Origin of the sequence: Oceanobacter sp. 5_MG-2023 (assembly GCF_030548165.1) — a bacterium.
Taxonomy (GTDB): Bacteria; Pseudomonadota; Gammaproteobacteria; order Pseudomonadales; family Oceanobacteraceae; genus Oceanobacter.
The window spans coordinates 115,344-173,014 of record NZ_JAUORS010000005.1 but is presented as its reverse complement, the minus strand read 5'-3'; the positions used below and the strand labels follow the sequence as shown (position 1 = coordinate 173,014).

Annotated in this window: 53 protein-coding genes (2 of these 53 cut by a window edge); 36 read left to right on the top strand and 17 right to left on the bottom strand. The window is 53.6% G+C overall.

Translation table 11 applies throughout. The features are described from left to right. From nifB to Q4551_RS05405, 9 genes are all read left to right on the top strand, one after another. Positions 1 to 897, top strand: the 3' portion of a protein-coding gene (nifB, locus tag Q4551_RS05445; RefSeq protein WP_303432291.1) for a nitrogenase cofactor biosynthesis protein NifB. The gene continues 633 nt to the left of window position 1, outside the view; the window shows 897 of its 1,530 coding nt (coding positions 634-1,530); its start codon lies beyond the left edge, outside the window; it ends in the stop codon at positions 895 to 897. Between the two features lie 54 nt (positions 898 to 951). Next, positions 952 to 1,230: a 4Fe-4S dicluster domain-containing protein gene (locus tag Q4551_RS05440; RefSeq protein ID WP_303432289.1), complete on the top strand. Its 279-nt coding sequence runs from the start codon at positions 952 to 954 to the stop codon at positions 1,228 to 1,230. Positions 1,231 to 1,264: 34 nt separating this feature from the next. Beyond that, positions 1,265 to 1,741, top strand: coding sequence for an ArsC/Spx/MgsR family protein (locus Q4551_RS05435; protein ID WP_303432288.1), 477 nt, complete (start codon positions 1,265 to 1,267; stop codon positions 1,739 to 1,741). Beyond that, positions 1,738 to 2,379 (top strand): nitrogen fixation protein NifQ, encoded by a 642-nt coding sequence (locus Q4551_RS05430; RefSeq protein ID WP_303432287.1) that lies wholly within the window; start codon positions 1,738 to 1,740, stop codon positions 2,377 to 2,379. Before Q4551_RS05435 ends, Q4551_RS05430 begins: the two co-directional genes overlap by 4 nt. Positions 2,380 to 2,445: 66 nt before the next feature. After that, positions 2,446 to 3,237, top strand: a complete 792-nt coding sequence (locus tag Q4551_RS05425; RefSeq protein WP_303432286.1) for an ankyrin repeat domain-containing protein — start codon at positions 2,446 to 2,448, stop codon at positions 3,235 to 3,237. 10 nt (positions 3,238 to 3,247) lie between these two features. Then, positions 3,248 to 3,580, top strand: a complete 333-nt coding sequence (grxD, locus tag Q4551_RS05420; protein ID WP_303432284.1) for a Grx4 family monothiol glutaredoxin — start codon at positions 3,248 to 3,250, stop codon at positions 3,578 to 3,580. Between the two features lie 12 nt (positions 3,581 to 3,592). Beyond that, positions 3,593 to 3,862: a BolA family protein gene (locus Q4551_RS05415; RefSeq protein ID WP_303432282.1), complete on the top strand. Its 270-nt coding sequence runs from the start codon at positions 3,593 to 3,595 to the stop codon at positions 3,860 to 3,862. Positions 3,863 to 3,963: 101 nt separating this feature from the next. After that, positions 3,964 to 4,677 carry a dinitrogenase iron-molybdenum cofactor biosynthesis protein gene (locus Q4551_RS05410; RefSeq protein WP_303432281.1) on the top strand — a complete coding sequence of 238 codons (714 nt, stop codon included), beginning with the start codon at positions 3,964 to 3,966 and terminating at the stop codon, positions 4,675 to 4,677. A 291-nt stretch (positions 4,678 to 4,968) separates the two neighbouring features. Next, entirely contained in the window at positions 4,969 to 5,532 is a 564-nt protein-coding gene (locus tag Q4551_RS05405) for a hypothetical protein (protein WP_303432280.1), read from the top strand. A gap of 84 nt (positions 5,533 to 5,616) precedes the next feature. Here the strand turns inward: Q4551_RS05405 and Q4551_RS05400 are convergent, their stop codons facing one another. The 7 genes from Q4551_RS05400 to Q4551_RS05370 all read right to left on the bottom strand — a co-directional run bounded on the left by Q4551_RS05400 (position 5,617) and on the right by Q4551_RS05370 (position 17,814). Next, positions 5,617 to 8,208 (bottom strand): glycogen/starch/alpha-glucan phosphorylase, encoded by a 2,592-nt coding sequence (locus Q4551_RS05400; RefSeq protein WP_303432278.1) that lies wholly within the window; start codon positions 8,206 to 8,208, stop codon positions 5,617 to 5,619. Positions 8,209 to 8,228: 20 nt separating this feature from the next. Then, the gene (glgA, locus tag Q4551_RS05395) at positions 8,229 to 9,695 is read right to left on the bottom strand and encodes a glycogen synthase GlgA (RefSeq protein ID WP_303432277.1); all 1,467 of its coding nucleotides are present in this window, start codon (positions 9,693 to 9,695) and stop codon (positions 8,229 to 8,231) included. Continuing rightward, positions 9,692 to 11,890, bottom strand: a complete 2,199-nt coding sequence (gene glgB / locus Q4551_RS05390; RefSeq protein WP_303432276.1) for a 1,4-alpha-glucan branching protein GlgB — start codon at positions 11,888 to 11,890, stop codon at positions 9,692 to 9,694. The genes glgA and glgB overlap by 4 nt, the downstream gene beginning before the upstream one ends. Continuing rightward, a complete protein-coding gene (gene malQ, locus Q4551_RS05385; protein WP_303432274.1) occupies positions 11,883 to 13,301 on the bottom strand; it encodes a 4-alpha-glucanotransferase in 1,419 nt (472 codons plus the stop codon). The genes glgB and malQ overlap by 8 nt, the downstream gene beginning before the upstream one ends. Positions 13,302 to 13,313: 12 nt before the next feature. Further along, positions 13,314 to 15,041: a glycoside hydrolase family 57 protein gene (locus tag Q4551_RS05380; RefSeq protein ID WP_303432272.1), complete on the bottom strand. Its 1,728-nt coding sequence runs from the start codon at positions 15,039 to 15,041 to the stop codon at positions 13,314 to 13,316. Between the two features lie 86 nt (positions 15,042 to 15,127). Then, positions 15,128 to 16,399, bottom strand: coding sequence for a glucose-1-phosphate adenylyltransferase (gene glgC, locus Q4551_RS05375; protein ID WP_303432271.1), 1,272 nt, complete (start codon positions 16,397 to 16,399; stop codon positions 15,128 to 15,130). Between the two features lie 563 nt (positions 16,400 to 16,962). Beyond that, positions 16,963 to 17,814: an SIR2 family protein gene (locus Q4551_RS05370; protein WP_303432269.1), complete on the bottom strand. Its 852-nt coding sequence runs from the start codon at positions 17,812 to 17,814 to the stop codon at positions 16,963 to 16,965. Positions 17,815 to 18,402: 588 nt separating this feature from the next. Here Q4551_RS05370 and nifH point away from each other — a divergent pair. The 12 genes from nifH to Q4551_RS05310 all read left to right on the top strand — a co-directional run bounded on the left by nifH (position 18,403) and on the right by Q4551_RS05310 (position 26,931). Beyond that, positions 18,403 to 19,287, top strand: a complete 885-nt coding sequence (gene nifH, locus Q4551_RS05365) for a nitrogenase iron protein (protein WP_303432267.1) — start codon at positions 18,403 to 18,405, stop codon at positions 19,285 to 19,287. Between the two features lie 146 nt (positions 19,288 to 19,433). Beyond that, positions 19,434 to 20,912, top strand: a complete 1,479-nt coding sequence (gene nifD, locus Q4551_RS05360) for a nitrogenase molybdenum-iron protein alpha chain (RefSeq protein ID WP_303432265.1) — start codon at positions 19,434 to 19,436, stop codon at positions 20,910 to 20,912. Positions 20,913 to 21,013: 101 nt separating this feature from the next. Then, positions 21,014 to 22,585 (top strand): nitrogenase molybdenum-iron protein subunit beta, encoded by a 1,572-nt coding sequence (nifK, locus tag Q4551_RS05355; RefSeq protein ID WP_303432264.1) that lies wholly within the window; start codon positions 21,014 to 21,016, stop codon positions 22,583 to 22,585. Between the two features lie 287 nt (positions 22,586 to 22,872). Beyond that, a complete protein-coding gene (gene nifT / locus Q4551_RS05350) occupies positions 22,873 to 23,094 on the top strand; it encodes a putative nitrogen fixation protein NifT (RefSeq protein ID WP_303432262.1) in 222 nt (73 codons plus the stop codon). A gap of 1 nt (position 23,095) precedes the next feature. After that, positions 23,096 to 23,818, top strand: coding sequence for a dinitrogenase iron-molybdenum cofactor N-terminal domain-containing protein (locus tag Q4551_RS05345; protein WP_303432260.1), 723 nt, complete (start codon positions 23,096 to 23,098; stop codon positions 23,816 to 23,818). Further along, the gene (locus tag Q4551_RS05340) at positions 23,815 to 24,081 is read left to right on the top strand and encodes a hypothetical protein (protein WP_303432259.1); all 267 of its coding nucleotides are present in this window, start codon (positions 23,815 to 23,817) and stop codon (positions 24,079 to 24,081) included. Before Q4551_RS05345 ends, Q4551_RS05340 begins: the two co-directional genes overlap by 4 nt. Before the next feature lie 10 nt (positions 24,082 to 24,091). Then, positions 24,092 to 24,832, top strand: a complete 741-nt coding sequence (locus Q4551_RS05335) for a 4Fe4S-binding leucine-rich repeat protein (protein WP_303432258.1) — start codon at positions 24,092 to 24,094, stop codon at positions 24,830 to 24,832. Beyond that, on the top strand, positions 24,825 to 25,238 hold the full coding sequence (locus Q4551_RS05330) for a NifB/NifX family molybdenum-iron cluster-binding protein (RefSeq protein ID WP_303432256.1): 414 nt from the start codon (positions 24,825 to 24,827) through the stop codon (positions 25,236 to 25,238). Before Q4551_RS05335 ends, Q4551_RS05330 begins: the two co-directional genes overlap by 8 nt. Positions 25,239 to 25,240: 2 nt before the next feature. Beyond that, positions 25,241 to 25,717, top strand: a complete 477-nt coding sequence (locus tag Q4551_RS05325) for a hypothetical protein (protein ID WP_303432254.1) — start codon at positions 25,241 to 25,243, stop codon at positions 25,715 to 25,717. Positions 25,718 to 25,736: 19 nt separating this feature from the next. Continuing rightward, complete coding sequence (locus Q4551_RS05320) at positions 25,737 to 26,255, top strand: hypothetical protein (protein ID WP_303432253.1); 519 nt, start codon at positions 25,737 to 25,739, stop codon at positions 26,253 to 26,255. Further along, on the top strand, positions 26,255 to 26,647 hold the full coding sequence (locus Q4551_RS05315) for a bacteriohemerythrin (RefSeq protein WP_303432252.1): 393 nt from the start codon (positions 26,255 to 26,257) through the stop codon (positions 26,645 to 26,647). Before Q4551_RS05320 ends, Q4551_RS05315 begins: the two co-directional genes overlap by 1 nt. After that, positions 26,644 to 26,931, top strand: a complete 288-nt coding sequence (locus tag Q4551_RS05310) for a hypothetical protein (protein WP_303432250.1) — start codon at positions 26,644 to 26,646, stop codon at positions 26,929 to 26,931. Before Q4551_RS05315 ends, Q4551_RS05310 begins: the two co-directional genes overlap by 4 nt. Before the next feature lie 60 nt (positions 26,932 to 26,991). Here Q4551_RS05310 and modC read toward each other — a convergent pair whose 3' ends face one another. The 3 genes from modC to Q4551_RS05295 are packed head-to-tail and all read right to left on the bottom strand — an operon-like array spanning position 26,992 to position 29,422. Continuing rightward, on the bottom strand, positions 26,992 to 28,188 hold the full coding sequence (modC, locus tag Q4551_RS05305; RefSeq protein WP_303432249.1) for a molybdenum ABC transporter ATP-binding protein: 1,197 nt from the start codon (positions 28,186 to 28,188) through the stop codon (positions 26,992 to 26,994). After that, on the bottom strand, positions 28,185 to 28,871 hold the full coding sequence (gene modB / locus Q4551_RS05300; RefSeq protein ID WP_303432247.1) for a molybdate ABC transporter permease subunit: 687 nt from the start codon (positions 28,869 to 28,871) through the stop codon (positions 28,185 to 28,187). The genes modC and modB overlap by 4 nt, the downstream gene beginning before the upstream one ends. A 59-nt stretch (positions 28,872 to 28,930) precedes the next feature. After that, a complete protein-coding gene (locus Q4551_RS05295; RefSeq protein WP_303432245.1) occupies positions 28,931 to 29,422 on the bottom strand; it encodes an ankyrin repeat domain-containing protein in 492 nt (163 codons plus the stop codon). 225 nt (positions 29,423 to 29,647) lie between these two features. Between Q4551_RS05295 and Q4551_RS05290 the strand changes: the two genes are divergently transcribed. Both Q4551_RS05290 and Q4551_RS05285 read left to right on the top strand, forming a co-directional pair. After that, positions 29,648 to 29,905 (top strand): nitrogen fixation protein NifZ, encoded by a 258-nt coding sequence (locus tag Q4551_RS05290; RefSeq protein ID WP_303432244.1) that lies wholly within the window; start codon positions 29,648 to 29,650, stop codon positions 29,903 to 29,905. 28 nt (positions 29,906 to 29,933) lie between these two features. Further along, positions 29,934 to 31,631 carry a SagB/ThcOx family dehydrogenase gene (locus Q4551_RS05285; protein ID WP_303432242.1) on the top strand — a complete coding sequence of 566 codons (1,698 nt, stop codon included), beginning with the start codon at positions 29,934 to 29,936 and terminating at the stop codon, positions 31,629 to 31,631. A 26-nt stretch (positions 31,632 to 31,657) separates the two neighbouring features. Here the strand turns inward: Q4551_RS05285 and Q4551_RS05280 are convergent, their stop codons facing one another. Continuing rightward, positions 31,658 to 32,656, bottom strand: a complete 999-nt coding sequence (locus Q4551_RS05280; protein ID WP_303432241.1) for a hypothetical protein — start codon at positions 32,654 to 32,656, stop codon at positions 31,658 to 31,660. A 365-nt stretch (positions 32,657 to 33,021) separates the two neighbouring features. Then, the gene (locus Q4551_RS05275) at positions 33,022 to 34,140 is read right to left on the bottom strand and encodes a DcaP family trimeric outer membrane transporter (protein WP_303432239.1); all 1,119 of its coding nucleotides are present in this window, start codon (positions 34,138 to 34,140) and stop codon (positions 33,022 to 33,024) included. A 568-nt stretch (positions 34,141 to 34,708) separates the two neighbouring features. Between Q4551_RS05275 and acs the strand changes: the two genes are divergently transcribed. Both acs and Q4551_RS05265 read left to right on the top strand, forming a co-directional pair. Further along, entirely contained in the window at positions 34,709 to 36,658 is a 1,950-nt protein-coding gene (acs, locus tag Q4551_RS05270) for an acetate--CoA ligase (protein WP_303432238.1), read from the top strand. Between the two features lie 194 nt (positions 36,659 to 36,852). After that, positions 36,853 to 37,536 (top strand): response regulator transcription factor, encoded by a 684-nt coding sequence (locus Q4551_RS05265; protein WP_303432236.1) that lies wholly within the window; start codon positions 36,853 to 36,855, stop codon positions 37,534 to 37,536. Positions 37,537 to 37,599: 63 nt separating this feature from the next. Here Q4551_RS05265 and Q4551_RS05260 read toward each other — a convergent pair whose 3' ends face one another. Further along, positions 37,600 to 41,022 carry a NahK/ErcS family hybrid sensor histidine kinase/response regulator gene (locus Q4551_RS05260; protein ID WP_303432233.1) on the bottom strand — a complete coding sequence of 1,141 codons (3,423 nt, stop codon included), beginning with the start codon at positions 41,020 to 41,022 and terminating at the stop codon, positions 37,600 to 37,602. A gap of 323 nt (positions 41,023 to 41,345) precedes the next feature. On the opposite strand from Q4551_RS05260, the gene Q4551_RS05255 reads away from it, so the two are divergent. Beyond that, positions 41,346 to 43,145: a DUF294 nucleotidyltransferase-like domain-containing protein gene (locus Q4551_RS05255; RefSeq protein WP_303432232.1), complete on the top strand. Its 1,800-nt coding sequence runs from the start codon at positions 41,346 to 41,348 to the stop codon at positions 43,143 to 43,145. Continuing rightward, complete coding sequence (locus Q4551_RS05250) at positions 43,145 to 43,765, top strand: 3'-5' exonuclease (RefSeq protein ID WP_303432230.1); 621 nt, start codon at positions 43,145 to 43,147, stop codon at positions 43,763 to 43,765. Before Q4551_RS05255 ends, Q4551_RS05250 begins: the two co-directional genes overlap by 1 nt. Here Q4551_RS05250 and Q4551_RS05245 read toward each other — a convergent pair. Both Q4551_RS05245 and Q4551_RS05240 read right to left on the bottom strand, forming a co-directional pair. Then, complete coding sequence (locus Q4551_RS05245; RefSeq protein ID WP_303432227.1) at positions 43,734 to 44,672, bottom strand: D-2-hydroxyacid dehydrogenase; 939 nt, start codon at positions 44,670 to 44,672, stop codon at positions 43,734 to 43,736. The genes Q4551_RS05250 and Q4551_RS05245 overlap by 32 nt on opposite strands. 91 nt (positions 44,673 to 44,763) lie before the next feature. Further along, a complete protein-coding gene (locus Q4551_RS05240; protein WP_303432224.1) occupies positions 44,764 to 45,495 on the bottom strand; it encodes an RNA methyltransferase in 732 nt (243 codons plus the stop codon). Positions 45,496 to 45,700: 205 nt separating this feature from the next. Here Q4551_RS05240 and gtfA point away from each other — a divergent pair, with 205 nt between their 5' ends. Next, complete coding sequence (gtfA, locus tag Q4551_RS05235; RefSeq protein WP_303432223.1) at positions 45,701 to 47,143, top strand: sucrose phosphorylase; 1,443 nt, start codon at positions 45,701 to 45,703, stop codon at positions 47,141 to 47,143. A gap of 92 nt (positions 47,144 to 47,235) precedes the next feature. Here the strand turns inward: gtfA and Q4551_RS16225 are convergent, their stop codons facing one another. After that, a complete protein-coding gene (locus Q4551_RS16225) occupies positions 47,236 to 47,400 on the bottom strand; it encodes a DUF559 domain-containing protein (protein ID WP_368501371.1) in 165 nt (54 codons plus the stop codon). A gap of 364 nt (positions 47,401 to 47,764) precedes the next feature. On the opposite strand from Q4551_RS16225, the gene Q4551_RS05230 reads away from it, so the two are divergent. From Q4551_RS05230 to Q4551_RS05210, 5 genes are all read left to right on the top strand, one after another. Then, entirely contained in the window at positions 47,765 to 48,190 is a 426-nt protein-coding gene (locus tag Q4551_RS05230; protein WP_303432221.1) for a secondary thiamine-phosphate synthase enzyme YjbQ, read from the top strand. A gap of 51 nt (positions 48,191 to 48,241) precedes the next feature. After that, positions 48,242 to 49,174, top strand: a complete 933-nt coding sequence (locus Q4551_RS05225; RefSeq protein WP_303432219.1) for a bestrophin family protein — start codon at positions 48,242 to 48,244, stop codon at positions 49,172 to 49,174. 130 nt (positions 49,175 to 49,304) lie between these two features. Further along, positions 49,305 to 50,597, top strand: a complete 1,293-nt coding sequence (locus Q4551_RS05220; RefSeq protein ID WP_303432218.1) for a nitrate regulatory protein — start codon at positions 49,305 to 49,307, stop codon at positions 50,595 to 50,597. Between the two features lie 619 nt (positions 50,598 to 51,216). After that, on the top strand, positions 51,217 to 52,032 hold the full coding sequence (locus Q4551_RS05215; RefSeq protein ID WP_303432217.1) for a formate/nitrite transporter family protein: 816 nt from the start codon (positions 51,217 to 51,219) through the stop codon (positions 52,030 to 52,032). Between the two features lie 114 nt (positions 52,033 to 52,146). Beyond that, on the top strand, positions 52,147 to 53,880 hold the full coding sequence (locus tag Q4551_RS05210) for a bifunctional protein-serine/threonine kinase/phosphatase (RefSeq protein ID WP_303432215.1): 1,734 nt from the start codon (positions 52,147 to 52,149) through the stop codon (positions 53,878 to 53,880). Positions 53,881 to 53,892: 12 nt separating this feature from the next. On the opposite strand, the gene Q4551_RS05205 is transcribed toward Q4551_RS05210, so the two are convergent. Beyond that, complete coding sequence (locus Q4551_RS05205) at positions 53,893 to 54,510, bottom strand: LysE/ArgO family amino acid transporter (RefSeq protein ID WP_303432214.1); 618 nt, start codon at positions 54,508 to 54,510, stop codon at positions 53,893 to 53,895. Between the two features lie 157 nt (positions 54,511 to 54,667). On the opposite strand from Q4551_RS05205, the gene Q4551_RS05200 reads away from it, so the two are divergent. The 3 genes from Q4551_RS05200 to eno all read left to right on the top strand — a co-directional run. Then, positions 54,668 to 55,591: a LysR family transcriptional regulator ArgP gene (locus Q4551_RS05200; protein WP_303432212.1), complete on the top strand. Its 924-nt coding sequence runs from the start codon at positions 54,668 to 54,670 to the stop codon at positions 55,589 to 55,591. A gap of 222 nt (positions 55,592 to 55,813) precedes the next feature. Then, positions 55,814 to 57,442: a CTP synthase gene (locus tag Q4551_RS05195; protein ID WP_303432211.1), complete on the top strand. Its 1,629-nt coding sequence runs from the start codon at positions 55,814 to 55,816 to the stop codon at positions 57,440 to 57,442. Positions 57,443 to 57,517: 75 nt separating this feature from the next. Then, positions 57,518 to 57,671 carry the beginning of a phosphopyruvate hydratase gene (eno, locus tag Q4551_RS05190; protein ID WP_303432209.1) on the top strand. It continues 1,139 nt past the right edge of the window, so only the first 154 of its 1,293 coding nucleotides appear in the window; it begins with the start codon at positions 57,518 to 57,520; its stop codon lies off the right edge, out of view.

Below are 57,671 nucleotides of genomic sequence, written 5' to 3'. Positions count from 1 at the left end.
CAAAAAGGCCTCGAGATGCTGGTTGAACGCGGCATTCTGGTGAAAGTCAATTCGGTGATGATTCCTGGGGTGAATGATGAGCACCTGAAAGAAGTCTCGCGCATCGTCAAATCCAAAGGCGCTTTCCTGCACAACGTGATGCCGCTGATCTCTGAAGCAGAACACGGCACCTTCTTCGGCATTATGGGGCAGCGCGGGCCTGAGCCGGAAGAGCTGCAAGATCTGCAGGATGCCTGCTCCGGTGATATGAACATGATGCGTCACTGCCGTCAGTGCCGTGCCGATGCCGTTGGCCTGTTGGGTGAAGATCGGGGCGAAGAATTCACCCTCGATAAAATTGCTGCCATGGATATCGATTACAACGCCGCCATGAAAACCCGTGCCGTGGTACACGCCGGTATTCTCGAAGAACTGGACGAAAAAGAAGCCAAGCGCAGCCGTCTGGCCGCGGTTTCTGTGCCGACTGTGGAAAATACCATCGCCAGCGATCTGCGCCCGGCACTGATGGCAGTTGCCACCAGTGGCGGCGGTCTGATCAACCAGCACTTTGGTCATGCGACCGAATTCCTGATCTACGAAGCCTCTCCAAAAGGCGTGCGTTTTATCAGTCATCGCAAGGTCGACCAGTTCTGTGTGGGTGACGACAGCTGTGGCGAAAAGGAAAGTGCCCTGGCCGGATCGATTCGTGCCCTGAGTGGTTGCGAAGCCGTGCTGTGCTCAAAGATTGGCTACGAGCCATGGTCGTTATTGGAAGAGGCCGGCATTGTGCCTAACGGCGAACACGCGATGGAACCCATCGAGGAAGCCGTGATGGAGGTTTATCAGGAAATGGCTGCCAGCGGCGTGCTTGATGAAGCGGCCGCAGAGACATCTTCCGCACAACGGGCTTCTGTCTGAGTCATCACCAGGCCGGGCATAACCCGGCCATTCACTGCACCTTCGGAGGTTAGCATGGCGTTATCTATTGTTGATTCTTGCGTGAACTGCTGGGCCTGTTACGACGTATGCCCGAGCGAAGCTATTTATGACAGCAAACCGCATTTCAAAATCAATGCGCGCAAATGTACAGAGTGTGAAGGGGATTATGCCCAGCCTCAATGCGCCAGTATTTGTCCGATTGAAGAGGCAATTCTGGATGCGTCTGGTGTGGCAATCAATCCACCGGGTTCCCTGACCGGTATTCCACCAGAAAAAATGGCTGAAGCCTTACAAGAAATCCAGGCTCGCTAACGCTGGTTAGTCATCGTTGCAAGAACCGTTTTTTATGGTCGAAACAGGAGGTTTTATCGTGCTGCATTTTTATGAAAAACCCGGTTGTATCAACAACACCCGACAGAAAAAAATTCTACGTGAAGCGGGTGTTGATGTGATCGAACATAACCTGCTCGATACGCCATGGCAGGCACAGCAGTTACGACGGTTTTTTGGCTCCTTGCCGGTCAACAAATGGTTCAACCGTTCGGCTCCGGCAGTCAAGGCTGGCCATATTGATCCTGACAACTGCACTCCGGAACAAGCGATGGTTGCCATGATTGCTGAACCCTTGCTGATTCGCCGGCCGCTCATTCAGCTTGAGGGCTGGTATCACTGCGGCTTCGATTGGCCGCGTCTGCAGCAGCAACTGGGCCTGAGCACCCGTAGCCGGGAAGAACTGGATGTACCGGACGATATAGAAGGCTGTGCCAGCAAGCATACCCAGGGCAATGGTTGCCCAACACCGCTGGCAGGAGAAACGGTATGACTTTGGCTGTAACGGTAAAACCCACACTCTGGCGCCAGATTATGACCCAGCTATTACCCGCATCGACCAGCGAACGCGAATCCTTGCGTACCAACACCAGCCGTTGGTTGGGGCAGATACTGCGCAGCCAGCGGCAGGGACGGACGTGCCTGCCGTATTACCTGGGGCTGAAACCGGTTGATTATCGCTGGTTCTTGCACCGCTATCTGTATGGCCAGAATCGTTATCAGAGTTTGCCCTTTCCGCAGCAGCAAGACCGTGACAATCAACGTCATGGTGCCGACCTGCGTCAGCAACTGCTGGAAATGCGTGAAGATGAGTGGCTGGAAATCCGGCAGTTATTACTACAACACCGGGCTGGCAAGGATGATAGCGAGTTGTTGATGGCCGATATCGTTGCGGCCGGTTGCCTGGGCAAAGAGCATCTCTGGCGTGACCTCGGTTTGCTTAACCGCGGTGAACTCAGTGCCTTGCTGTCGCAGAATTTTCCTGCGCTGGTGGCCGCCAACGATCGCGACATGAAATGGAAACGCTTTTTTTACAAACAGCTGTGTGAAGCCGGTGGCGGTTATGTCTGTCGTGCTCCCAGCTGTGATGACTGTACGGCTTATGCTGAGTGCTTTGGCCCTGAAGACTGATTGCAAGTGCTGCAAGTACTGCAAATGACCCGTTAACAACCCACTTTTCTGGAAGAGGATCTCACCATGACCCAATGGCAAACCCTGTCTGTAACTGAAGCAGAAGCCATGCTGTATGACAGCCCTATGTTGCTGCTTGATATGCGTGATTTCCGTTCTTATCTGTCCGGGCATCATCCCGCGGCATTGCATCTGAACGACACCAATCTGCGCGCCTTGCTACGACATACCGCGCGTTCGGTCCCGGTGTTGATCTACTGCTATCACGGCCATGCCAGTCAGGATATGGCCCAGTTGTTCAGTGATTTTGGCTTTACCAGCTGTTATAGCCTGGATGGCGGTTACGAAGCCTGGTACCCGAGCATCAGCCGTCCGCTGGATGCCTTGAGTCATCCGCTGCGTGGCTGGCTGGTCGAGCACGGCTTTGATCCTTACAACCTGGATCAGCGGGGTGACAATCAGGACACCGCCCTGATGCAGGCCTGCCGTGATGGCAATCTGGATATTGCCCGTGAGTTGGTGATGGCAGGGGCCGGGATTGATCTGGTCAACAAGGATGGCAATAACGCCCTCTGGATGGCCTGTCTCAGTGAAAACAGCCGTATCGTGCAATTACTGCTCGATAACGATATCGATATGGATCAGCAAAATGATCATGGTGCGACGGCACTGATCTATGCCGCATCCATTGGTCATGACGCGCTGGTGGCACAACTGCTGGAAGCCGGTGCCGACGCCTCCCCAACCACGAAAGATGATTTCTCGGTGCTTGACGTCGCTGCCAGAGCCAGCACCTTACGCTTGTTGCAACATCACATTCTGCCGGATACCCATCCGGTTCATCGCTTTGTCGCCTGAGGAAAACACCATGAGCACGACCGATATTATCCAGACCATCAATAAGCAAATCAGCAGCAATCCGGTTCTGATTTATATGAAAGGCACCCCGGAAGCACCGGAGTGCGGTTTTTCTGCCGCAGCAATCAAGTCACTGCAGGTAACCGGTGTTGATTTTTCCTACGTCAATATTCTGCAAGCTCCATCAATCCGGGAACGTTTGCCAATGGTTTCCAATTGGCCAACCTTTCCGCAGTTGTTCGTGAACGGAGAACTGGTCGGTGGCAGTGATATTGTCTGCAGCATGGCGGCGGATGGCTCGCTGAAAACACTGCTGCAAGAAGCCACTGCCAGCGCTGAATAACAGGACGACGTTATGGAAACCAGCGAAGTGCATCAGCGTATCCAGCAAGCACTGGACGACTCGGCAGCCAAGATCGAGATCCATGGTGCCGACTGCAATTTTACCGCCCGGGTTATCAGTAATGTCTTTGAGGGATTGCGACCGGTGCAGCGGCAGCAACGTATCCTAGCCGCTTTCAGTGAGCCATTGGCCAGTGGTGAATTACACGCCCTGACCGTGGAAGCCTTTACGGCAGCGGAATGGCAAGCCAAAGCCCAGGGTGGCCTGACTCAATTGATGTAATCGGAACCGGGTCTGACAACCGCAGACCTGGCAAGACACCTGCTCAGACTGCCCTGGTGGCCAGCGAGGAAAGGTGCCCAATAATGAGATGGAGATTAGCGATGAGTGAACTACCGCCTATCAGCCGTGAAGCGGCGCTTCGAATAGCCATGGCTGCCCGTATTTTGCCGGATACCAGTGTGGGCCAATTACTGGATATTCTGACTCGCCGGATCGAGGGTGAGTTATCGGAAGAATCCCTGGCGACCATTACGGTTACGGATTTGAAAACCGGCTTCGGCAGTGCCGACGGTGAAGAAGATGGTGAAGACATCAGCCTTGGCTTACCCGCCATCAAGGAAGCTGTGCGGATTCTCTGGGGTGAAAGCGAAGCAGAAGATCTGCCACAAGCAGTCGCCGATGCGGAGGCTCTGCCCAATTCCATTCGTGTGGCGGTGGCTTCCAACAGTGGGGAGTTACTGAATGGCCATTTTGGTTCTTGTTTGCGATTTCTGGTGTATGAACTGAGTGCCGAGAAGTACCAACTGGTTGATGTTCGCTCGGCACTGGAAGCTGATCTGTCAGATGATCGTAATGCGTTCCGTGCCCGCCTGATTAATGATTGTCAGGTCGCCTATGTGCAATCCATTGGCGGTCCGGCGGCGGCCAAGGTGGTTCGTGCCGGTGTGTACCCGATCAAGCAAAAAGACGTCTGTGAAGCCAGCGAAGTCCTGTCGCGCTTGCAAGGCGTGATGGAAAACTCACCACCACCCTGGTTGGCCAAGATTCTGGGTGTGGCTGCCGAAGACCGGGTGCGGTTTGCCAAAGAAGCCTGAGTTGTACACCTGCTCTGGACATCAGCGACTTCCGGTCGCTGGTGTTTTTTTGTTTGCGGATACTGTTGCTTGTGTCCGATGGGGCAAGCCCAGCACAGATCTCGTGTCTGCTTTGTCGGATAGCGTCGGTAATGTTGTGTTGTAAATCCGACATTATCGCTCTGATGTGTTTTTAGTCCCTTGTAACATTTTGATATTAAAAGATTTTTTGTTAATGGCTGGAGAATTTTGACGGCAAGATTCTTGAAAGCAAAGAGCAGGCATTCATCACTATTAACAGGAAATTACCATATGCTGCTTACTACCTATAAAGAAACCGGGCGTCTGTTCTATTCCAACTTTCTGGAATCCACCCAAGAATCCGGTATGCAGGCCTATCGTGGCGATCTGGTGATTGTGGCCGGAGAAGTGGGCGACGATAAAGGCCATACCTTGCCACCTAAAGAACTGATGCGGGAAGCCGTTATTCTGGCGGATGACAAGATCCATATGTTGGTGGGAGCACTCGATAAAATGTCATCGATCACTGGCCTGGTCGATTATTACAAAGATGATTTTGCGGATGATATGAAAGCGGTCTTGTTTGTTGTGAACCTGACCAGTCCGGCCCAGGTCGATATCAATGGTATCAACTTCGTCCTGATTCCTATGGTGCAGGGGGTACCATGGAACGAATTGATGGAAGAACTGGCGCTGGAAAAAAGCGATTTCAAAGGTCAGAAACCTGCCGCCAAGCTGGAAACCATGTACTCCGAGCTGAAAGGCTACAAACCCAAACGCTACCCGCTGGTGTCGTTGGACGATGTAATGGCAATGACCAATACAGCAGTTCGTGAGATACACGGCGCGCTGTAATGTCTGTTTGATCGACCGGCGCATGATGGTTTCATGCGCCGGTCGAGCGTCTGGCTGCCTGATTGCCCAGGCAGCTTTCCTGCCTTAACGCCGCTTCTCTTCTTTTTTCTTTTTCTTCTTGCCGCTTGTTGATGTGGATGTCGCCGCGGTTGCTGTTGGTTGTTCTCCAATCGGTGTCAGTTTCCAGATTTCCTCGTTGTACTGACTGATGGTGCGATCAGTGGAAAACATGCCACTGCGAGCCGCGTTGATAATGCTCATGTCGGTCCAGTGCTCGACGTTACGGAAGGCATTGGCGGCATGTTGCTGGGCATCGACAAAGCTGCGGAAGTCGGCCAGTGTCACCCAAGGGTCATTGGCGGATTTCATGCCATTGATCAGGTCGTCGAACAGCCCTGGCTCAAAGTGATTGAAGTGACCGGATTCCAGCAACTCGAAGACAGTTTGCAGATCAGGGTCCTGATCGATATAGGTCTGTGGATGATAGTGGTGGCGCAGTTCGGCAACCTCGCTGGTCTTCAGGCCAAAGAGGAAGAAGTTGTCTTCACCGGCGGCCTCCAGAATCTCAACATTGGCTCCATCCAGAGTACCAATGGTGACAGCACCGTTCATCATGAACTTCATATTGCCGGTGCCCGATGCTTCCTTGCCTGCGGTGGAAATCTGTTCCGACAGGTCGGTGCCCGGTGCGATGATTTCCATCACCGATACCCGGTAGTTGGGGATAAAGGCCAGTTTCAGCTTGTCGCCGATTTCCGGGTCGTTGTTGATAATTTCGGCAACGTTGTTGATCAGCTTGATAATGGTCTTGGCCATAAAGTAGCCCGGTGCCGCTTTACCTCCGATCAGTACACAACGATTGGTCCAGTTGTGGGTATCGCCGCGCTTGATACGGGCATACAGATGGATCACATGTAATACGTTGAGCAGTTGGCGCTTGTACTCGTGAATCCGCTTGACCTGCACATCGAACATGGCATCCGGGTTGAACACCACGCCGGTATCCTGTTGTACCAGCTGTGCCAGACGTTTTTTGTTATCACGTTTGACGTCCCGCCAGGACTGACGGAAAGCCCGATCGTCAATATATTGCTCAATGGCGGCCAGTTCGTCGAGATGGGTGATCCAGTTGTCGCCAATGGTTTCTCCCAGCAGTTGGCGCAAGCCGGGGTTGGAGCTGGCAATCCAGCGCCGTTGGGTCACGCCATTGGTTTTGTTGTTGAATTTCTCTGGCCAGAGCTGGTAGAAATCGTTGAACAGTCCATCTTTTAATAACTGGGAATGCAGGGCGGCTACGCCATTGACGGAAAAACTGCCAACAATGGCGAGGTAGGCCATCCGCACGTTGTCGTGTTCATCAATCAGGGACATCTGCCGTAAACGGTTGTTGTCACCAGGCCATTTCATCGCTACCTGCTTCAGGAAGCGGGTGTTGATTTCATAAATAATATCGAGCAGGCGCGGCAGCAGTTTCTGGAACAGTGATACCTGCCAGCGTTCCAGGGCTTCTGGCAGCAAGGTGTGGTTGGTATAGGCCATACAGCGGCTGGTGATGGCCCAGGCCTTGTCCCAGTCGAATTCCATATCATCGAGCAGAATACGCATCAGCTCTGCGACCGCCAGGCTGGGGTGGGTATCGTTCAGCTGGAAAACATTATGGTCGTCGAAATCGTCCATATTGTGGCCGTGTTGTTCGATCCACTGGCTGACCACATCCTGCAGTGATGCCGAGACAAGGAAGTACTGCTGCTTCAGGCGCAGCTCCTTGCCGTTTTCGCTGGTGTCATTGGGGTACAACACCATGGTGATGTTTTCTGCTTCGGCTTTGGAAGATACGGCTTCGAAATAAGACCCCCGGTTGAATTCAGAAAAATCAAAGATTTCGGTGGCCTGGGCAGACCACAGGCGCAAGGTGTTGACAATGCCATTCTTGTAGCCCGGAATGGGGACGTCATACGGCACGGCCAGTACTTCTTCGGTATCTTCCCAGCGCACTTCCAGGCGATTGGTCTGGTGGTCGCGGTAAGGGCGCGAGACGCCACCAAAGCGGACCACGCGGGTATATTCCCGCCGCGGGAACTCCCAGGGGTAGTTGTCGTAACCGAGCCAATGGTCAGGGGCTTCGATCTGATGGCCATTCTGGATCAGCTGTTTGAACATGCCGTATTCATAACGCAGGCCGTAGCCCATCACCGGCAGGCTCAAGGTAGCGCAGGAGTCCATGAAGCAGGCGGCCAGACGGCCCAGGCCCCCGTTACCAAGACCGGCATCGGCTTCGGCATCTTCAACGTGTTCCAACAACAGGCCCAGTTTGTACAGGGCCTGATCAACCTTGTTCTCAATGCCGAGGTTGAGCATGTTGTTGCTTAAAGAGCGGCCGATCAAAAACTCCATCGACAGGTAATAGGCTTTTTTGCTTTTTTCCTGATGGTAGCCGGCCCAGGTTTGCTTCCACAGTTTCATCAGGCGATCGCGCACGGCGTAGGCCAGCGCCTTGTAGTGGTAATCCGGCTCCGAGGCCAGGTTGCGCCCCAGTGTGTTGTAGAGGTAGTCAACAAAGTCTTCTTCGATGTCGGTCACGTTCATGCCGACCTTCTTGAGCAAGTCTTCTATTAACTGGCGCTGTTCTTGCGGAGACAGGGCATTCGGGGTTGTCGCGGGAATGTGTGCCGACATAATAAAGCTCTCCTGCTGAATTACTGAATCAGGTTCAGATAGTGTTGGGCGCTGTTCTGCCAGCCAAAATGCTGTTGCATGCCTTGTTTTTGCAGCTTTTGCCAAGTCCGTTTTTTGCCAAACAGGTGCAGGGCATGCTGTAGGGTTGATTTCAGGGCATGCAGGCTGGGGTCGTAAAAAACAAAGCCGGTGGCGGTGCCGTCATCGAGGTGTTCCTTGGTGGCATTCACCACGGTATCGGCGAGGCCGCCGGTGCTGTGCACGATAGGTGGAGTACCGTACATCAGGCTGTAAATCTGGTTGAGGCCACACGGCTCAAAACGGGAGGGCATCAGGAACATATCGGACCCGGCTTCGACTAGGTGAGCCAGTGCTTCTGAATAGCCCAGATAAACCAGCACCCGGCGCGGATAATTGATGGCCAGTCGCTGCAGGGCTTCGTGGTGCTGGCGATCACCGCTGCCCAGTACCAGAAAGATGGCATTGTGCTGCTCAAGCATTTGTGGAATCAGATCCAGTACCAGATCCACGCCTTTCTGCCAGACCAGACGGCCGACCATTCCAATCACCGGGACCTTGAGATCGATTTCGGATTCATGCCAGCCAAAATGGTTAAGCAAGGCCTTCTTGTTATCGGCCTTGGCCGCTACCCGGCCTTTTTTGGCGCTGTAGGTACGGCTGATCAGACGGTCGGTCTCAGGGTTCCAGACATCCTCGTCAATGCCGTTAATAATGCCAACCAAACGGCCTTCGCGCTGTTTGCGGGCCATCACACCTTCCAGCCCGTAAGCAAATTCCGGCAGAGTGATTTCCTGGGCGTAGGTGGGGCTGACGGTAGTGACCCAGTCAGCCATCTCGATACCGGCTTTGAGCATCGACATCTGGCCATGGAATTCGATACCACCTTCGGCGTTCCACCAGTGCCAGGGCAGGTTGAGATAATTAAACAGGCTGTTGGGGAAATTGCCCTGATAAGCCATGTTGTGGATGGTAAAAATAGTGGCCGGAGGCTGGCTTTCTTCGGCGAGGTAAGCCGGTACCAGGCCGGTTTGCCAGTCGTTGGCCTGAACCAGGTCGGCGCGCCAGCCGATGCCGTGTTTGTCCATGGCCAGCTCGGCAACAATGCGGGAGAACACCCCGAAACGTTCGCCATTGTCCCACCAGTCCCGGCCATCATCGGCCAGGTAAGGATTCCCTGGACGGTCGAACAGTTCAGGAATATCGACAATCCATAGCGGAACATCGATGCCTTTGCAGCAGGCCTCTTTGATGATCACGGAGTGACTGTAAAAACTGGTGTGAATCTGGAACGCGGCAATTTTGCGAACCTGGGTCAGTTTTTCCCATACCGCGAGGTAACCCGGCAGTACAACACGTACCTGGTTGTCGAGACGGGAGTAAGCATTCGGCAAACCTCCCGATACATCCGCCAGACCGCCGGTCTTGATCACCGGATGAATTTCAGAGGTGGCAAACAATATATTCATGAAGGATGAGGACCCTTGTAATCCTGGTATGTCAGTACCACTGCGCCAAGTGGTGGTAATGTCACCAGCGCGGAACAGGGTTGACCCATAAGCGGTTGCTCTTGTGTATAAACGATGCCCTGATTACCGGCATTACTGCCGCCGTACAGTCCGGCATCGGTATTCAGGGTTTCTTGCCAGCTGCCGGCGTGCGGCATGCCAACCGGATAATGCTGGCGTGGTAGCGGTAAAAAGTTGAACAGACAGACCATGCATTCGTGGTCGCCTTTGCGGATAAAACTCAGCAGTGAGTGCTGGGAATCATTGCAGTCGATCCATTCGAATCCCTGTTGTTCAAACTCGTACTGATGCAACGCCGGTGCCTGGCGGTACAGGTGGTTGAGGTCACACACCAGCTGCTGGATCCCTTGATGATCCGGGTAGTTGAGCAGATGCCAATCGAGGGAAACGGCTTCGTTCCATTCAGTCCACTGGCCCAGTTCGCCCCCCATAAACAGCAGTTTTTTGCCGGGGTTCAGCCATTGCCAGGCCAGTAATAGCCGCAGGTTGGCCATTTTCTGCCAGTTATCCCCAGGCATTTTACCTGCCAGTGAATTTTTCAGATGCACTACTTCATCGTGGGACAACGGCAAGACGAAGTTTTCTGTGTAGGCGTACATCTGGCTAAACGTCAGCTGGTTATGGTGATGGCTGCGGTAAATAGGGTCTTGTTTGAAATAGCTCAGCGTGTCGTTCATCCAGCCCATATTCCACTTCATGGAGAAGCCCAGCCCACCCATCCAGGTCGGGCGCGAAACCATCGGCCAGGAGGTGGACTCTTCTGCCATCATCAGGGCTCCGGGGCATTGGGCGTGTACTTCGTGGTTGAGGGTCTTGATGAATTCAATCGCTTCCAGATTTTCGTTGCCGCCATAGCGATTGGGTAACCATTGGCCTTCTTCCCGGGCGTAGTCAAGGCACAGCATGGAGGCCACGGCATCAACCCGCAGGCCATCGAGGTGGAACTCCTGCAACCAGTAAAGGGCATTGGCAATGAGGAAATTACGTACCTCGTTACGGCCGTAGTTAAAAATATAGGTGCCCCATTCCAGATGCTCACCCTGACGCGGATCAGCGTGTTCGTACAGCGCGGTGCCATCGAAGCGGGCGAGAGCAAAGTCATCCCGTGGGAAGTGGGCTGGTACCCAGTCGAGGAAGACACCTATCTGGTGTTGGTGCAACAGGTCGATCAGAAAGCGCAGATCATCGGGATGACCAAAGCGACTGGTCGGAGCGTAATACCCGGAGGTCTGATAGCCCCAGGACTGGTCGAGAGGGTGTTCGGCAATGGGCAGTAGCTCAACATGGGTAAAGCCCGTGTGTTGCAAATAGCCCACCAGCCGCTGGGCCAGTTCACGGTAATTGAGAAAGTGGCCCTGATTATCCCGCGCCCAGGAACCAAGGTGCAGCTCATAAATACTGATGGGCTGGTGTTGCCAGTCGGCCGCAGCCCGCTGCGTCAGCCATTGCTTGTCTTGCCAGGCATATTGACTGCGACAAACGACGGAAGCGGTTTCCGGGCGCAGTTCCATCTGCCGGGCGTAAGGATCGGTCTTGATGCGCAGGGTATTGGTATGGCCACTGAGAATTTCAAATTTATAGAGATCACCGGGGTGCAGGCCGGGGATAAACAGTTCCCAGATGCCGGAACCATCACAAGGGCGCATCGGGTGGCGCAGGCCATGCCAGTTATTAAAGCTGCCAATCACCGAGACCCGTTTGGCTGCGGGTGCCCAAACAGCAAAATACACGCCGTCGATGCCATCAATACAGCGTGGGTGAGCACCTAACAGATTATAGATTTGCCAGTGGCGACCTTCGGCAAACAGATGCAGATCGAGGTCTCCCGCTTGGCGGGAAAAAGACCAGGGAGAAGTGATTTCATGGCGAATGGCGTCGTCTTCTTGCCAGGCAACGCGGTAATGTTCTGGTAGCTGCTGGTATTGGGCCTTATTGAGACGGGCAACAAAACAACCGCTATCCGACAGCGGTTGCAGTGGTTGCTGTTCCAGCCAGGCGTAACGGGCACCGGGCAACCAGACCCGGACAAGCCAGCCCTGGTCATCCTGATGCAAACCCAGAAAACGGAAAGGGTCCGGATGTTCGCCGTTTTCCAGCCATTGCAGGTGTTGTGACACGGCGGTTGTTTCAGTCATGAGGTTTCTGTTTCTCTTGCTCGGCAGGGTAACGTTCACAGCGATCGACCAGGGTGGCAATCCGTTGTGCCAGCGCCTCAGTCAGTTGTTGTGGTTGATAACGCCAGTGCCAATTATCGACGATGGTGCCGGGAGTGTTCATTCTGGACTGGTTATCCAGTCCGAGAAAGTCCTGTAGCGGCATAATGGCCATATAGGCAGGTGATTGAAGCGCGGCATCGATCAGCGGCCAGGGCATCTCACCGACATGGAGGTCGAGCTGCGACAGAATCCAGTGTTTCTGGCCGTCATCCTGTAGGGCTTGCCACCAGCCAAGGGTGGTTTCGTTATCGTGGGTACCCGTATAAACCACCGAATTTTCGACCTGTTCGGTCAGTGCGTGAGGGTTGTCGGGCAAGCCATTAAAACCGAATTGCAGTACCGACATACCGGGCAAACCAAAGGCCTCTTTCAGTGCCACCACTTCCGGGGTAATGATTCCGAGATCTTCGGCGATTACTGGCAGTGGGTCATGGGTGGCTTGTAGTGCCGAGAGCAGAGCGTGTCCGGGGGCTTTAACCCAGTTGCCTGTCATGGCGGTTGGCTCGCTGACGGCAATCTCCCAGCTGGCTTCCAGACCGCGGAAATGATCAATACGCACCAGGTCAAACAGCTCCAGACTCCAGGCCATACGTTGTCGCCACCAATAAAAGCCGTTGGCTTCCATATGAGGCCAGTGGTAATGAGGGTTGCCCCAACGCTGGCCCGTGGCAGAAAAATAATCCGGTGGCACACCAGTGACAACGGTAGGGTTGAGGTTGTCGTCGAGCTTGAATTCGTCCGGATTGCTCCAGACATCGACGCTGTCGTAGGCAACAAAAATCGGCATATCCCCAAACAGTTGGATGCCTCGGGTATTGGCTGCGTGTTTCAGCTGCTGCCAGCACTGGATCAAGGCGAACTGTTGGCTGACAATGGCGTGCAGTTCGTCAGCATAGTGTTGATCCAGATCGGCCAGAGCCTGTGGGTCACGGAATTTGTAGACATCGGGCCACTGGTTCCAGGCGCTGCCGTCATGCAGCTGTTTCAGTAATGTGAAACGGGCGTAAGGTTGCAGCCAGTGTGGTGGATTGGCGATAAATGCCGCCAGCGCCTGAGGGTCGATCTGGTTTTGCCAATGATCCGGCAACAGGGCAGGATTGAGGGCGAAGGCCGAGACACCCTGATAGGGTGACAGGCCGTCCAGAGGTTCCATCAAGGGCAACATTTGCCACACCGTCAAATGAGCGGCTTGCATCCAGTCGAGAAACAACCAGGCCGATTCATCCAGTTTGCCGGATGGCAACGAGGTTGGGTGCAGCAGCACTCCGGCACAGCGTGAGCGTGGATCCGGTTGTATCTTGGGCGCAGTGCTTGCGGTTGTATTAGCCATCATCATCCCTGTTCAGTTGCGAATCATGGTGCCTGAATGGTTGGAGTGACTGCCACCACCAGTCTGTAAGCGGTCAAGGTTGTCGGGTATCGGCTGCTTCAGCAGCTGATACAGTTTTTCCAGGTGGCGCTGATAAAGCAGGGTAAAGTCACGAACCGAGTCGGCCGGGTTGTAGTCACCAAACCACCAGAACCAGTCGGAGCCTTCACAGACCGCCAGCTGGTGGGTGGCAATGGTTTGTTCATCGTCACTGAGTTGCTGGCTGGCAACGACCTGATCAAACACCTGCTTGGCTTCTACCAGCAAGTCCCAGCCGATGTTTTTGTCCTTGTCGCCAATCCAGGTTGAGAAACTGCCATACACCCAGCTGCCAGCCTTGAGCACTGGTAAATCACGCACGCAGGCATTCTGGTCAAGGGCATCGGAGAAGGTTGTCATGGCGATACGCGGATGCTCGGTCAGGGTCTGGTAGAGAGTTTCGAGGAAGGTGTAGCCGTTGTCCGGGTAATATTCCCAGGGGTTTTCGCCATCCAGAATCACCGCAACCACATGCTGGTCGACCTGGTCACCAAGGTGGTTGGCGATGTTGTCGAGATTGTGGGCAAAGTTGTTGGCGGCGTCTTGCGGGTCCCAGCTTTTGTATTCAAAACCAATCAGGTCCGACATGCCGTCATCGCGGAAAAACAATGCACATTGTTGATCGTTGTGGCGCATCGGTTGATAGAGTGCCCGTTTGGAGGAGATATCGTGGATATCCAGCTGGGAGGCTTCACAGGAATGCCGCCAGACGCCTTCACCGGAAGCGGTCCAGCGAATATCAAATTCATCGAGCAAGCCGACCGCGGCACTGGATACCGCCCCTTCGGACAACCAGACCCCGGAGGGTGCGCGCCCAAAGAAATGCCGGAATTGCTCAATACCGTGCTGCATATGCCAGCGGGCACGCTCATAACCGCCGGGATAACCCGGATGCTCTGGCAAGGCGGCGTCCGGCATGGCATCACGGGTGGTATTAAAATCAATCAGCAGCGGCACAATCGGATGGCCGTATGGCGTCATGGATATTTCAATCTGGCCGCTATCCTGTAACTGGCGGTAACGGGGCACAATGTCTTCAAGGATGTCCGCCATGATGGACACCAGAGTGCGCTGGTCGTCGTGATTAAAGTGCTCTTCTGCCAGGCCCTTGTTGATCAGTTGTCCAACCCGTTCATCTCGCAGGCGCAGGGAATGTCCCATCCAGGCAAGGTGATACCAGACCAGCAGGTCGGTAAAAAAATCACGATTGAAATACGACAGGCTGTGCGCATCGTCGATCGTGGTGATCTGATCACCCTGGGCCATATCCAGCAGTTTGCGGAACGGTGGAAAGCGATCAATCATGGTTGGGGCAAAGGCCTTGCTGCACGATTGCAGAATATCCAGCCGGGCCGCGAGGTCATCGGTGACAGGGCTGGCGCCAGCGACCAGGTTCAGCAGCAGGTCGCCGGTGGGTTGGGCATCGGCCAGCCATTGGCGCATCTGGATGGCATAGTCATCCAGCTGTTCCAGTAACACCGGGGCGAAGTTGACGACTACGCGGGCCGCCGGATTGTTTTCCAGATGGGCAGCCATATCGGAATAATCCTTGATGGCATGCAGGTAAACCCACGGCAGGCGATACTGGCCATCAAGCCCGTCACGATAGTGAGGCTGATGCATGTGCCAGCAAATAACCAGTTTGATCTTGTTTGGCTGCATATGAACGGTCCGTTATGGAAACAGGTTCCAGGGTGTTGTCGGTATGGGGCTGTCGTGAGGCTTTGGCCGTCAGTTTATCTACCGGATCAGCGGGTCATATGGATGCTTTGCCCCAACATATCGGGCGTGACCAGCACGATGCCGGATTCATCGACGTAAAAGCGCTGACGGTCGGCTTCGGGATCTTCACCAATAATGGTGCCTTCCGGTATTTCGCAATCCTTGTCAATCACCGCATTCTGGATGCGACAATAACGATGTACATTGACGTTTGGCAGCATGACGGTGTCTTTGACATGACAGTAGCTGTGAATCCGGCAGTCACTGGAAATGATCGAGCGCTTGATTCTGCCACCGGAAATAATGCAACCACCAGCGACCAGCGAGTCGATGGCCTCACCCCGGCGACCTTCGTCATCGAAGGTGAATTTGGCGGGAGGTAATTGTGGCTGATACGTCCAGACTGGCCAGTCGCGGTTATAGAGGTTCAGCTCCGGGGTGATGCTGCAGAGATCGATATTGGCCTTCCAGAACGCCTGCAAAGTGCCAACATCCCGCCAGTAAGCCGGTTTACCGCTGGCTTCATCCGTAAATGGGAAGGCCTGGACATTATGCCGTGATATTACGCCGGGAATAATGTCCTTGCCGAAATCGCGGGAGGAATCCGGGTTGTCGTTATCGTCAATCAGGGTGCGGTAAAGAAAATCACTGGAGAAGACATAAATGCCCATGGAGGCCAGCGCTGATTCTGGTTTGCCGGGAATACATTCCGGGTTGGCGGGCTTTTCGCTGAAACGGGTGACTTTCATGTTTTCGTCGATCGACATCACCCCGAAGTCGGAGGCTTCTTCAAGGGGAACTTCGACACAACCGACCGTGACATCGGCACCGGATTGCTGGTGGGCGGCCAACATGCGGGTGTAGTCCATGGAATAAATATGGTCACCACCAAGTATCAGCACATAGTTGGGGGTGTGATGGCGCAGGATGTCGAGATTCTGATAAATGGCATCGGCGGTACCTTTGTACCAGCCTTTATCGATACGTTGCTGGGCGGGCATCAGTTCAACAAACTCACCCACTTCATAACGCATGAAAGACCAGGCCCGCTGGACGTGACGAATCAGCGAGTGGGATTTGTACTGGGTAACCACACTGATTTTGCGAATACCTGAGTTAACACAGTTCGACAATACAAAATCGATAATGCGGTATTTGCCACCAAAAGGAACCGCCGGTTTGGCCCGCCAGCGAGTGAGCTGTTTTAATCGGCTGCCTTCACCACCGGCCAGAACCAGGGCCAGGGTTTTACGAGAGAGGTCGGTTGTTAATGGTGCATCATCGTAGCTCTTGAGCATATGGTTATCCTTTTGCCGAGGTGCTGGCACCGGCCGGTAAGGCGTCCGGGCCTTGATTCCTTGTCCCTGAGCCCTGATGGAAGACAGGTGCTCCAAGGGATGTCGGGTTACTTACAATGATCGCGCAAAGAGGCTGGTTTGATGAGCTGGACATCCGCTGCCAGCGTTTGCCTTGTTATTAGCATCCGCTTTCCTGATGACCGCTTCAAGTGTTTGCTTATGTAGTTATACCTGTCAACGGCAAGGCTCCAAGCTGTTTTTGAACAGGATTACCCACTATGTCAAGGTATAGTCTTTTTGTATGACAAAACAAGGCAAGTTGGATAAGGCAAGAGGGGCGTGCTGAAAGGTCTTATGGTGTGTTATCCAGGGCAGAAGCACGGAAGACTGTATGGGGGAGAAGGCCCGGGGCCGGGTCAGTAATACGACAACAGAGAGGATGGTGAGAACAGAAATGAGGAGTCAATATCAGCCCTCTCACCCACCACGATTAGGCTGAGAGGGCTGAAGCCCATTGGTACGGGTCCAATAAGGGCAACAGGTATCAAGCTATCAACAAGGTATCAAGCCGTCAGTGCTTGTGCTTCGGCCATCAGTTCACTGAAATCGGCTTCAACAATCACCAGGTTCTTTTTGTCGCAGAAGCGACGTTCTTTATCATTGGGTTCGGGCATCAAGACCCAGCCCGCCGGTTCGCCAGCGCTGTACATAATGTCGCTCAACACCATGCGTTCGGTGTCCCGTTGCATCCGCATACCAGCAAACAGGTATTGTTTGCCCTGACGGTATTGTTTGAGGAAACCAGGAATGGCGAAACCTCCCATCAGTTCAGTGATGTAGTCAACATAGTCGGCGTCAGAAGCGATATAACAAGGCTCGGGGACCGGAGTACCCATGGGCTTGAACAGGATCGGCAATTGGCTGTCGACGCTGTCTTGGTCTATTTCGCTGTAGTCACTGCCATCGGACTGGAAAATCCGGAAACGATAGTCGGTGCCAGCGATACGAGAGATACCTACGATCAGGGTATGGGGGCGGCCCTGATAGGCATTCTGCAGCTGGGTGTCGCGATTGATATCAACAATGTAAGGCAGTTCCATATCCGCCAGCCACTGGTGGAAGGGGGACTGGGTCCATTGGCGTTCGCCATACTGGGTGGTCAGAAAGCGCTCGATAAATTTGCGGCCCTTTTTGTTTTCCAGGTTCATCGCCGCACGGGGGAATTCATACATCAGTCGCGGGGCCATGGGTTTACCGCCATTCATTGCCAGTATCAGACTGTCACTGTCGGCAGGAATCGCTTCGCCAGTGGTGGTTTCTACGACACCGTTTAATGTTTCCGCACCCAGGTACGGAATGATCTGCCCTGTACGCAGACCGTTGGTCAGTGTTTGCAGAAGCTCCGAGCTTGCCATGTGGGATTCCTCTCTGTCGTCATATTGGATAAATCGCTTGAGCGTTACCGTGACTGCTTCAATATTCAGGCCAGATTGATGGCGGGCCAGTCTGTTCCGCCAGATCGGCTGTCTGCGCCCTGTGGCCGCTGAATTTCTCTCCTCCCGGCCTTGTTTTTTTGTGTAGCAAAGCAACCGTACGGCTGTTTTTTGGCGTAAAGACGACATTCAGATATAGCTACTTATATAGACTTTTTATCCCCGGATATGGCGATCGATATATGACAATAATCTGACATCAATAGAATCGTCAAAACCCGACAAATTGTTTGTTGGGTGTAGTACATCGTCACTGTTGTTGTCGTGATACATACTGATAATAAATCCTTAACAAAAATAAAAATAACTTAAAAAACAATTACTTATATATTTTATTCGGAATGGCATGAGGTCTGCAGTATTGGACTGGTGAACAGGCAGCACAGGCTTTCGGTAAATGCCGGAAGCGACTGATTTGTTATCAGTAGTGCCAACGAAGCACGGTTGCCTGCCTCCCCGAACCCTTAAGGGTAAAGGTCCTCGCTCGGAAATTTACAGGAGATACAGACTATGGCTATGCGTCAATGCGCCATTTATGGCAAAGGCGGTATCGGTAAGTCCACTACCACTCAGAATCTGGTGGCTGCTCTGGCAGAAGCTGGCAAAAAAGTAATGATTGTTGGCTGCGATCCAAAAGCAGACTCCACTCGTTTGATCCTTCACTCCAAAGCTCAGAACACCATTATGGAAATGGCTGCTGAAGCAGGCACCGTGGAAGATCTGGAACTGGAAGACGTACTGAAAGCCGGCTACGGCGATATCCGTTGCGTTGAATCCGGTGGTCCAGAGCCAGGTGTTGGTTGTGCCGGTCGCGGTGTTATCACGGCCATTAACTTCCTGGAAGAAGAAGGCGCTTACGAAGACGATCTGGATTTCGTTTTCTATGACGTACTGGGTGACGTGGTGTGTGGTGGTTTCGCCATGCCAATTCGTGAAAACAAAGCGCAAGAAATCTACATCGTATGCTCTGGCGAGATGATGGCTATGTATGCAGCCAACAACATCTCCAAAGGCATCGTGAAATATGCCAACTCCGGCGGTGTTCGTCTGGCTGGCCTGATCTGTAACTCTCGTAACACTGACCGTGAAGATGAGCTGATCGAAGCACTGGCTGCCAAAATCGGCACTCAGATGATCCACTTCATCCCACGTGACAACGTAGTACAGCGTGCAGAAATCCGTCGTATGACTGTGATTGAGTACGATCCAACCGCTAAACAAGCGGATGAGTATCGTGCCCTGGCCAACAAAATCATCGACAACAAAAAACTGGTTATTCCACAGCCTGTGACTATGGATGAGCTGGAAGAGTTGTTGATGGAATTCGGCATCATGGAAGAAGAAGACGCTTCTGTCGTCGGTAAAACTGCTGCTGAGCTCGCTGCCGAAGCTTAAGCGGTCGGGCTGAGCTGACTCTCCTGAGTTGGCTGCCCATGCTCGGGATAGGACAGATTGGTCCTATCGGAACCCGTGTTGCGCAGGTACCCCCTCACTTGCGCAACCCGGTCTGTTACCCGTTATTAACTTGAAGGAGGCTCACCATGGCCATGTCCCGCGATGAAGTAGAATCGTTGATTCAGGAAGTGCTTGAGGTCTATCCAGAAAAAGCCAAAAAAGACCGCGCCAAGCACTTGACTCCAAACGACCCTGAACTCGAACAATCCAAGAAATGTATTACGTCCAACAAAAAATCCTTGCCCGGTGTAATGACCATTCGTGGTTGTGCCTATGCTGGTTCCAAGGGTGTGGTATGGGGTCCTATCAAGGACATGATCCATATCTCTCACGGCCCGGTTGGTTGTGGTCAATACAGCCGTGCAGGACGTCGTAACTACTACATCGGTACCACAGGGGTGAACACCTTTGTGACCATGAACTTTACCTCGGATTTTCAGGAAAAAGACATCGTCTTCGGTGGTGACAAAAAACTGTCCAAGCTGATCGATGAAATCGAAACCCTGTTCCCGCTGAACAAAGGGATTTCCATTCAATCCGAGTGCCCGATCGGTCTGATCGGTGACGATATTGAAGCGGTCTCCAAAAAGAAAACCGCCGAGCACGGCAAGACAGTTGTACCGGTTCGTTGTGAAGGATTCCGTGGCGTTTCCCAGTCCCTGGGTCACCACATTGCCAACGATGCCGTCCGTGACTGGGCACTGGGTGCCCGTGACGAAGACAACAGTTTTGAAACCACACCATACGACGTTGCCATTATCGGCGATTACAACATCGGTGGTGATGCCTGGTCTTCCCGTATCCTGTTGGAAGAAATGGGCTTGCGAGTTGTGGCGCAATGGTCTGGTGATGGCACCATCTCTGAGATCGAATTGACGCCAAAAGTGAAACTGAACCTGGTTCACTGCTATCGCTCAATGAACTACATCTCCCGTCACATGGAAGAGAAGTACAAGATTCCGTGGATGGAATACAACTTCTTCGGCCCTACCAAAACCTGTGAGTCACTGCGCAAGATTGCTGCCCAGTTTGACGAAAGCATCCAGGCCAAGTGTGAAGAAGTGATTGCCAAGTACCAACCAGAATGGGAAGCCGTGATCGCCAAGTACCGTCCACGCCTGGAAGGCAAGCGCGTCATGCTGTACATCGGTGGCTTGCGTCCTCGTCACGTGATTGGTGCCTATGAAGATCTGGGTATGGAAGTGGTTGGTACCGGTTATGAATTCGGTCACAACGATGATTACGACCGTACTCTGAAAGAAATGGGTGACTCCACCCTGCTGTACGATGATGTGACTGGTTACGAATTTGAAGAGTTCGTGAAAAAGGTCCAACCAGACCTGATCGGTTCCGGCATCAAGGAAAAATACATCTTCCAGAAAATGGGCGTGCCTTTCCGTCAAATGCACTCCTGGGATTATTCCGGCCCGTATCACGGCTTTGATGGTTTCGCCATCTTCGCCCGCGACATGGATATGACCCTGAATAACCCTTGCTGGAAAATGCTGGCTGCGCCATGGAAGAAAACCGAAGCGGAAGACTCCGCTGTGGCAGCAAGCGCCTGATTTCCCGATGCACGAACGGGTGAGGGCGTGGTTGCCCTCATCTGAATCATCCCATTTACCCGCCAGACCACAGATTAGTGGCGCGGGAGAGGAGGACTCTTATGAGCCAGTCAGTAGACAACATTAAACCAAGCTATCCGCTGTTCCGTGATGATGATTACAAAGAGTCACTGAGCAACAAGAAAGCCAGTTTCGAAGAAGCCCACAGTCAGGAAAAAATTGACGAAACCTTCATGTGGACCACCTCTGAAGAGTACAAGGAGCTGAACTTCCAGCGTGAAGCCCTGACCGTCAACCCGGCCAAGGCTTGTCAGCCACTGGGAGCTGTTCTGTGTGCCCTGGGTTTTGAAAAAACCATGCCTTACGTACACGGTTCCCAGGGTTGTGTGGCGTACTTCCGTACCTACTTCAACCGTCACTTCAAAGAGCCAGTGGCTTGTGTTTCTGACTCAATGACAGAAGACGCCGCAGTATTTGGTGGCCAGCAAAACATGAAAGACGGTCTGGAAAACTGTAAGGCAACTTACAAGCCAGACATGATTGCCGTGTCAACCACCTGCATGGCAGAAGTTATTGGTGATGACCTTAACGCCTTTATCAATAACTCCAAAAAAGAAGGACACGTGCCGCAGGAGTACCCAACACCATTCGCACATACACCATCGTTTGTGGGTTCGCATGTGACTGGTTGGGACAATATGTTTGAAGGTATTGCCCGCTACTTCACCCTGAACTACATGGAAGACAAGGTAGTGGGTAGCAACGGCAAGTTGAACCTGGTACCAGGCTTTGAAACCTATCTGGGTAACTACCGCGTTATCAAACGCATGATGAAAGAGATGGATGTCGATTTCACCCTGCTGTCTGATCCGGATGAAGTACTGGATACCCCGGCTGATGGCCAGTTCCGCATGTACGCTGGTGGCACCACTCAGGATGAAGTGAAAGATGCGCCTAACGCGCTGAACACCATCATGTTGCAGCCTAACCAGCTGACCAAAACCACCAAGTACGTCAAGAACACCTGGAAGCATGCCGTACCTGCGCTGAAGATCCCGATGGGTCTGGGCTGGACCGACGAATTCCTGATGAAAGTCAGCGAAATCACCGGCAAGCCGATTGCCGCCTCTCTGGAAAAAGAACGGGGTCGTCTGGTCGATATGATGACGGATTCACACACCTGGTTGCACGGCAAGAAATTTGCCTTGTGGGGTGATCCGGATTATGTCGAAGGCATGACTCACTTCCTGTTGGAACTGGGCTGTGAACCAACTCATATTCTTGCCAACAACGGTAACAAGCGTTGGAAAAAAATGATGGACGCCATGCTGGCCAATTACCCACAAGGTGCTGACTGTGAAGTTCATGTCGGTAAGGATTTGTGGCATATGCGCTCACTGGTATTCACCAACAAGCCAGATTTCATGATTGGTAACAGCTACGGCAAGTTCATCCAGCGTGACACGCTTTACAAAGGCAAAGAGTTCGAAGTACCGCTGATCCGTATCGGCTTCCCGATCTTCGACCGTCACCACCTGCATCGCCAAACTACCCTCGGCTATGAAGGTGCCATGCAGATTCTGACCACACTGGTTAACTCTGTGCTGGAACGTCTGGATGACGACACTCGTGGCATGCAAACAACTGATTATAACTACGACCTGGTCAGATAATCGCCAGTCGGTTGCGGTAACACCTGTTAGTGGGGTGTTACCGCTGGACCTGCGCGGGGTTGCCCTGTCGCTGGTCGCTGATGGTCAGTTGTTGAAACCGCGAGTTGCCTCTGGCACTCGTGGTTTTCTGGTTTCCGCCAGCTGGATCTCCAGTTGTAACGGATGCCTCAATATACCTTCTGGTCACACTGAATCGCGCATGGCGTGCTCTGTAAGGAGATTTATCAGCGCATGCAGATCGTAAACAGTGGCTGAACTCATGAATGACAATACCTAGGATGACTCCCATGCCCAATATCATGCTGCGCGAAAACGACAAGGGTGAACTGACCCTGTATGTCCCGAAGAAAGACCAGGAAGATATTATTACCACTATCGAATTTGATTCCGCCGATGCCTGGGGAGGGGAACTGACCCTGGGCGATGGCTCCAGCTACATCATAGCTACCTTGCCAGGTAAACCGGACTTGCCTCTGACCGTCCGGGCAAAACGCGGCGCGGAGGCTTGAGGTGGCCGCGGCGTCAGGGTTAACCGACCACGTCGCGCTGCGGATTGGGATGGCATCGCGGTTGTTGCCCGATATCGCTTTGGCTGAATGGATGGATATCCTGATCCGGGCGGTAGGGTTGCCGCTGACGCCACAACGGCTTGGACGCTTGCGTCTGAATCGCCTGCGCCAGGCTGGTCGAGGCGCATTAAAACCGGTCGACGATGACACCCTGCGCCAAGTGATTGCGCTGTTACGTGGTCAAGGTGTGGATATGCGCCAGTCGGTGCCCTCACCACAGCCTTATCAGGAAGGTGATATGCCAGGATCTGTGCGTATTGCCTGTGCCTCCAATCGTGGTGATCGTGTCGATGGCCCGTTTGGCACCTGTGAACGTTTTCTGGTTTATCAGGTATCGGCACTGGAAGTTCGTCTGATTGATGTTCGTGAAGTACCAGCCCCGAGAGTGCTGGTTGAGCAATACAAGGGTGACAAGCACAGCGCCAGAGCCAATCTGATCCGTGATTGCCATGTGTTATGTGCACTGACCATTGGCGGCCTTGCCAGCGCCAAGGTTGTGAATGCTGGTTTGCACCCGGTCAAATCCGGTACACCTCGGGCTGCCACAGCCATGATGGCTGAGTTTCAACGGGTGCTGGATCAAACGCCACCACCCTGGTTGTTAAAAATTATGGAAGCGTCCGCACGGGCGACCTGGGCCAGACAGCAGGAGAGTTCATCATGAGTAACCGCCATCAACTGCAAGCGATTTTTGACTATGTCGAACAGCAGGGTTTGAGTGAAAAAACGCTGCTCGAGCTGCGTGAACAGTACAAGGGCATGCACTTTACCTGGTGCTTCGATGACGATATCAACTACCCGTTTCCCTACCTGGAAAGGCCGGGATTCAACGTGTTTCTGGTCGATTCCCGTGATCATTGCTCGACCCTGACGCGGGATGTTGAAGTCGCTTCCGGGATCGTATTTGCCGAAATTATTGACGACTAGCGGAGCCAGCATGAATTCCGATACCGAGAATCTCACTCCCATTGGTGACTGTCGCCGTTGTCGCTATCGCGCCAATCTGCTACTGGCAGGGCGCTGCATCCCGGGAGATGCCTGTATTGCGGTAGATAGCGGTCGGCAAATGGATCGTTTCTTACGTTTTAACCCAGAGCTGGCACGGCATTACCTCGCCGATGCCTTTTGGGAGCGGCGCGCCATCGCGGTTCGATATGCGCCGCTGGACGACCTGAACCAACTGGTGACGGATTCTGACGAAGCGGTGCGCCGAGCCGTTGCCTATCGTCTGCCGCGAGAGCAACTGCACGCCCTGATGAACGACGAAGACCGGGAAGTGCGTATTACCGTGGCCGATCGCTTGCCGCTGGAACAGCTGGAAAAAATGGCGGTTGATCGTGATTACCTGGTGCGAGCCTATGTCGTTCAACGCCTGCCGGAAGGACGACTGTTCCGCTTTATGCGAGATGAAGACCGCCAGGTGCGCAAGATGGTGGCTAAACGCCTGCCGGAAGAAAGTCTGGTCATGATGGCTTACGACCCGGAACCGGAAGTACGCCGTATTGTTGCGTCCCGGCTACAGGGGCCGGACGTCGTGGTGCTGCTTGATGACCCGGACTGGACCGTGCGACTGGAAGCGGTGGCCAATGCTCCGCTGGATGCCCTGACCCCGGTTCTGGATGACGACGACAGCGAAGTCCGGGAAGCGGCTGCGGCGCGGTTAAACGTTCGTGTCTGAGTCGATATCTGTGCCTGGGACTGGGCCGGTAGCATCATCCAGCTGGCGCGTAGCGGTTGCCAGCAAGGATGATATCTCGATCAATCAGCACTTTGGTCACGCCCGTCACTTTATTATCTATCAATTGAGCCAGGCAGGGATTGAGCGGCAGGAGCAGCGAGACGTTGGACTGTATTGCCACGGCCATAGCGCGGATCATGCCGCCATGGCCGATATCCTGACCACGATCAAGGACTGCGACGCCGTGCTGGTGGCTCGTGTGGGTGACGGCCCAGCCGACAAGCTTCGTGCTGTTGGAGTCGAGCCGGTCTCTGACTATGCGTATCTGGGGATCGAAGAATCATTGCACGAATATCGCGATCGCTGTCTGGCACAGCAGCCAACCACCGTCAAAAGGGAGCCATAGCCATGTTGACTGACCCAACCTTGTCTGCCGAGCTGACCGTCGAGGCACAGGTCCGCGTCTGGGTGATCAATCACCCCTTGACCCCAGAGCAAGTGGATTGCGCCACCACCGTGATGCTTAAGGTACTGGATGGTAAATGCAAAATGCCCCGGCATGAAAAAGTGCGAATGAGCTGGCTTTACGATGCCGTCAAACACCAGCCCGGCGAGTTGCTGGGGGATGATACGCACGCGCTGATCGTACGCGCTCGCCAGTGTCTGTATCGGGCCAGAGTGCAATCCCAGGCAGCCGAATTGCCGGATGAATCGTTGGCAGAGCTGGACCCGTCACTGACTCTGGCCGTTTACGAGCGGCGCTTGTTGGCGGAAACCCGGCTGACACGACCAGTGATGAAAGCCTTCAAACGCTGGATTCGGCAGCAGGGACTGCTGCCCGAAACCCTTGCCCGCCAATCCAGTACTTCGGTAAATGCCGCCTGACTCGGGAGTCCGACTGACCATGCTGGTACGAGAACTGTTTAACGATGCCCCCTTGAGTCCTGATGGTCTGATCTCGCTGGAGGTGCAGCGGCTTTTGCGTGAACCGATTGATATTGCCCGTGACTGGCACCGGGCCGAACGACTGTTGCAACAGGTTGCCGAGCATCTGCCGGATCAGCTGGAAGTACAAATCGCACTCTACAAAATGTATGCCTATGCCAACTGTCTGGATGCTGCCCGACAACTGATTGGACAGGTTTTACAGCGGGCCGCGCAACAAGCGGGTTTTCAGCCCGACTGGCGTTTATTAAGTCCGGACTCGCCACCGTTTGACCAGCTGCCTGGTACGGGCATTCATGGTCCGGTGCGCTTGTACCTGTACAGCCTGAAAGCCCTGGGTTTTGTGTCGTTGCGGGCGGGGCATATCGAACTGGCTGAACAGGTGCTGACAAAATTATTGCTACTGGACCCACGAGATGAAGTGGGTGGTAGCGTGGTGTATCAAATGGCTCTCAGCCTTGCGGATGATGATAGTTAATGACCACTGACCCAACCACTCCCCAGTTAATGCTTGGTCACGCTGATATTGATGCCGACCATCAGCAATTTACCGAGCGACTGGCACAACTGAAAGCCGCTTCCGGCGCTGCATTTATTCAGCAGTTTGGCCAGCTGACCGATCACTTGGCCGAGCATTTTGAGCGTGAAAACAGCCTGATGATGCAATCCGGTTATCCTGCCAGCGCCGAACATCGGGGCGAGCATAACCGGGTGCTGGGCGAGATGACCAACTTCCGTGCCCGTGTTGAAGCAGGGCGGGTGCGCTTTGGTCGCGCCTATGCGCTGGAGCAATTGCCCGGCTGGTTTGATTTGCACGTCAGCACCATGGATGCGGCACTGGTGGAGTACCTGAAAAGGAGTCCGCTATGACAAAGGATATACCGGTAAATGCTGCGGCCCTGGATAGCAGCAGCCATTATCTGCTGCAGCTGGAAGGCAAGTTACGTGCAGCGGTTGAGCTGCGACCAACCCGACTAACCGACAATTGGTTGCTTCTTGTGCACTTGTTTTACGATGGCGATACGGCCGGCACCACCAGTTTTAACCTGCATGGTTACAGCCGTGAGGAAGCAGAAGCGCTGGCGGCCAATCTGCAAGACAATGCTTACCTGATGAAAGAAATCGACGAATATCTATGGGGTGAAAGTGACTGAATCGCGGCGCAGGGACTGACGCCAGGCAGCTATCGCCAGCGTCAATCCAGCTGCCGCAAGTTACACCAGCGCTGCAGATTTTACCTGTGCCCACAGCGTTTTGCCGGGCGTCAGCGCCAGGTGCATCACCGAACGTCGTGTCATGCGTGACAGCAGCAGAGTTTCTCCCACCTTGACCCGTACCAGCGCCAGAGAATGGTGTTCATCGTCACTGATGGCTTCGACAATGCAGGGCAGGGCGTTGACGATACTGGTGTCATCATGGCGACTCAGGGACAGGCTGACGTCACTGGCCAGAATCCGTACCCGCACTGGCTGGTCAAGATCGTCGGCATGGGAGCCGGTGTTGTCACTGGCACTGGCTGTCGATCTATCCGGGGGGAGATTGCCAACCTCCGGATCACTGATCCAGATAGAGCCGTCATCATCCTGGCTGTGTTCCGGGTGGGCAAAACCGATACGTACCAATTGCCAGTGGCGGTCACGCTCGCGGATATGACCCTGCAGTACCACGCTGGCTTCTTCCCCCTGCTGGAGCGGCGAATTGATTTGGGTGAGGGTGTCATTCAAGGTGCCACTGGCAATCACCCGTCCATCCTTGAGTGCCACCAGATAATCGGCCAGCCGGGCGACTTCTGCCGGGGAATGAGTGACGTACACAATCGGTACATCCAGATGGGTTTTCAGGCGTTCAAGCCAGGGCAAGATCTCTTGTTTGCGGCGTTCATCCAGAGATGCCAGAGGTTCATCCATCAGTAACAAACGTGGTTTGCTGAGTAAGGCGCGGGCAATGGCCACCCGCTGGCGTTCGCCGCCCGAAAGCTGGTGAGGGTAACGCTTCAGGGTGTGGTGGATACCGAGCAAATCAATCGCCTGTTCAAAATCCTCCTTGTCGACCTTGCCGCGAGCACGCTTGATCGCAAACTGCAGATTACCGGCCGCGGTGAGGTGGTCAAACAAGCTGGATTCCTGGAAGACATAGGCCAGTGCCCGTTGAAAGGTCGGTACAAAATGCTGTTCGTCTTGCCAGCATTGGTCTTTAAACAGCAAAGTGCCATTGGCTCGTTCAAGCCCGGCGATATAGCGTAACAGCGTGGTTTTGCCTGAACCGGAATGGCCAAACAGCACACTGACTCCCCGGCCCGGAAGGGTCAGGTCAACATCCAGAGTGAAATCCGGGCGCTGCAAATGACAGCGAACTCGCAGGTCATCCTGGACCCGGGTTGCTGCAGGCTCTTGTTTGGTAACAGTATTCATAGCAGTGGTTTGGCTCCCTGATCGCGACGAAATCCGTATAACAGCAGTAGCACTACAAAGGAAAACACCACCATACCGCCAGCCAGGGTGTGGGCGCGGCCGTACTCCAGCGCTTCGACATGATTATAAATCTGCACAGAAATAACCTGGGTGACACCGGGAATATTACCGCCGATCATCAGTACCACACCAAATTCGCCAATCGTATGCGCAAACCCCAACACGGCAGCGGTGTAAAAACCGGGACGCGCAAGAGGCAAGATCACATGGAAGAAGGTATCCCATGGCCCGGCCCCCAGAGTAGCGGCGGCTTCCCGCGGGCGCTCGCCCAGGGCTTCCAGTGCGTTTTGTATTGGTTGCACAACAAAAGGCAGGGAATAAAACACCGATGCCACCACCAGACCGGCAAAGGTAAACGGCAAGGTTCCCAGTCCCAGGCTTTGGGTCAGTTGACCAATCGGGCCGTGCGGCCCCATGGTCAATAGCAGATAAAACCCCAGCACGCTGGGCGGCAAGACCAGTGGCAACGCCACCAGCGCACTGACGGGGCCGCGTAAGGGGTGGCGGGTATGGGCCAGCCACCAGGCAATAGGAGTGGCGATCAGTAAAAGAATCGCGGTCACCAGGACGGCAAGTTTGATCGTCAACCAAACGGCGGTGAGGTCTTCACTGGAAATATCCATTTAAAAATTACTCTCCATCGATACCAGTCAGGTTTTGTGGTTGACCGTCCGGTCAGGATTCAGGCTTCTGCTGCGCGTGTCCGGGAAGGCTTGAGCAGCCGCAGGCAGTCAATATTACTGGCCAGATCGAGGGCGGTAAAACCGTCGAGTGTTGCAGCCTGGGTATCGGCCCCTTTTTCGAGCAGCCAGGCCACCCAGGAAGCTTTGCCGCTGGACGCAGCATACATCAGGACGCTGGCACCGTTGTCATTGAGGTTATCGATATCGATGCCCAGAGTGACCAATAAATCAGCGATGGCATAGTCATTGGCGACCACAGCAGCCCACAACGCGTTGGTGCCATCCATATTGCGGTGATTCAGCGCCATGGCAGGTTCGCCGACGATAGCAAGGTCGGCGACCACATCCAGACGCCCCTGGCGGCTGGCCAGAATCAGCGGCGTATCATTGTAGCGAGCTGGTCTGTCAGGACGCTGAGGATCAAAGCCGTGCTCGATCATCCAGCTGATCGTGGCAGGCTGGAGGGTAACAGGTTCCAGTGAAACAGGCATAAAGCAACTCCTCTGTGGCAAGGGCATGGCAAAGCTTTTGCTCTGCATAGGGTATTCCAGAGAAAGCAGTGACGACCCGTTGTCATGTTCACGTTGTGACAACCCGCTGTTTTCAAGGGAAAACCTTATCCGGCACCGGTTATGGCCGACGTTTGTAACCGACCGATACTGTGGTGATTGTCGTTAATACGACACGACAAAACCAACAACGACAGGAGTTGCGACATGACACAATGGCAAAAAGGCGATGCTGTTTTCGCCACCGTTACCATCATCAATGATGGCTCTGTGCCGAGTGCACCGGAAAGCCATGTCTTTGCCGAACCCGGCACCATGGGCATGCTGATCAACACCGGGCATCTGGAAGAAAACCCGGAGCAGGAGATGCTGCTGGTGTGTTTTCCTGATGAAGCAGGCAATCCATTTCATCTGGTGACTTGTTTTCCAGACGAAATCAGCGCGGAACCGCCAGTTACCCATTAACACTATTAACCCTATTGAGTGAGGCCGTATGCCAATCCGGGAATACCACCAACGTACCCGACACTTGCCGGATGCTTACGCTGCCGGGCCGGAAAGCCTCGATTGGGATGCCCAGCCGAACCCGTTCCGCCGTTATGACGGTGCTCGTCTGGTTCCCTTGCCTTTGGGGGCTACCGACCTGATGGCCCGGCCGGATGCACGCCGTTGGGAGCAGCTGTGGCAGCCGTCGGTCGGGCAATCGTCCGAAGCGGTTGTGATTCCGGATCTGGCACAGCTGGGGTTATTGCTGGAGCTGTCATTGGCCTTGTCGGCCTGGAAACAATTTGGCAATGCCAAGTGGTCACTACGGGTGAATCCATCCAGTGGGAACCTGCACCCGACCGAGTGTTATCTGTTGGTGCGCTCGATGGCGGGGTTGGAAGACGGGGTGTATCACTATCGGCCGGATCAACACGCACTGGAGTTGCGTTGTCCGTTGGGCCTGGAGGAGGAAAGTCCGGAACCCTTGCTGTACCTTGGCTTGAGTTCCGTACATTGGCGGGAAGCTTGGAAGTATGGCGAGCGGGCTTATCGTTATTGTCAGCTTGATGTGGGGCATGCATTGGCTGCGGTCAGTTTTGCGGCATCCACACTGGGCTGGCATCCGCACCAGATCCGGCCGGTGGCGCTGGCGGACTCAACACTGGCCAGCTTGCTGGGGCTGGATCGCCCACAGGATCTGCAGCAAGCCGATGGTTCAATGGCAGAAGCCGAGCATCCGGATTGTTTATTGAATCTACTGGCCAACAGGCATCCTGATAGCGCGTCAGCAGAAGAAGCAGAACAAATCATCGCCTGGCTGGGGCAGCAGAAAGAGTGGATGGGCAGGGCCAATGTGCTCGACCCCCGGCATATGTATCAGTGGCTGGTTATTGACGAAGTGGCCGCAGCTGCTCGTATTCCAGCCACCAGTCCAGCCTCGGCAACCACACGTTTGGCCGCGGCGGACTGGCCAGCACCTGCCATCGCCAGCGGTTCTGAAGCCCGGCAACCGGCGGCCCGGCTGATTCGACAGCGTCGTTCGGCGCAGGCATTTGATGCTGCCGGAGGCATGGCGTTGGCGGATTTCTATACCTTGTTGGATCATTGCCTGCCACGATCGGATTACAGCCCGTGGCATACCTTGCCACTCAGCCATGGTATCCAGCTGATGCTGTTTGTGCACAAGGTTGAAGGCTTGCCCTCTGGCTTGTACTGCCTGCAACGTGATACCGGTCGGTCATTGACTGATATGCAGGCGTCGTTACGGGCAGAATTCCAGTGGCAGCCGGTGGAGTCAGCTCCGGAACATCTGCCGTTTTATCGGCTGCTGGCGGCTGGTACCCGACGTACCGCCATGCGCCTCAGCTGTCAGCAGGCCATTGCCGGGGAGAGTGCCTTCAGTCTGGCGATGCTGGCCGATTGTGACGGCATGGAGGCGGAGCCATGGCGCTATCGCCATCTATACTGGCAGGCCGGTGCCATAGGACAGGTGTTATATCTGGAAGCCGAAGCGGCGGGGCTGCGAGGTACCGGTATCGGTTGCTATTACGACGATATGGTGCACAACCTGTTGGGGCTGCAAAACGACCAGCAACAGGTGTTATATCATTTCACCGTAGGGGTACCGGTGATCGATCATCGTATTACCAGCTGGTCTGCTTATGGAAAAGCGTCTGTGGAACCGTCACCGCCGACCGGGGTTTAGCCCTGTCGGAGCGGTGGGTTATCCGGTTATTTGAAGTTCCAGCCCAGCGATAGATAGGACGCCGCCGCATACAGGGTATTTTCTGGCAGCGTGACTGAATCCAGGGCGTTGGACCATTCCTGCAGTTTGTCGCGATGACTGTACAGCCCGGTAAAGAGCAGCATGGTGCTCAGTTTGCGGCTGAACTGGTAGCCGATGCCCAGCTTGCCAGTGACATCCAGGCCACCACCAAAGGTGCGGTCCAGAGAGCCGCTATGGCTGCTGTTAAGGATTTTTTCGTAGACCGGTGTGCCCACTTCCAGTGAGAACTGATAACGCATACCACTGGACTGGTTCATGAAGTAGCTGTCGTAAGCAATGCCCACCATGACACCAAAATTACTGGCATCCTCAAATACAACCGTCTGGTTGGCTTCCGGCTCGTTCTTGATGGCCGCAAAATACTCGTCTTCGCTGGTGATCGAATCGACCTGATCGATGTACTGTTGTACCACTTCCATCATGGCCGGATTATCGCGAATCGAGTTTTCGATCGTACTGTTGTAGGCATCGTTGGCCGAACCTGTACTCCAGTCAAAGCGCGAAAACGCTGTCTTCTGGTAGTGCATGCCGGCGGATGTATACCAGCCATTCTGGAAATGATACGACATCATCATGTCCAGGGTCTGAAAGCTCAGCGAGGTGGTATTGTGCTGGACGTAACCATTTTGCCCTTGCATTTCCCAGTCTTCGTCGTTTTCAAAGCTCAGCAGGGTTGAGGCGGAGATAATCGAAAACCCCAGTTTTTCATTAACGGCAGTGTAACCACCGGAACGCTGGACAAAATTGACGGCTTCGAAAGACGACTTCATATCAACGCCGTAATAGTCGTTCAACTCTTCGCTATAGTTGATGTATTGCATACCAGCAGCACCAAACACACTGAAAGAGCGGTTTTCATATTCTGCTATTGCTGGCGTGGATACGGCTGTTATCGCAGCAAGAATCAGAGTTCGGCACAACGGGTTGGATAATTGTCGATTCATGTAAGGCTTCCTGCGGACTGAATGTGACAGAACTATACAAAAACGAAAGAATCAAAAGAAGCTTTTGTTTAAAAAACAAGCACTCAAGCACTTGTTCAAGTACTGGAATAGCAAGGGAATACTGAAGCGAAAGGCTCAAGCGAAAGGCGGTGAGATCGGTAAAACAACCGCTAATAACCATCATGACGTAACGGTTTGCGCAGTGATTGTCCCAGATATGATGAATAGCTATTCATTAGCAATTTGGGCTGATCAGGCCAAGAATAAAAAGTGCTGCCAGTATCGGATTATACGTGCGGATATCATAATGGCAGCGACAAAAAACCCGACATAACGTCGGGTTGTTTGTCGATCGAAAGGATAAATCAGAAGGCGTATTTGGCAGTAAACTGCGCACGCGTCATATCACCATCAACACCGCTTTCTTTTTCCAGTGTGGCTTTACTCAGCTCAACACCGTAAGTCATTTTCTCAGCTGGGCTCCACATCACGTTGGCACGCATGCTTTTGGAAGACTTGTTCACACTGTCTCCCGCATCGGCATGATTGTCAGCAGAGACCATGCTGTAACCAACGGTGCTGCGAAAGCTGTCATTCCAGTGGTGGCGATAACCAACAAATGCGGCTGTTACGTCATTACCAACCAGATCACCTTTATTGGTCAGAGTTGCATCGCTGGACATGGCCAGGCCAACGTAGCGGGCAACGTGACCCTTGGTGATGCTGAACTTCAGATCATCCTTGCCAACCATCAGTTTACCGGAAACGTTCATACCGAAGCGCATGATGGATTCATCAATGTTATTGGCTTCGTCCTTGTATGACAGGTTACGGGCGATACCCGCCACCGACAGATCGGCATTACCCGCTTTGAAGTTATAGCGAGCCACCAGGTCTGGCAGAGCGGAATCATCTGTATTACCAACACCGTTTACAGTGGTTGCCGGATTTTCCAGTGCCAGTTGCAGGCCGCCATTGGTATAGCGGATCTGGGCCTGACGGGCAAAAACAGTACCATCACTGACGCCGAGGAAGTCGACGGTTTCCAGCAATGCTCCGGTGTTCATGAAGGTTGTCCAGGTCTGACCAAAGGTGTAGTTGCCGTGCTTGAAGAAAGCATGACGCAGACGTGGTGAGTTGGAGTTGGATACCACCTCGTTGCCTGTTCCGGTCAGAAAGTCCATTTCAACAAAGGTAGTGACTTTTTCGCCAGAGTTGAGGGTAGTAACGGTTTTGAAGTTAATGCGAGATGTTTGCGCACCCATATCAAAGGCGCTGCTGTCGTTGCCAGCAGTACCGGTTGGGATTGATGAAGGAACATAAAAATCGCGACCACTGCTGGTCGAAGTGATTTCACCTTCAGAGTAGTTGGACATCATGGCATCTACTTTGATGTAGCCGCCGTAGCTGAATTCTGTGTTTGCAGCTTGTACCGCCATCGGCAGGGTTGCCGTAGCCAACAAGATCAGTGAGATTTTGCGCATGTGCTCGCTCTCCTTTTGTAATTATCATTGTTCTGCGCAGCCACTATGGTTAGTCCCCTATGAGGATAAAATTAGCCAAAAGTCGTACCGCTAAAGCGACACTGGTATAACTACCTATAGCCGACTAAATCGGCTAAATGGCTGATGTAACTTATGTTTTTAGTGGTGTTATGCTCAGGATCATATTTTCTAAACCGTTATTGATACGCGGTTTCGTGATGTTCAGGCTGGTACAAATCCACACACTGCAAGGGTTTGAGTGTGTATGGTGTGTTGTTGGGAACGGGGCAAGAGCGAGTGGTTGTGGTATGCAATTCCGCTACCGGACAGAAGACAATGGTATGGTCGGAAAGTGTACCCAGCTCACTTATTACGGGGAAATACGTGGTTTGAGGATGGCCCATAATGTTCAATCCTGATTGAGAAATAATCCGGATTAGCTCGAATAGACCATTGTCTAATTTTTTGCCTACCCACCTATGACCAATATGGGTCAGCAGTTTGTATCGCCGCCTCGGCTACACGGAATTCGCGATCATATAAAATAAATAAAATAGGGGAGTACGCCATGAGCGACCAGAAAGTTTATCCGGTCAAGCCGGAGTTTGCTGATTCAGCCTGGATCGATAACGACAAATACCTGCAAATGTATCAGCAATCCGTCATCAACCCGGAAGGGTTCTGGCGTGAGCAAGCAATGGAACGTATCGACTGGATGCGCCCATTTACCAAGGTTCGCAATGTATCTTTCGACGATCACAACGTCGACATCCGCTGGTTTGAAGACGGTGCCACCAACATGGCCTACAACTGTCTTGACCGCCATCTGGAAACCCGTGGCGATCAGACCGCCATTATCTGGGAAGGCGACAACCCGGATGAAAGCAAAACCATCACCTATAAAGAGTTACACGAAGAAGTGTCTCGCTTTGCCAATGCCTTGCGTGGCCAGGGCATTCATCGTGGTGATGTGGTCTGCATTTATATGCCGATGATTCCTGAAGCTGCGGTTGCCATGCTGGCGTGTACCCGGATCGGTGCCATTCACTCCGTGGTCTTTGGTGGTTTCTCTCCGGAAGCTCTGGCAGGCCGGATCGAGGATTCCAACACCAAGCTGGTTATTACCTCTGACGAAGGCGTACGGGCGGGTCGTACCGTTGCCCTGAAAGCCAACGTGGATGAAGCATTGACCAACCCAGCGATCAAATCGCTGGAAAAAGTGATTGTCGTCAAGCGTACCGGTGCTGATGTTGAATGGCATCCACATCGCGATGTCTGGTATCACGACCTGGTGGCACTGGCGTCTCCCAACTGCCCGGCAGAAGCAATGGATTCTGAAGATCCACTGTTTATCCTGTATACCTCCGGTTCTACTGGCAAGCCCAAAGGGGTGGTGCACTCAACCGGTGGTTATATGGTGTGGGCATCGATTACCCACCAATATGTATTTGATTATCATGATGGTGACGTTTACTGGTGTACCGCCGATGTTGGCTGGATTACTGGTCACACCTACCTGATTTACGGCCCGTTGCTGAATGGTGGCATCACCCTGATTTCAGAAGGGGTGCCAAATTACCCGGCGATCAATCGCTGGAGCCAGATTGTCGACAAGCATCAGGTCAATATCCTTTACACCGCACCAACGGCCATTCGCTCGCTGATGGCTGAAGGCACGGCTGCTGTTGAAGGCACCTCACGTAGCTCGTTGCGTTTGCTGGGGTCTGTGGGTGAACCAATCAACCCGGAAGCCTGGGACTGGTACAACAAAACTGTCGGTGAAGACAAATGCCCGATCGTTGATACCTGGTGGCAAACCGAAACGGGCGGCATCATGATCACCCCGCTGCCAGGTGCCACAGCATTAAAACCGGGTTCGGCTACTCGTCCGTTCTTTGGTGTCCAGCCAGCGCTGGTGGATAACTCCGGCATGATTCTGGATGGTGCTACAGAAGGTAATCTGGTGATGGTGGACAGCTGGCCGGGTCAATCACGTTCCGTCTTTGGTGATCACGATCGTTTTGTGCAAACCTACTTCTCCACCTTCCGTGGCATGTACTTCACCGGTGACGGTGCCCGTCGTGACGAAGATGGTTACTACTGGATTACCGGTCGGGTTGATGACGTTATCAACGTGTCTGGCCACCGCATGGGTACAGCAGAAGTGGAAAGCTCACTGGTTGCTCACCCGAAAGTGGCGGAAGCCGCAGTGGTTGGCTACCCACACGACATCAAGGGCCAGGGTATCTATGTTTATGTCACCCTGAATGCAGGGGAAGAAGGCAGCGAAGAGCTGGTACAGGAGCTGCGTAAATGGGTTCGTACCGAGATTGGGCCGGTAGCAACACCGGATCTGATCCAGATTACCCCAGGACTGCCAAAAACCCGTTCCGGCAAAATCATGCGTCGTATCTTGCGCAAGATTGCAGCCAATGAGCACGATGCTCTGGGAGATGTATCTACTCTGGCGGATCCGACCGTGGTCGATAGTCTGATTGAAGAGCGTAAAAATCGCTGATTAGATTAACAGGCGTTGATTTGAATATATTGATTCGAAGACGCTGATCGATCAGACTCAAACACGCCGATTACAGTTAATTCTGTAATCGGCGTTGTTTTTTGTTGGCTTTCCAGCCCGTTTAAGATGATCCGGCCTGACCGTCCCGCCGGAGGCATCACCGAACAGCAAGCGCTGTTCGCTCAGGAGGATCCATGCAGCTTGCCCAAAAAATCATTATTGCCGATGACCATCCTTTATTCCGCACCGCGATGCACCAGGCTGTCAAACAGCTGGTACCCGATGCCACCATCCCCCAGGCCGATTCATTACCGGAGCTGCAGCGTGTTGTTGAGCAGAACTCGGATGCTGATCTGATTTTGCTCGATCTGCAAATGCCCGGTGCTCATGGCTATTCCGGATTAGTGTTTTTGCGTTCCCATTACCCTGAAATCCCCGTCATTGTGGTGTCGGCTTGTGAAGATCCCGCCATTATGTGTCAGGCGCTGGATCATCAGGCATCCGGATACATTGCCAAATCCTCACCGCTGGAAGATATTGCCGTGGCGATTCGTAAAGTGCTGGAAGGGGAATTGTATTTGCCCGATATTGCCCGCCGTCACCAACACCACCCGAACCAGAATGCACTGGATATTGCCGAGCGTCTGGCCAGCCTGACACCGCAGCAATTCCGGGTACTGACCATGATGGCCGAAGGGATGCTGAACAAGCAGATTGCCTACGACCTTGAAGTCAGCGAAGCCACCATCAAGGCCCACGTTACGGCTATTTTCCGCAAGCTGGGTGTCCGCACCCGAACCCAGGCCGTTATTGCCGTGCAAAGCCTGGATATAGAAAAACCGGATACCCAAATGGCGAATGCGCAAGCAGAAAGCTGAGCCGGATAGCGTGTGCGGGCAGGCCCCGATGCCATCAGGGCAGCCCCGTACCAACCCGCCCGGTTAAACCAGTCGTCGGATTAGGGCTCTCAGTGCCGCTGGACGTATCGGTTTACGCAAGAAGTAATAACCCAGCGCCTTGGCTTCTTCTGCAACGGATTGGCGAGGGTCAGCGGAAATCAGAATCCCTGGAATGGATGGGTCGCCAAACCGTTCACGCAGATCAGACATTGCCTGCAGGCCGGTTTCATCGTTATCCAGCTGGTAATCAGCCAGCATAATGGCTGGCTTGAACGGGATTTGCTGGGCCGTTGCCAGATCCTTGCACGCGTATACCTGACAGTGCCAGCTACCCAGCAACGCCTGCATACCAGCCAGTACTTCATCATCATTATCGATACAAAAGGTCGGGATACCCTCAAAGCTGGCGGTAGCGATGACTGCCTGGTCATGATTGTCCTGACGACTGACATCTGCCTGGGCAACCGGTAGTACCAGATCGAAGCAGGTACCCTTGCCCGGTGTGGAGCGCACGCTGACCTGATGGTCCATACGTTTGGTCATGCGATCAACAATGGCCAGTCCAAGGCCGAGTCCCTTGACGTCTTGCTTGCCTTCGTTCAGCCGTTTGAACTCACCAAAAATTTCTTGCATCTTGTTGGCCGGTATCCCCTGACCGGTATCCCATACCTGTACCACAATATGGCCCTGGCGACGGCGATAGCCCAGCAGCACACTGCCATGATGGGTGTAACGGACCGCGTTACTGAGCAGGTTTTGCAGAATACGGCGCAACCAATGGGCATCACTGGTGACCCAGATATCATCACAGGCCCGTACCCGCAACTTCAGTCCCTTATCGGCCGCCAGAGCGGTAAACTCATCCCGCAGCGGTTTCAGCACAGTACTGAGTTGTACCGGATGTAATACCGGCTCCATGGCACCGGCATCCAGCTTGGCAATTTCCACCAGCACCGACAGCACATCTTCGGACGATTGCAGTGCCCCTTCGAGGTGATTCAGCAGCTTTTGTTGTTCGTCGTTGAGGTTCTTCTGACTCAGTGTCGAGGCAAACAGCTTGGCGGCATTCAGCGGCTGCATCAGGTCGTGGCTGGTAGCGGCCAGGAAGCGGGTTTTGGAATTGTTGGCTTCAATCAGCTGGGAGGTCAAATCATCCAGCTTCTGCGAGCTTTTTTCGACCCGGCGTTCCAGAGAGACATTAGCCTCCTTTAACGCCTGTTCGGCCCGGCGATGCACCGTAATATCGGTAAAGCTGGTGACAAAACCGCCGTCGGGCATGGGATGGCCCTGCATATAAATCACGACGCCATTAGGTAACAGCCGTTCGAACTGGTGCGCCGATCCGGTACTGAGGAAGCTCATGCGCCGGTTCACCTGATCGGCAATATCCCCGGTGCCGCAGAAGCCACGACCGGCGTTAAAGGCAATCACTTCCTGAATCGGTTTGCCGGTATAAATAAAGCTGGAGGGGTAGTTGAATATTTCCAGATAACGCCGGTTCCAGGCGACCAGTTTTAAATCCTTGTCAACAACACTGACCCCCTGCTGCAGGTTTTCCAGAGCGGCTTGCAGTTGTTCCCGGCTCATTGAAAACGCCTGACTGGCTTCACTGGCGAGGAAGGCCAGATCACGAATCTGGATGCGTTCGCCGCCCAGCAAGGTAGAGAAAATGACTCGGGCAGAGGAAGACCCAACCACCGATGCCAGTAATTTCTCTGCCTCCTGAATCAGGGCGCTGGAGGCGATGGCATTGTCGTATTGAATGCCGTGGCGGGACTGATAATCGCTGAAAAAATCATCGGTTTTGCGAAAACCCAGAATACGTTCCAGCACCACCTGGACATCATCCACCTTGCAATCAAACGCAGGCACCAGACGATCGTTCTGGCTCATGACATGGGCACTGGTGAAGTCACCGGCCAGCATACGTTCACGCACAGAGGCGTTCGTGACAACGGAAAACAACACATAGAAAAACAGATTGGCCAGCAAACTGAGCATAACGCCAATACTGAAGTTATCGAGGTTCAGGCCACTGACCATATGCACCAGTTGACTGCCCTGCACCCCTGGCAGGTTCTGGGTGATAAATGGCCACATCAAGCCATAGAACCAGACGCTGGTACCGGCAATCAGACCGGCGATTGCCCCCTGGCGATTGCCTCCTTGCCACATCAGGCCACCAATCAGGGGAGGTGCAAACTGCGCGGCTGCAGCAAACGACAGCATACCAATCGCCGCCAGGGAATCGAACTCACCTACCAGGCGATAGAACAGATAGGAAGCCAGAATCATCACCAGAATGACCAGACGCCGTACGGTTAGCACCAGGGTTCGTACTTTACTGGAATGCTGCAAATCCTCGTTGTCTTGCTGGCGGAAAAAGGCCGGTAGCACCAGTTCATTGGAGACCATGGTACTGACGGCAATGGTCGCCACAATGATCATGCCGGTCGCGGCACTGCCACCACCAATAAAAGCCATCACTGCCAGGGTTTCCTGCCCCAGAGCCACAGGCAAGCTGAGTACGTAGGTGTCTGGTGCAAAGCCGATATCCTGCAAAAACAGATGGCCTGTCAGCGCAATCGGTACCACAAACAGCATCATTAAAAACAGATAGAGCGGAAACAGAAAGCGGGCAGTACGCAGATGACGGGACGATTCGTTTTCAATCACGGAGACCTGGAATTGCCGTGGCAGGCTCAGTACGGCAAAGCCAGCCAGTAGGGTCTGCAACAAAAAGGACAGACTGATGACGTCGTTGTTCAGTAGCGGGTGGTCGGGTAATACCTGCGTGGTCAGCTCCAGCAGCTCGGACGGGTAGTCGTACAGGAATGTCATCACCCAGATGCCAACCGCAACAAAAGCGATCAGCTTGATCATCGACTCAAAGGCAATGGCGAGAATCATGCCCGGGTGCTGCTCGCTGGCATCGATATCCCGGGTACCAAAGATAATCACAAACGATGCCATCGCCAGGCTGATATAAAATGCCGTGTCTTCCCAGAAGTGATTTACCCCCACCATACTGCGGCCCAGAGGCAAGGTCAGTAGTTCAAACGTGGTCGAAATGGCTTTCAGCTGCAAGGCGATATAAGGCACAACACAGAGAATGGCAACCAGTGTCACGAGTACCGCCAGCGTATGATCACGGCCATAGCGGGTGGCGATAAAATCGGCAATGGAAGTGATACGTTTTTCTTTGGCAATACGGGTAATCTTGCCCAGCAAGCGCCAATAAAACATCAGGAACAGCATCGGGCCGATGTAAATCGACAGGAAACTCCAGCCACTGGAAGCAGCCTGGCCGACGGCACCATAAAACGTCCAGGAGGTGCAATATACTGCGAGTGACAGACTGTAAATCACCCCGGTGTTATGAATGGGCCGTCCTTCATGGGCGCGCCGGTCGCCGTACCAGGCAATCCAGAACAAGGTTGCAATATACAGAACAGAAATGGACACCAGTTGCCATACCTGGATCATAGGTACCCTTATTGTTAGAGGTTATTGGTGTAAGAGGCTGCGCCACAAGGCGAACGGGGAAGCATACCATGTGTGCTGTACACACTGGTCCGCCCGGCTGTCTTGGTATTATTAAAATACCACAGTGCAGGACTTGCTGAATCCGCCAGCCCTGCAAGATGTCTGCTTTGGTCACATGGCTTGACCCGTGACAATCCGCCAAGATAAGACCAATGGGAACATCCATATCATCTCGTAGCCCCCACCGGGCAAATCGATGCGCCCGAATAATAATAACGTTAAACAACCGCCGGAGGCCCGGTATGACCATTCAGATCAACCTCAACCAACCGCCTTTTTCCTTTCTTAAGGATGAGCAACTCGACTGGTTGACCAGTCGCCTCGACCTGGTCTTTTTTAATGCCGGAGCACTGATTCTGCAACAGGGTGTCCCGGCTCCCGGCATTTATATTATTTACAAAGGATTGGTCGAAGAGCGTGATGGCGAGACCGGGCAGGTGTTTTCCCAATATGGCAAGGAAGACTTGTTCGACGTCCGGGCGGTACTGGAGAACGGCTGCAAGCATACCTTTGCCGCGGTGGAAGAAACCCTGTGTTATCTGCTGCGGGCCGACGACTTTATCCAGCTGCTTGATCAGTCCGGTGATTTTTCGATTTATTTTAATACCGACCTGGGTACCCAGCAGTCGATGGTGGAGCGCCAGGATTCCAGCGTGTCGGAATTTATCCTGTCGCGGGTTGATGAGGATGTGATTCGCCCTCCTGTGTACGTGTCGGCCCAGACCAGTCTGGCCCGTGTCGCGGCGCTGATGTACGAGAAAAAACACGATGCCTTGCTGGTACGTGACGGCGAGGAAATCGGCATTCTGACCGGCACCGATCTGGTCAAGGCCACCTTGCTGGGGGACAAGACCAAACAAACCCGTGCCGCCGATGTGGCCCAGTTCAACCTGATTGGCGTTGAGTACGGCGAATTCTTGTTCAGCGCCTTGCTGAAAATGACCCAGCACAATATCGAACGTGTGGTTGTTCGCAAGGAAGGCCAGATTGTTGGCCTGCTGGAACTGATGGATATGCTCAGTACCTTTTCGACCCATTCGCATATTATTGCCATGCGGATTGACCAGGCCAAATCGTTAAAAGAACTGGTGGTAGCGGCCAAACGACTGGAAACCCTGATCGAAACCCTGAATGGCCAGGGGGTTAAAATCACCGCCCTGATGGAACTGGTGACAACGCTGAACCGGCGTTTGATCTTCAAGGCGTTTGAGCTGATTTTCCCGCCTCGCTTGCGGCAGTCCGTCTGTATTCTGGTACTGGGCAGTGAAGGCCGGGGGGAACAAATCCTCAAGACCGACCAGGACAACGCCATCATTCTGGACAACGAACACGACCGCGAAGCCGTCTTGCCACTGCTGCAACAGCTACACCAGGCCCTGCTGGATTTTGGTTATCCGCCTTGTCCGGGAGGCGTCATGTTTATTAACGACAGCTGGATTCATACCGTCGAAGGCTGGCAGGAGCGGGTCGCCCGCTGGCTGGATTCCGGCAATCCGGATGCGATGATGAACATGGCCATTTTTATGGATGGCGAACCCGTATGTGGTAATCCGGAACTGTTTTGGCCGATCAAGGCCAGCTGGCAGCTGGAAACCCTGCGCTCCAGTATTGTATCCGCTCGTTTTGCCAAACCCGCGCTGCAGTTCGAAACCCCTCTGACCTTTCTGGGCAATATCCGGGAAGATCACGGCAATATCGATATCAAGAAAGGCGCTATTTTCCCGCTGGTGCATGGCGTTCGGGCCATGGCATTCGAACATGCGATCGATGAATGCAACACCCTCGAACGGCTGACGATACTGATGGAAAAAGGCGTGCTAGATAGCGAGACCGCTCAAGGTTTACGGGATGCGCTGGTGTTCTTTTTAAGAATACGACTGCGCCAGCAACTGGAACATGATGCCCCCAACCGTGGCCTGAGTCAGCAACTGGACATCAACCAGCTGCGCAGTGTCGACCGCAATCTGCTGCGTCACGCCTTGCACCGGGTGAAAAAATTCAAGCAGCAGCTATCACTGCATTTTCATCTGGAGAACTTCTGATGTTACGTCGCTGGATTGAAGAACGCTTGCCCCGGCGAATGCTGCCAGAAGGCCGCTGGGCTCACCTGGCCGAGCCGTACGAGGGTGACGAAGTGGTGGTGCTGGATTGCGAAACCAGTGTGTTTGATAAAAAAAAGGGCGAGTTGCTGAGTGTGGCAGCAGTGCGGGTACGGGGTAATCAGATCCGTCTGGCCGAATCGCTGGACCTGACCATCCGCTCCGACGCCGTAACCGACCCGAACGCGGTGCGGATTCATTATTTACGTCGCGAAGACCGGCTCGAAGGTGTGGCCCTGGCAGAAGCCATCGAAAAGCTGCTGGATTTTATTGGCAACCGGCCAATTTGCGGGTTTTATATTGAATACGACCGCGCCATTCTGAACCGTTATATTCGCGAGTTGTATAACTTCAGGTTGCCCAACCGCTTTATCGAAGTGTCGGAAATCTACGTCAAAAGCAAACGCCGGCACCATATTCACGAAGTGCATCTGGATCTGACCTTTGAAGGGCTGGCGCGCGACCTGCAAGTGCCTATCGTCGAGCGCCATACCGCCATGGGAGATGTTATCTCCACGGCGCTGATGTACATCAAGCTGACGGGGTTTGGTCAGTCGCGTTGAGCTGGCGAATATTGGCGGCGGTCAGATTGATAATATTCTGCCGCGCTTCCGGGCTGATCCAGGCGTTATGAGGCGTCACCATCAGATTCAGGCCAGTATTGAGCGCCTCCAGGAGTGGGTGGCCATCGACGGGTGGCTCGGTTGGCAGCACATCCACTGCCAGTCCACCCAGCTGTCCTTGCTGCAAGGCATCCAAGGCGGCGACTTCATCAATAATGCCACCTCTGGCGCAGTTCACGACCAGGCAGTCGGGCTTGATGCGGGTGAGGTTATCGGCATTGAGCAGATGGCGGGTATGTTCGGTGAGTGGGCAATGAAAACTTAATACATCGGCCGTGGGTAACAGGCTGTCCAGTGACGGACGGGTATCATTGGCCTTGCCCGGCCGGGCAGCAAACTCAACCTGCATACCAAAGGCTTCTGCCAGCCGTGCCACGGCACTGCCCAGCGTACCTTCGCCGACCAGTATTAGCCGTTTATTGGTTAACTCCCGGGTCGGGTGGTTCATCAAACAAAAGAAGGGACTTTGTTGCCAGGCACCCTGAGCGACATCTTGCTGATAACGTGGCAGTTGGCCAGCCAGTGACAGCATCAGCATCATGGTGTGCTGGGCTACCGAGGCGGTGCCGTAATTCTGGACATTCAATACTGGTACACCCAGCTGTTGGGCGGTCTCGAGGTCGACATTGTTAAGCCCGGTTGCGACCACCAGAATGCCCCGTTTCCCGGTCATCACATCGGCGCTGATGTTGACCTTGTTGGTGATCAGCAAATCGGCACCCGCGGCTCGTGGCCCCAGCTCCTCTGGTGAAGTGGTGGGATACAAGACCAGCTCACTGACACAGTCATGAATGGGCGTCATATCGACATCATTAAATGTATCGGCATCCAGAAATACAGCTTTCATAAGAGTTACTCATCAGGATGAAAAAAGGCTAACCATCGTTAGATATTGGGTTGACGCCAGATGTTGGCTTGACCGCTTAACATATCAGGCATCAACCCCGGTGTAATTCATACAGGCTCATATTGACGGCGCTGGCCAGGTTCAGAGACTCAATCTGGCCGCTGCCGGGAATGGTAAACGCCGTTACTGCCAGAGGTGCCAGCAAGGCATGGGGTACACCTCGGGCTTCGTTGCCAAACAGATAAGCATCAAACTGGCTGAACTGCCCGGAAGAGAGCGGTGCGCCGGTCATATCCAATGTGGCAATACGCGGGTAACGCGCCGCCAGCTGCTCGAGTGTGACTTCCAGTTCAACGGGCACATGAAATGTTGCCCCCATGCTGCTGCGTACCACCTTGGGGTTAAAAGGATCGACACTGTCGGGGCTGAGTAACAGGCGCCAGCCGCCAAACCAGGCCAGTGTCCGCAAAATGGTACCCAGGTTGCCGGGGTCCTGGATCTGATACAAATATAACACCCGTTCGGTACTGGTCGTCGCCTGGCTGGCCTGTTGCACCTGGGTCCGGGTTTCCTCCATGGGCACGACAGCGACCAGTCCCTGCGGTGAGCGGGTGTCCGACAGCTGCGCCATTTGACGCTCACCAATCAGGGTTTTGCGGAATCGGGTTGGCCAGTGCTGGTGGGCTTCGGTGACAAACAGCTCGGCCTGCTGAATGCTGGATTTTTCCAGCTCCAGTAACAGGTGTTCGCCTTCCACCAGATAGCAGCCGGTCTCGGTGCGGTATTTTTTCTGGTGCAGTTTTTTGGCGAGATCGACTTTCATGCAAGTGTTTCCAACAGTGGGCACAGCGCGCCATTGTACGGGTTGGACTGGCGTCAGGGAATTTTCTCGGCCTGTTGCTGCCAACCGGAATGAATTTTCCTGTCTTGTGAATTGGCCAGATTGGGGAGTTGAGACGGGCTTCGGCTTGCATGTGCTTAACTCAACCGTCAGCCTTTGATCGGACAGCAACCGACCAGAGGTCCTTATGGCTCTTCGTAATGCCGTCCAGATGATCTGTTACCCCGACCGCCTGGGTAACAGCCTGAAAGATTTGCATACCGTTCTCAACACCCACTTTGCGGGTGCCGTGGGTGGCGTTCATATCCTGCCGTTTTACCCGTCCAATGCCGATGCCGGTTTTTCTCCCCTGACCCACAAAGAAGTGGATCCAGTGTATGGCGACTGGGGTGATATCGAAGCCATTGCAGCCGAATACGATATTTGCGCCGATGTGACGGTGAATCATATTTCTGATGAATCCGTAGAATTTATCGACTACCTGGCCAAAGGCAAGGCATCGCAATACGCCTCGCTGTTTGTTGATGTCGATGAAATGGGCGAAATCAGCCACGACGACCTGATGAAAATCCACATCCGCAAAGAGAAAGAGCCGTTCCGGGAAGTAGTATTTGCCGACGGCAGTGTTGGACGGGTGTGGTGTACCTTTACCGAACATCAGATCGACCTGAATTACGAGTCTGAGCAAACTTACGACTATATCGCCAATACGTTCCGTTTCCTGGCCGACAAGGGCGTCAAACTGTTCCGCCTGGATGCCTTTGGTTACACCACCAAACGGATTGGCACGAGCTGTTTTCTGGTTGAGCCATACGTGTATCAAACCCTCGACTGGTGCAACGAAGTGGCACAAAGCCTGGGGGCAGAAATCCTGCCTGAAGTGCACGATCATTCCAGTTATCAATACGCGATTGGCCGTCGCAATATGCATCCGTATGGTTTTGCCTTGCCGCCACTGCTGCTCTACTCCCTGCTGGATGGCAACAGCGAATACCTCAAGCACTGGTTGCGGATGTGCCCGCGCAATATGATCACCGTTCTGGATACCCACGATGGTATTTGCATTCCAGACGTTGAAGGGGTCTTGCCGGACGATAAAATCCGTATCCTGATTGATAATATCAACGACCGCTCGGCAGACCCGATCCTGCGCCGCTCAGCTGCCAATATTCATAGTGTTGGTGCGATTTATCAGCTTACTTGCACCTTTTACGATGCCCTGATGCAGAACGATGATGCCTATATCGCTGCCCGCACCGTGCAGTTCTTCACACCGGGTACGCCACAGGTGTATTACGTGGGCTTGCTGGCCGGTGAAAATGACCACGAGCTGATGGAGCAAACCGGCGAACTGCGCGATATCAACCGTCATTATTACAGCCTGGATGAAGTGGCCGAAGCGGTGCAGAAACCGGTGGTGAAGCGCTTGCTGACACTGATGCGTTTCCGTAGCAGTCACCCGGCGTTTGATGGCCACTTTGAACTGAACTTCTCCAACAGCGCCAGCGTCGATATGGCCTGGCGTCATGGCGAGCATTATTGCCGGGCGTTTGTGGATTTGCAGTTTAATACCGCGCGTTTGAGTTACACCGATGAAGCCAGTGGTGAAATGCAGGAATTTCAGGCCTGATCCAGAACTGACCTTTTCCCGGCCCCCTTATCAAGGGCCGGGGTGGGGTTGCAGGGCCTGTTCTGAAACATGCGAATCACCATCCAGCTCAATCACCAGTTTCCACTCAGAGCGATAAAATCGACAATGTAATGGCCAATGCCATGCAGCTGCCGAAACCTGGTTCCACCTTGTTTGCCTCTGACCGCTTGCCAGAAGTGTTGCTCCGGTGTGGTAAGCGGTAGCCTGCTTGCGCAAGGCTGAGCGGCGGCTTTTATATTCCGGTTTGTTTAAACACGTTCCCTGTCAGTCATAATCCATCTGCTTTTGGTCGTTCACTACGTCTGCCTCAATTTACTGATAGCCGGCGTAGCGGGTGAGCATTTTATCGCCGATTCAATACGGTATTCCGTTCGATCATTTTCCGGCTTCTCAACTTTCCAGTTTCTCATTTTCTGGCAGCGGCAAAACTGCTGCAAAAAATAGTATCGAATCAACAAAAGTTGTTCACCAAATTTCATACCGCTATTCTTGGCCGCCCGACGTAACGGGGGGCTTGTGCAACGTTGTAGCCTGGGTGTTGTTATTCCGGCCGTGGCGACCTGTATACGTGGTTTTGGGGCTGGTCATCGGAGAGGGTGTATGTGGTTACAAAAAGAAATACGGTTATCTCCCCGGTCGCGGGGTTTTCATCTGATTACGGAAGAAATACGCCAACAATTGCCGGAGCTGGCGAGTATCGATATCGGGTTATTGCAGCTGTTTATCCAACATACATCAGCGTCATTAACCATTAACGAAAATGCAGATCCTACCGTGCGTCAGGACATGGAAGCCTGGTTTCATCGCAATGTGCGTGAAGACGAACCCTATTACCGTCATACGCTGGAAGGCAGTGATGATTTGCCCGCCCATATCAAGGCCAGTTTATTGGGCCATAGCGTGACGATTCCCATTACGGGGGGCGAGCTGAACATGGGGATCTGGCAAGGTATTTACCTCGGCGAGCACAGACACCAGGGCGGCAGTCGCCGTGTGTTGGCGACGTTGCAGGGGCAGGGGCAATAACTGGAATCCGCGTGTTGTAACTGATTGTTTTTGATGGTTCGGAGAGAATGAATGATTGTTCGTGAACGTCCCCATGCACTGGCCTTGTTGTTTGTTTGGCGTGGTTCAATTTTGCCGAATATTGCCTGGCATTTACTGGGGTTGTTGGTATTCGCGGCAGCTGTGGTGGTGGTTCATACCGATCACTGGGCCAATCTGGCTCGTTATTCGGTGGCTCCGTTTACCTTGCTGGGGATAGCGTTGTCGCTGTTTCTGGGGTTTCGTAATAACGCCTGTTATGACCGCTGGTGGGAAGGGCGCCGGCAATGGGGACGAATGGTTTCTGAAGTGCGCTCGTTGGCGCGTTCAACGCATATTCTCTTGCCATCCGAGCGGCGGGCGGAGCTATTGGCCTGGTGTTCCGTGTTTTATCATGCCTTGCGCCTGCAGCTGCGTCAGCAGCCGTTGTCCGTGGCTGTTTTGCAACAGGAAGTTCCCGACTGGGTGCTGGCCCGTTTGTCGACAGAGCGGCTGGCGCAGGTTGTGGAGAAGGGTAACGTGGCCGATGGTGTGGGGCTGGCAATGGCAGAAACCTTGCGTCAGGCATATGCGGCCAATGAGCTGGATACCCAGGGTATACGGATTCTGAATGAGCATTTATCCAGTCTGGCGGCGATTCAGGCGGCGAGTGAACGGCTGGCATCCACTCCGTTGCCCTTTGCCTATTCCTTGCTGACGCATCGGACGGCGTATCTGTATTGTTACTTGTTGCCTTTCGGGCTGGTGGGCAGTCTGGGCTGGATGATGCCGGTCTTTATTGTGATTGTGGCGTATACCTTTTTTGGTCTGGATGCCTTGGCGCAACAGCTGGAAGAACCCTTTGGCCATGACGCCAATCACCTGCCGCTGGCGTCTTTGTGTCGGGTAAATGACCGCTCGCTGGCACAGGCGCAAGGCCTGCCATTGCTTGATATGTTGGCACCCAACGGCGATGTACTGGATTGACGGGGGAGTGTTAAGCCACTTTGTCAGCCAGCCCGATCCGTTCCCGGTGGTGGCAGGACAAACCACTGTGGAAGCATGGCGGCCCTTGTTATTCTTCCGGGTCAAGCTCAAAACCATACAGTGATTCCAGATGACATTAACGAGTGAAGACTTTCTGCTGGCGGCTAAACGTGCTGAGATCAGTACTCTGAAACAATTATTGGTGAGCAGTGGGTTGGTCACCTGGGTCACGGATCTGATTCATGAGCTGCAACGTGAACGTGGCTTGTCGAATATTTATCTGGTATCCCATGGCCAACGTTTTGCCCGCCAACGGCTCGATGAACTGGAAGCCACCAAACAAGCAGAATGTGTTTTTCGGGAAGCCTTGTCGTTGCTGGAGCTGGATAGTGATTCTCCCTCGTCTGCCCGCCTGTTCCGGTCCTTGTCCTTTGTATTGCATTGTCTGGATGAATTACCCGCATTACGGCTTCAGATTAATGCGCAAAAACTCACCGCGGATGAGAATACCCGGCTCTTTAACCGTACGATTTCCGGTTTGCTGAGTGTGGTGTTCGAAGCCGCCGGCAGTGTCAGCGACCCGGATATCACCCATGCACTGGTGGCCATGTTCAATTTTGTGCAAGGCAAGGAATATTCCGGTCAGGAACGAGCCTTGGGCGTTATCGGTTTTGCCATGGGAGAATTCACCAAAAAACAACAGATACATATCAAGACGCTTCAGGATGCTCAGCAACGTTGTTTTGATATCTTTTCCAGCCAGGCCAAGGTCATGCCGGTTGATCAATGGCGGCAGGCAGAAAGCAGTGAGGCTGCCATCGAATTCAACAAGTTGCGTAATATGATTGCCCGCTTCAGTCATAACGACACCCTGCCAACCGCAATCAGCGAAGTATGGTACGAGCTGTCGACACATCGGATTGATGATATGCGGGCGATTGAAAAGGAGCTGGAAGCGGATCTGTTTCACCTTTGCCAGCAAAAAATTGCCAAGGCAGAAGAGGATCTTCGGCTGCATGACAATCATGTTCGGGAACTGACAGATATCGATGAGCCGCCCACATCGGTGTTGTCTTCCTTTCCTGATTCCATTAACGACCCTGTCAAGCTGACCATGACGCCCGGATTTAATACTAACGTGGCCAGTTCAATATCCGAGTTGGTACAGCGTCAGGCTGAACACCTGGAAGCCATGAGAGATGAATTAAGACAGGCACGTCAGGCACTGGATGAGCGCAAACTGATCGAAAAGGCCAAAGGCTTGCTGATGCAAAATCAGAATATCAACGAAGAAGAAGCGTATCGCCAGATTCGCCAGTCCGCCATGGACAACAAAAAGCGCATTATCGATATCGTCCGTAATATCATCAGCGTCTCCGACATGCTGCAACTGAACGACGGCGACAGTACTTCTCTGGAATAAACTCTTTATACCAAGACCAAGCTCAATACCGGGCCATCGATCAATACCCGGTCATGTAGCAGTACCAGCAGTACCGGGATATGCGCTGTTCCTTTCCTGGCCAGACTGATAACCGATTGATGGCACGGCTACCCAGGAGTCAGACCACTGGACGCCATAACCGCCGGGCCAAACTCCATGTGGTCACGGCTGCAGCAGTTGCATATTCTGCTGGTGCACACAGATGGAGCGCCTGGGGGAAATCAAGCCCTGAAATAATCCAAAAATAGCACTGCCAGTGGTGTGTGAACGTATTATTTGCCTGATTTTTTAAATAAACCAAACAAAATCAATAGTTTATGATAAATGGCACGCCAGATGCTTGGAGATCCCAAGACTGTGGGTCAATGATGATGCACAGCACTGAAAACAACGACGTTGAGTACTTCCCTGACTTTTTGCCAGCGGATGGTGCCACGTCGTGCTCCATAGCATGTCAAAACACCTTATTCGGGTAGGTTCAAGCGTCAGCAGTTACTCAACTTCGTGATCTGAGTCTTCATGGTCGCCCTTTGGCACATGAACCAAATCATTAGGTATCGACAGTAACGCAATACCTACCGAACCCAAGGAATTTGATATGTCCTATCTCGCGCCTTCCGAATTTGTGACCAAGATGGTCGATGCCGGTGAAGAGAAAATCTTCATGTCCACCAAGGACACTCTGATACGCGCCTTTATGGCCGGTGCAACCCTTGCCCTGGCGGCCATTTTTGCCATTACTGTAGCGATGAAAAGTGGTTCCCCATTCCTGGGTGCCAGCATGTTTCCTGTTGGTTTTGTCATGCTCTATCTGATGAAATTTGACTTGCTGACCGGGGTCTTCACGCTGGTTCCGCTGGCGTTGATCGACAAGCGCCCCGGCTGTAATATCAAACAATTGCTGCGTAACTGGGGTTTGGTCTTTCTGGGCAACCTGGGTGGTGCGCTGGCTGTCGCCTTTATGATTTCCTTTGTTCTGACGTATGGCTACAACACCGACGGTGGTGCTCTGGCAGCCAAGGTATCGTCCATTGGTGAGTCCCGTACACTGGGTTACGCCGCTCATGGTGTTGACGGCTGGTTTACCATTTTTATCCGCGCCATGCTGTGTAACTGGATGGTTTCCATGGGGGTTGTGGGGGCGATGATATCGACGTCTGTCACCGGCAAAATAGCCGCCATGTGGATGCCGATCATGGTGTTTTTCTTCCTCGGTTTTGAGCACTCGATCGTCAATATGTTTTTGTTCCCGTTTTCCATGATCATGGGTGGTGATTTCACCATCGGGCAATATCTGATCTGGAATGAACTGCCGACAGTGATGGGTAATCTGATTGGGGGCTTCCTGTTTGTTGGTTTGCCGCTGTATTACACCCACGTACGCACAAGTTCAAAACGTCCTCTGGTTTCCTGATTCACGACGGATTGTCTATTCTGATTAAAAGGGAGGTAATGGCTCTCTTTTAATCAGGTGGCAATACTCATGGGGACATATATGTCCCCATTAAATATAAAAAGGACTCCATGCATGGCGCATGACCTATGCATTGCTGCTGGCCAGTATTCCGATAAAGGCCTTAAAAACAGCAACCAGGACAGCCTGGGACTGGTGACACCGGCACCTTCTCTGTTGGCATTCAAGGGCGTCAGCGCCGCTATTGCTGATGGTATCAGCAGCAGTAACGTCAGCCATATTGCCAGCCAAACAGCCATTGATACGTTTCTGGAAGACTATTACCGAACCTCGGAAGCCTGGACGGCACAACATTCGGGTGAACAGGTAATACGGGCAATCAATGGCAGCCTGTATTTAAAAAACCAGCGCAGTGATTTCCGGTTTGATATCAACCGGGGCTATGTTTGTACGCTAAGCGCACTGGTTTTGCGTGGGTGTGATGGCTATGTGTTCCATGTTGGTGACAGTCGTATCTATCGCTTGAGAGAGCAGACGCTGGAGCAGCTGACCAGCGATCACCGCCTTTGGGAGTCGTCTGAGAAAAGCTATCTGGCGCGGGCCATTGGCATGAGCGAACAGGTCGAGATTGATTACCGCCACACCAGCCTGCAAGCAAACGATGTCTTTATTCTTGCCACCGACGGGGTGTATGAATATGTCACCCCGGAATACCTGCGCGCAACCATCCACCAATATCCGGACGATTTGAATCACGCCGCCACCCTGATTGCCCGACAAGCACTGGATAACGGCAGCGATGACAACCTGAGTATCCAGTTAATCCGGGTGACGGCGCTCCCTGATCGCAAGCAGGCATCGCTGCTGCACGATATGTCTCTCCTGGCTCTGCCACCAGGGCTGGAACCCGGCATGACCTTCGACGGTTACAGGATTATTCGTAACCTGCATACCAGTAGCCGCAGTCACGTCTTTCTGGCCCGTCACCTGCAAAGCAACGACCGGGTGGTCTTGAAACTGCCATCCGGCGAGCTGCAACAGGATGCCGGTTATCTGGAGCGGCTGATGATGGAAGAGTGGATTGCCAGACGCATCCAGAATGCCCATGTTATCCAGCCATATGTGCCAGAGCAGCCGCGCCAATACCTGTACATCGCCAGTCGATACTTTGAAGGCCAGACCCTGACGCAGTGGCTGCAAGACAACCCCAGGCCAACCCTGGAACAAGTCCGCCATATTATTGATCAGATTGCCCGTGGCTTACGGGCGTTTCATCGGCTGGATATGCTGCACCAGGACATCAAGCCCGACAATGTGATGATCGATGCCGAAGGGCGGCTGATGATTATCGACTTCGGCTCCACCATTGTCCGGGGGCTGGCAGAAATCGGATTGGATAACAGCAATGAATTTCCCGGCACCGCACTGTATATGGCCCCGGAATACTTTTTGGGGCAACGGGGGCAGCTGCAATCAGACCAGTTTTCTCTCGGCGTGCTTGCCTATCATATGCTCACTGGCCAATTTCCCTACGGGGTCGAAGTGGCGCGTTGCCAGTCGGTTGCGGCTCAAAAACGGCTACGCTATCGCAGCATACTGGTCGATGAACATACGGAAGTCCCGGCCTGGGTAGACGACGCCATCCAGAAAGCGACATGCATCGATCCATACAAACGCTATGAGGATATCTTTGAATTTGTGCACGACTTGCGTACCCCCAACCAGAATTTTTTAAACAAGACACGGCCGCCGCTGATGGCGCGTAATCCGGTGCTTTTTTGGCAAAGTGCCGCCGCGCTGGAATTGCTGTTACTGATTTTGCTTGCTCATCAACTACTGGTTGGCTAACGGCTGTTCGGGTCAGGGCAGCAGAGTCAGGGCGACCAGTAGCAAAATCACCCCGGTAATCACATCCAGCACCTGCCAGTGATAAGGAGAGCTCAAGTGAGGCCGCAGCTTTTTGGCACCGGCAACCAGCAAGATAAACCAGCTGGCCGAGCCGCAAGCAGCCCCCACCACAAACAGCCCCGGATGACTCTGCTGTGCCCCGACACTGCCAATCAGTACCACGGTATCGAGGTAAACATGGGGATTGATCAACGACAGCGCCATCACCTGACCGGCACTGCGCCACGGGCTGACCGGCTCTGATGCCGCCGCCGCGACCAGGCTATTGCCGCCTTGCAGCGCCCGGCCAAAGGCCTGCAACGCCAACCACAGCAGCAGGGCAATTCCCAGCCAGGTGAGCACCGGCACCAGAGAGGGGAGCAGTGACTGGATATAATCCAGCCCAAACACCCCCACAGACACCAGCAAGGCATCCAGCAGGGTACACACACTGGCAATCGTCCAGGGATTTTCGCCACGCAGGCTTTTTTGTAACACCCAGGCATTCTGTGCGCCGATGGCCACAATCAACCCAGTGGTAATGGCAAAACCGGTGATGGCCGGTTGCAGGCTCAATAACAGATCAGACACAGGCAGGGTGCTCCAGTACTCAAAAAACGCCACACAGAGAAATTCGCTTCGCCATCGCTGTACCGCTGACGGCATTGGGCGAGCAGATGCGTGGCAGAGTAAGGAGAGAACTGATATAAGTCCAAATCATAAATCTAATGAGATATTAGAGAAGCTTATGATTGACTATCGTGCGCTGGAAGCGCTGGTCGCAGTGATCGAAACCCGCGGCTTTGAACGCGCAGCACAACGGTTGAACATCAGCCAATCGGCGGTCAGCCAACGTATTCGCCAGCTGGAATTCAAACTCGGCCAGCCAGTCTTGCTGCGCACCACACCACCCAAACCTACCGAACTGGGACAGCGCCTCGCCAACCATCGGCAACAGGTGCAGCAGCTGGAACAAGGCCTGTTATTGGACGAAGGCGACCAAGGCCAGGCGGTGCGGATTCGGCTGGCGGTTAATGCCGACTCGCTGGATACCTGGTTGGTTCCGGCGCTGGCTGCCGCACCAGACAGTCACAGCATGGATTTTGAACTGCTGGTCGACGATCAGGATGTTGGCTTGCGACGGATGAAAAATGGCGAAGTCATGGCCTGTATCTGCGCCGCCGATACCCCGGTGAATGGCGGGTTATTACAGTCACTTGGCATCCTCCGTTACCGCGCCTTTGCCAGCCCCGACTTTGTAGCGCGGCATGGGGCCGGGCAGCCGCTGTTAATGCCGCAGCCGCCACTGGCACAATTGCCTTGTCTGATCTTCAACCAGGACGACCGTCTGCAACACCGGTTTTTGCAGGCGCTGTGCCCGCAACAACCGGAGCCGCAGCGTTACCATATTTCACCGACCTCCGAAGGCTTTGTGCGTATGGCGCTGGAAGGCCTTGGCTACGGCATGATGCCGCAACTGCAAGTAGCCCGATATCTTGAAGACGGCACGCTGGTGGACGTGGTGCCCGGCTACTATCTGGATGTGGTGTTGTACTGGCACTACTGGCAAACCGAAAGCCCGGTGATGCGTGGATTAAGAGAAGCCGTGGTCGCTGCGGCACGGGATTGCCTGATCCCCCTCAGCCCTCCCCTTGGCAAGGGGAGGGAGTAATAAATTTCTTCCTCCTGAAAAGGGGGAGGCCGGGAGGGGCGGTTAAACGGGGTAAAAACGGCCAACTCCAGGGTTGTTCAGGAAATTACCGTGACTTAACTGCCAGGAACGAGCCTAAACAAATTTACCCGAATTGCCGAATCTGTTAACCTGCCCTCCCATCTCAAGTGAAGGTTCTGCACCTTCCGTTTTGATTTATCACCTCTATTTCGCGGACCTTCTATGACACGATTTATCTTTGTCACAGGTGGTGTTGTTTCTTCGTTGGGGAAAGGCATCGCTTCTGCATCTTTGGCTGCCATTCTGGAAGCCCGTGGCCTTAAGGTCACTATGCTCAAGCTGGACCCTTATATCAACGTCGATCCTGGCACTATGAGCCCTTTCCAACACGGAGAGGTGTTTGTAACCGAGGACGGTGCTGAGACCGACCTCGACCTTGGCCATTACGAACGTTTTATTCGCACGACGATGTCGCGCCGGAACAATTTTACCACTGGCCGTATTTATACCGATGTATTGGCGAAGGAACGCCGTGGCGATTACCTGGGCGGAACCGTGCAGGTGATCCCGCACATTACCGATGAAATCAAGCGCCGGGTTCTGGAAGGCGCTGAAGGTGCGGATATTGCGCTGGTTGAAATCGGTGGCACGGTGGGCGATATCGAATCGCAGCCGTTCCTGGAAGCGGTGCGGCAGATGAAGGTTGAAATGGGCTCGCGCCGGGCGCTGTCCATTCATCTGACGCTGGTGCCTTATATCGCCACTGCCGGTGAAACCAAGACCAAGCCGACCCAACACTCGGTAAAGGAAATGCGCACCATTGGCTTGCAGCCGGATGTGCTGATTTGCCGTTCCGATCACAAGATCGAAGCCTCTGCTCTGCGCAAGATTGCGCTGTTTACCAACGTTGAAGAGCGGGCGGTGATTCCTTTGGAAGATGCCGACACCATCTACAAGATTCCACGACACCTGCACGAAGCCGGGCTGGATGATCTGATCGTTGAGAAATTCGACCTGTCATGTAAAGACGCTGATTTGTCCGAGTGGGATGCGGTGGCCGATGCCAAGCTGAACCCGGAAAAAGAAGTCACCATTGCCATGGTCGGTAAGTACATGGATCTGCTGGATGCCTACAAATCGCTGATTGAGGCGATTGATCATGCCGGTATCCATCATCGCGCCAAAGTCCATATCCGTTATATCGATGCCGAAGATGTGGAACGTAAAGGGGTGGAAATCCTGTCGGATGTCGATGCCATTCTGGTGCCTGGCGGTTTCGGTAATCGCGGTGTCGAAGGCAAGATCCGTACGGTTCAGTATGCTCGTGAGAACAAGGTACCGTATCTGGGTATCTGTCTGGGCATGCAGGTGGCGGTAATTGAATTTGCTCGTCATGTTGTGGGTTGGGAAGACGCCCACTCATCAGAATTCAGCACAGAGACGACGCATCCGGTGGTGGGTTTGATCACTGAATGGACGACCGCTGAAGGTACAACCGAAGTGCGTAGCGAAGCCTCCGATCTGGGTGGCACGATGCGACTGGGCGGGCAGGAATGTGTTCTGCTGCCTGAGTCCACTACCTCGGCGGCCTACGGTCAGGATGTAGTGCTGGAACGTCACCGTCACCGTTATGAGGTGAACTCATCCCTGGTGCCGGAACTGGAAGCCGCGGGTTTGCGGATTTCCGGCCGCTCGGTTGATGGTGAGCTGGTAGAAGTAATCGAAGTGGCTGATCATCCCTGGTTTGTGGGTTGTCAGTTCCACCCGGAATTTACGTCCACTCCCCGTGATGGCCATGGCCTGTTTTCGGCCTTTATCAATGCAGCATTGATCCACAAAGAAAAAATATAACGACCGGCAATCCTGCCCGGCACATATGAGCCGGGTCAGGGCATCCAATTTGCCATTTACTCATGGAGAAACCTTATGGCTAAGATCGTAGACATCAAGGCACGCGAAGTGCTGGATTCCCGCGGTAACCCGACTATTGAAGCGGATGTTACCCTCGAAGGCGGTTTTTTTGGTACCGCTTGTGCTCCTTCTGGCGCATCAACAGGAACTCGTGAAGCACTTGAACTGC

Excerpts from the sequence above, each read along its gene's own strand:
- Q4551_RS05245 (WP_303432227.1), bottom strand. The coding sequence starts at position 44,672 with ATGAAAGCTGTATTTCTGGATGCCGATACATTTAATGATGTCGATATG.
- Q4551_RS05335 (WP_303432258.1), top strand. The coding sequence starts at position 24,092 with ATGAATTCCGATACCGAGAATCTCACTCCCATTGGTGACTGTCGCCGT.
- gtfA (WP_303432223.1), top strand. The coding sequence starts at position 45,701 with ATGGCTCTTCGTAATGCCGTCCAGATGATCTGTTACCCCGACCGCCTG.
- Q4551_RS05425 (WP_303432286.1), top strand. The coding sequence starts at position 2,446 with ATGACCCAATGGCAAACCCTGTCTGTAACTGAAGCAGAAGCCATGCTG.
- Q4551_RS05225 (WP_303432219.1), top strand. The coding sequence starts at position 48,242 with ATGATTGTTCGTGAACGTCCCCATGCACTGGCCTTGTTGTTTGTTTGG.
- glgC (WP_303432271.1), bottom strand. The coding sequence starts at position 16,399 with ATGCTCAAGAGCTACGATGATGCACCATTAACAACCGACCTCTCTCGT.
- Q4551_RS05255 (WP_303432232.1), top strand. The coding sequence starts at position 41,346 with ATGACCATTCAGATCAACCTCAACCAACCGCCTTTTTCCTTTCTTAAG.
- Q4551_RS05195 (WP_303432211.1), top strand. The coding sequence starts at position 55,814 with ATGACACGATTTATCTTTGTCACAGGTGGTGTTGTTTCTTCGTTGGGG.
- glgA (WP_303432277.1), bottom strand. The coding sequence starts at position 9,695 with ATGAATATATTGTTTGCCACCTCTGAAATTCATCCGGTGATCAAGACC.
- glgB (WP_303432276.1), bottom strand. The coding sequence starts at position 11,890 with ATGACTGAAACAACCGCCGTGTCACAACACCTGCAATGGCTGGAAAAC.
- Q4551_RS05440 (WP_303432289.1), top strand. The coding sequence starts at position 952 with ATGGCGTTATCTATTGTTGATTCTTGCGTGAACTGCTGGGCCTGTTAC.
- Q4551_RS05405 (WP_303432280.1), top strand. The coding sequence starts at position 4,969 with ATGCTGCTTACTACCTATAAAGAAACCGGGCGTCTGTTCTATTCCAAC.
- malQ (WP_303432274.1), bottom strand. The coding sequence starts at position 13,301 with ATGGCTAATACAACCGCAAGCACTGCGCCCAAGATACAACCGGATCCA.
- grxD (WP_303432284.1), top strand. The coding sequence starts at position 3,248 with ATGAGCACGACCGATATTATCCAGACCATCAATAAGCAAATCAGCAGC.
- nifT (WP_303432262.1), top strand. The coding sequence starts at position 22,873 with ATGCCCAATATCATGCTGCGCGAAAACGACAAGGGTGAACTGACCCTG.
- nifK (WP_303432264.1), top strand. The coding sequence starts at position 21,014 with ATGAGCCAGTCAGTAGACAACATTAAACCAAGCTATCCGCTGTTCCGT.
- Q4551_RS05230 (WP_303432221.1), top strand. The coding sequence starts at position 47,765 with ATGTGGTTACAAAAAGAAATACGGTTATCTCCCCGGTCGCGGGGTTTT.
- nifH (WP_303432267.1), top strand. The coding sequence starts at position 18,403 with ATGGCTATGCGTCAATGCGCCATTTATGGCAAAGGCGGTATCGGTAAG.
- Q4551_RS05280 (WP_303432241.1), bottom strand. The coding sequence starts at position 32,656 with ATGAATCGACAATTATCCAACCCGTTGTGCCGAACTCTGATTCTTGCT.
- Q4551_RS05220 (WP_303432218.1), top strand. The coding sequence starts at position 49,305 with ATGACATTAACGAGTGAAGACTTTCTGCTGGCGGCTAAACGTGCTGAG.
- Q4551_RS05410 (WP_303432281.1), top strand. The coding sequence starts at position 3,964 with ATGAGTGAACTACCGCCTATCAGCCGTGAAGCGGCGCTTCGAATAGCC.
- modB (WP_303432247.1), bottom strand. The coding sequence starts at position 28,871 with ATGGATATTTCCAGTGAAGACCTCACCGCCGTTTGGTTGACGATCAAA.
- Q4551_RS05320 (WP_303432253.1), top strand. The coding sequence starts at position 25,737 with ATGCTGGTACGAGAACTGTTTAACGATGCCCCCTTGAGTCCTGATGGT.
- acs (WP_303432238.1), top strand. The coding sequence starts at position 34,709 with ATGAGCGACCAGAAAGTTTATCCGGTCAAGCCGGAGTTTGCTGATTCA.
- Q4551_RS05415 (WP_303432282.1), top strand. The coding sequence starts at position 3,593 with ATGGAAACCAGCGAAGTGCATCAGCGTATCCAGCAAGCACTGGACGAC.
- Q4551_RS05370 (WP_303432269.1), bottom strand. The coding sequence starts at position 17,814 with ATGGCAAGCTCGGAGCTTCTGCAAACACTGACCAACGGTCTGCGTACA.
- Q4551_RS05430 (WP_303432287.1), top strand. The coding sequence starts at position 1,738 with ATGACTTTGGCTGTAACGGTAAAACCCACACTCTGGCGCCAGATTATG.
- Q4551_RS05265 (WP_303432236.1), top strand. The coding sequence starts at position 36,853 with ATGCAGCTTGCCCAAAAAATCATTATTGCCGATGACCATCCTTTATTC.
- Q4551_RS05435 (WP_303432288.1), top strand. The coding sequence starts at position 1,265 with ATGGTCGAAACAGGAGGTTTTATCGTGCTGCATTTTTATGAAAAACCC.
- Q4551_RS05285 (WP_303432242.1), top strand. The coding sequence starts at position 29,934 with ATGCCAATCCGGGAATACCACCAACGTACCCGACACTTGCCGGATGCT.
- Q4551_RS05340 (WP_303432259.1), top strand. The coding sequence starts at position 23,815 with ATGAGTAACCGCCATCAACTGCAAGCGATTTTTGACTATGTCGAACAG.
- Q4551_RS05400 (WP_303432278.1), bottom strand. The coding sequence starts at position 8,208 with ATGTCGGCACACATTCCCGCGACAACCCCGAATGCCCTGTCTCCGCAA.
- modC (WP_303432249.1), bottom strand. The coding sequence starts at position 28,188 with ATGAATACTGTTACCAAACAAGAGCCTGCAGCAACCCGGGTCCAGGAT.
- Q4551_RS05210 (WP_303432215.1), top strand. The coding sequence starts at position 52,147 with ATGGCGCATGACCTATGCATTGCTGCTGGCCAGTATTCCGATAAAGGC.
- nifD (WP_303432265.1), top strand. The coding sequence starts at position 19,434 with ATGGCCATGTCCCGCGATGAAGTAGAATCGTTGATTCAGGAAGTGCTT.
- Q4551_RS05325 (WP_303432254.1), top strand. The coding sequence starts at position 25,241 with ATGTTGACTGACCCAACCTTGTCTGCCGAGCTGACCGTCGAGGCACAG.
- Q4551_RS05215 (WP_303432217.1), top strand. The coding sequence starts at position 51,217 with ATGTCCTATCTCGCGCCTTCCGAATTTGTGACCAAGATGGTCGATGCC.
- Q4551_RS05295 (WP_303432245.1), bottom strand. The coding sequence starts at position 29,422 with ATGCCTGTTTCACTGGAACCTGTTACCCTCCAGCCTGCCACGATCAGC.
- Q4551_RS05275 (WP_303432239.1), bottom strand. The coding sequence starts at position 34,140 with ATGCGCAAAATCTCACTGATCTTGTTGGCTACGGCAACCCTGCCGATG.
- Q4551_RS05250 (WP_303432230.1), top strand. The coding sequence starts at position 43,145 with ATGTTACGTCGCTGGATTGAAGAACGCTTGCCCCGGCGAATGCTGCCA.
- Q4551_RS05380 (WP_303432272.1), bottom strand. The coding sequence starts at position 15,041 with ATGCAGCCAAACAAGATCAAACTGGTTATTTGCTGGCACATGCATCAG.
- Q4551_RS05200 (WP_303432212.1), top strand. The coding sequence starts at position 54,668 with ATGATTGACTATCGTGCGCTGGAAGCGCTGGTCGCAGTGATCGAAACC.
- Q4551_RS05315 (WP_303432252.1), top strand. The coding sequence starts at position 26,255 with ATGACCACTGACCCAACCACTCCCCAGTTAATGCTTGGTCACGCTGAT.
- Q4551_RS05310 (WP_303432250.1), top strand. The coding sequence starts at position 26,644 with ATGACAAAGGATATACCGGTAAATGCTGCGGCCCTGGATAGCAGCAGC.
- Q4551_RS05290 (WP_303432244.1), top strand. The coding sequence starts at position 29,648 with ATGACACAATGGCAAAAAGGCGATGCTGTTTTCGCCACCGTTACCATC.
- Q4551_RS05240 (WP_303432224.1), bottom strand. The coding sequence starts at position 45,495 with ATGAAAGTCGATCTCGCCAAAAAACTGCACCAGAAAAAATACCGCACC.